Source organism: Rhizobiales bacterium NRL2, from assembly GCA_001664005.1.
Lineage (GTDB): Bacteria > Pseudomonadota > Alphaproteobacteria > Minwuiales > Minwuiaceae > Minwuia.
Map to the genome: position 1 here is coordinate 2571636 of CP016093.1, position 45865 is coordinate 2617500.

Here is a 45865-nt window from a genome sequence, read left to right on the forward strand (position 1 = left end):
AGGCGCGGCTGAAACAGCGGCTGAAGGAGATGGCCGAAGCCCTGATCCGTGTCGCCGCCGGCCGCCAGCTCGCCGATGCGCCCAGGCTGACGCCGCCCGCGGGCGCCTACCATGAGTTCTGCGACCGCTTCCCCTATCAGGAAACCGACGACCAGGCGCGGGCGATCGACGAATCGATCGGCGATCTGGCCGCGGGGCGTCCCATGGACCGCCTGATCTGTGGCGATGTGGGTTTCGGCAAGACCGAGGTGGCGCTGCGCACCGCCTTCATCGCGGCGATGGACGGCATGCAGGTGGCGCTGGTCGCGCCGACCACCCTGCTGGTCCGCCAGCACTACCAGACCTTCCTCGAGCGGTTCCGTGACTTCCCTGTCCGGATCGGCCAGCTGTCGCGGCTGGTTCCCGGCAAGCTGGCGAACGAGGTCAGGAAGGACCTGAAGAACGGCCAGCTCGACATCGTCATCGGCACCCATGCGCTGCTGGGCAAGGGCGTCGAGTTCAAGCGCCTCGGCCTGCTGATCGTCGACGAGGAGCAGCATTTCGGCGTCAAGCACAAGGAGCGGCTGAAGGAGCTGAAATCCGACGTCCACGTGCTGACGCTGACCGCCACGCCGATCCCGCGCACCCTGCAGCTTGCGCTGACCGGCATCCGCGACCTCTCGGTCATCGCCACGCCGCCCGTCGACCGGCTGGCGGTGCGCACCTTCGTGCTGCCCTTCGACGAGATCGTGGCCCGGGAAGCCCTCCTCCGGGAGCACTACCGTGGCGGCCAGAGCTTCTTCGTCTGCCCCCGCATCAGCGACCTCGCGGCCGTCGAGGCATTCATGAAGGACCATGTGCCGGAGCTGAAATTCGTGGTCGCACATGGCCAGATGCCGGTCCGGGAGCTGGAGGACGCGATGAACGCCTTCTACGACGGCTCCTATGACGTGCTGGTCTCCACCAACATCGTGGAGTCGGGCCTGGACGTGCCCAATGCGAACACGATGGTGGTCTACCGCGCCGACATGTTCGGCCTGGCCCAGCTCTACCAGCTTCGCGGCCGCATCGGCCGCTCCAAGACGCGCGCCTATGCCTATCTGACCGTGCCGGCGAACCGGCGCGTTACCGATGGGGCCGACAAGCGGCTGCGTGTGCTTCAGACCCTGGACCAGCTCGGTGCGGGCTTCACCCTGGCCAGCCACGATCTAGACATCCGCGGCGCCGGCAACCTGCTGGGCGAGGAGCAGTCGGGTCAGATCCGCGAGGTGGGCGTGGAGCTCTATCAGTCCATGCTGGAGGAGGCGGTGGCCGAGGCCCGGGGCCAGACCGATGCTCAGAGCGGCGACTGGTCGCCGAACATCAACCTGGGCGCGCCAGTGCTGATCCCGGACTACTATGTCGCCGACCTGTCCGCGCGGCTGGACCTCTACAAGCGCCTGGGCCATGTCGCTGACCAGGACGAGATCGAGGCCATCGCCGCGGAGATGATCGACCGCTTCGGGCCGCTGCCGCCCGAAGTCGACAACCTGTTCGACGTCGTCGCCATCAAGAGTCTGTGCCGCGCCGCGAATATCGCCAAGCTGGACGCCGGTCCGAAGGGCGCGACGGTGCTGTTCAGGGAGAACGAGTTCCCTGATCCCGGCGGGCTCGTGCGTTTCATTTCCGGTCAGCAGGGCACGGCGAAGCTCCGCCCCGATCACACGCTGGTCTATCTGCGCGACTGGTCGGACCTCTCGACGCGGGTCAAGGGCGTGCGCAGCCTCGCGCGCGGACTGGCCCAGATCGCGGAGAAGGCCGCCTAGACCGCTCGCTCACGCCGCCGAGGCCCGACGCACAGGACGGGCGGGAAAGATCAGGGCGGTCAGCAGGGAAACCGCCGCGCCGCCGGCGAAGACCGCACCGAAGCCGAACGGTTCCTCCAGTTGGCCGGCGACCAGCGGACCCAGGACATTCCCGGCCGCGACGCAGAAGACGGCGGCCGTGAAGCTGACCGACGGCAGATCGGGAAAGAGCCGTGCGCTCCAGAAGGCCAGCACCGCGCTCAGCATCATCAGGCAGACGCCCTGCAGGCCAGCGGAAACCAGGACTCCGGCCCATGACGCCGGCGCCAGTGCCAGCAGGATATGCGACAGGGCGCTGGCGACGAAGATCGCACGCAGCAGCGCCGGAAGACCCATGCGCCCCTCGACCTGCCGGGTCAGCAGGCCGAGCGCGCCGGCCACACCGAAGGCGATATAGAGCACCGGCCCGGCGGCCGCCGCATCGAGGCCGGTCAGGCCGCCTTCGCGGGTGATGTGATCGACTGCGAAGGAAAGGTAGAGCGCGTTGGTCAGACCGAAGGAGAAGGCCAGTATGTACATCGGCCATGCGGGCCGGTAGGCAACCAGTTCCCGCAACGGCCAGTCGCTCGGCGCCGGCAGATCCGCGCCGCCGGGTCCCCGGCTCTGGCGCATGTGGAACAGCGCCAGCACATTGATCAGAAGCGAGACCGCCGCGAGACCGGCGAACATGGCCCAGGGCGCCCGCCAGCCGAAATCCCCCAGGAACATCGCGAACGCAACGGCGCCCGCGAATGCAATGCCGAAGGTGGTGCCGGTGCTGACCACCGAAAGCACTCGATCCTTCTGGCCGTCGACCAGACTCCGCGCCGCGGTGTTGTTGTAGGGCGTCCACGAGAAGCCGGCGCTCGACGCGGCCAGCGCCACGCCGACGGCGAGCAGGAACACATTGTCCGTCGCGGCCACGAGTCCCAGTCCCGCCGTCGCGGCTATCCCGCCCAGCGCCACCGGCGCCCGCGGACCCACACGATCGGTCAGCCAACCGGTCAGAAGCAACGCCGCCAGGAAAGCGCCGAACGCCGCCGAGGCGATCGCGCCCGCGGTTGCCGTCGTCAGCCCGAAGTCCGCCCGGAAGGCGGGCAGGAACAGGCCGAAGCCCATCCGCGCGGGCCCGAACGCGACCGCGGTCGCGGCGAATCCCGCGAGCGAAAGCCGTCCCGCATCGGTAAGTAGGAAGCGCGCCATCATGGCCGCCAAAATCGTCATCGATTCCGGCGGTTCGAGTGAGGCGTGCTGACGCGTTCAGCCGGTGACGGAGGCGTCCTCGGGCCTGACGGTCTCGTTCAGGGCGAGATCGAAGACCTTGTGGAAGACCGGCACGTCCTGCGCGCCGGAGACGGCGTACTTACGGTCGATGATGAAGCAGGGGACCCCGTTTATGCCCATGGAGCGGGCCACCGAGTCCTCCTGGCGAACCAGATCCAGGTCCGAATCCCCGGCCAGCAGGTCGCGCACCAGATCCGCATTCATGCCCGCCTCGCCGGCGATCCGGACCAGCACCTCATGGTCGCCGATATCCTCGCCATTGACGAAATAGGCGTCGAACAGGCGCTGCACGACCTCCTGCTGAGCGTCGTCATTGGCCGCCCAGCGGATCAGGCGATGAGAATCCAGCGTCGACGGGGTGCGGCGAATGCGCTCGAAATGAAAGTCGATCCCAACCTGCGCGCCAGCGGTTCGGATGTTCTCGTAGATGCGGGCGGCGCGCTCCACGCCGCCGAACTTGGCGGCGAGATAGGCTTCCCGGCTCATGCCGCCCCGCGGCATTTCCGGGTTGAGTTGGAACGGACGCCAGCCTACCTGAACCTTGACATCGCTACGGCTGGCGAGCGCGGCTTCAAGCTTGCGCTTGCCGATGTAGCACCACGGACAGACCGTGTCTGAGACGATGTCGATAATCATGGGACAAGCCTAAAGCATTCTCTAAACACTACACAATAACCGGACATGGTAGCGGTGCAGGAGGGGACAATGGAAAAGAACCGGAGACTCGACGGCAAGGTGGCGCTCGTCACCGGGGCGAGTTCGGGGCTGGGCGCGCATTTCGCGCAGGTTCTGGCCGCGGCGGGAGCATCGGTCGGCGTCGGCGCGCGGCGCAAGCAGAAACTGGACGGACTGGTCGCGAAGATCGGCGAAGCGGGCGGGCGGGCGCACGCCGTCGACCTCGACGTGACCGATATCGGGCAGATCGGCGACTGTCTCGGCGAAGTCGAGGCGCAACTCGGTCCCGTCGACATTCTGGTCAACAACGCCGGCGTCACCGCGCCCAACGCCATGCAGCGCATCACCGAGGCCGACTACGATTTCGTCCTCGACACCAATCTGAAGGGCGCCTTCTTCATGGCCCAGGCGGCGGCGAAATCGATGATCGAGCGCAAGAGCGGCGGGCGTATCATCAATATCTCGTCCACCCTGTCGCATCGGGTGATCGGACAACTCTCGATCTATTGCATGTCCAAGGCGGCGATGGACCAGATGACCCGCGCCATGGCGCTGGAATGGGGGCGCCACGACATCAACACCAACGCCATCTGCCCCGGCTATATCGAAACCGAGATGAACGCCGACTACTGGAAGACCGAGGGCGGACAGGCCTTCCTGGCGCGGTTCCCGCGGCCACGCGTCGGCGAGCCGGCGGATCTGGACGGTGCGCTGTTGCTGCTGGCCGGCGAGGAGGGCCGTTTCATGAACGGATCCATCGTCAGTGTCGACGACGGTTTCGCCATAGGTTTCAAATAGATAAAATACGTTCTTTCAGTCGAACTTAAGCGCGACGGCAGATCAGGCCGACTGGACCGCGTCGATGCGGTTCGGCCCGCGCGAGCGCCCGAAGGCGGCAATGGTCGCGATCAGCGTCTGCCGCACCACGGGTTTGGTCAGATAGGCGTTCATGCCGGCAGCGCTGGTCTGGCGGCGCATGCCGGGAATGTCGTGGGCCGTCCAGGCAATGACCGGCGTCGTCCCGACGTCGCCTTCCAGCCGCCGGATCGCGCGGGTCGCTTCCAGGCCGTCCATGCCGGGCATGGCGACATCCATGAGGATGACATCAGGCAGGAACTCCCCTGCGGCGGACACAGCCGCCTCGCCGCCGTCGGCCTCCATCACCCGGTGGCCGGCATTCTCGAGCAACACGCGGGCGATGCTTCGGTTCGCCTGGCTGTCATCGACGACGAGTACGCGCATTCGGTCGGAGCACCTTTTCAATCTGCCACGCAAAGCGAAACGGGATTCCCATTTCGCTTCTCATCTGACGATTCGAACCGCGGTGGCGGCGCAAAACCGCATTCATGCCCGTAAGGCAGCAAGGTCGATGCCAAGCCCGACGGGTTTCGATCCCTTCTGACCGTCTATGCAGTAGTTGGTTACCGACGATCCGATTCGCAATCAGGCCGAGGAATATCCGACAAGGTATTGATCACGATCACCTTTTACAGGCAGTCCGCTGCTCCGGCAGCGCGACATCGCTGCGGTTCAGGAACTGCACCAGATCGCCGGTGGACTGGGCGCTGTTGAACTTGCCGCTCTGCTGGCGGTCGACCTGGATGAAGGTGTTCACGCCAACGACCCGGCCGCACATGTCGATCAGCGGACCGCCGCTGTAGCCGGTCAGTACGTCCGCGGTGTGTATGATCGACGTGGTGCCGGGCAGTTCCTGCGTCGAGCGGATCTCGCCGCGGTTCTGGTGCATGTCGGGCGCGGAGGTGCGGTCGCCATAGGCGAGCTTGAGAAACCCCGCATCGGTCTGGAGCGCGAGCCCGGGATAGCCGGCGACGATGACGTCCATCAGCTTGGAATGCGCGGAGGAGAGCGGCAGTACCCCGGGCGCCGCCGGCCGCTCCGTCCGGAGCAGCGCAAAGTCCGGATCCCCCGGTTGACCGTCGGGAGAGCGTGCGATCACGCGGGCGCGGACCACGTCCCCCAGACTTTCGCTGGTGACGATGATCTGGTCTGCATCTCCCTCCTGGATGACGTGGCGGTTGGTCACCAGCAGGTCGGGGGCGATGAAGAAGGCCGTGCCTGTCCCGACCGGCTTGCGGTTCTGGAAGGTAATGACGAAGACCACCGCCTTTTCCAGCGATTGCGACAACGCCGCGACCGACTTCGGCGCGGCCTGTCCCTGCGTTGGAGCCGTAGCCGCCCGGGCCACCGCAGGCTCAGCCTGTGCCGCGGGCGCGGCGGCGCGGTCGGGCAGGGGATCCCCGGCCGCCGCCAGCATGGCCCTGGCCTTTTCCTTCAGCGCCTCGAACCGCGCCCGGTCCGCGGGCGCCGTGCCGGGCGGACAGTCGTAGGCGGCCACCGTCCCGAGGATTTCCTGCAAGCGCTTGCCGGCTTCGAAGGACAGGGCATCCAGGCGTTCGACTTCCGCCAGCATTTCGGCCGTGGGCGGCTGCGGCGACGGTAGCGGGCCATCGCGGACCACGGTTTCCGGCTCGCGCAGCAGCAGCCAGGCCAGCGCAGCGACGACGGCGAGCGCCAGCAGGACGGAAATCGCCAGCCACGCCCCGAAGGCCGGGATGCTGCGGCGCGTGTTCCGATCGTCGGGGGCCTCGGCGTTGCTCAAGGCGTCTCTCCTGTCTGCTTGCGGTCAGGCTTGGTTCAGCCATGGCCGGCTCGTATGTTGTGGATGAAACCACAACCGGACAACCTTTCCCGAACCTGTCTCCCGGCAGAGCAATCGAAGGCTTGAATGGCTGAGCGCGGAATCAGGACCCAGGACAGCGCCGGAATCCGCAGGCTCGGAACCGCGGGGCGGGATGTCATCGCTGCCCGCGAGCAGATCGCGTCGATCCTGCGCAACCGGATCGGCCCGGAAGCCGCGGCGCTGTTCGCGGCGCCGACGCCTGACGACGGCGGCCATGTCTGGCGGGCTGTCGACGGAACGCCGCTGAAGCCGCTCGGCGACCTGCCGCCGGCGGAGGCTGCCCGACTGCGCGAGCGCCACCGGGAAATCGCCGGCCGCGTCGAGGCCCTGGCGCAGCGGATCGCGGGCGAGGGCGACGCTGGCCGCATCGCCGGCCACATGATGCGTCTGGCCCTGGTGACGCCCGACGGCTTCGAGGCGCTGCACGCCGCGGGCGATCAGCCCGTGCTGGTGAACTGGGGCCATGCTGCCGAGGGCCAGGCGGTCCCGGTTCTGGAAGCGGCAGCCGGGAAGGCCTCGGCCGCGCCAACGGGGGCGGGGGCGGGAACGGCGGCGGCCGCGGTGCCGCCATTGCCGGAAGCCGCCGCGGCCGCAGTGGACGAAACCGACAGTCCAGGCCGGCCGCCGGCGCGAACCGGCGGCTTCGGCTGGCTCGCCTGGGCGCTGCCGGGGCTCCTGCTCGTGGCGCTCGGCGTACTGATCTGGCTGCTCATGCAGCCTCTCGAGCCGGTCATTGTCGAACGCGACCGGCCCGCGCCGCCACCGGTGGATCCGGTTCCCGCCGCGCGCGACAGGCTGGCGGCGATAAAGGCGGAACTGGCCAGGGTGGAGGCCATGCGCGACGAGGTCATCGACCTCTGTGAACCGCTGCCCCAGGAGCGGACCCAGTTGCCGCCGCCGGAGCCGGAACCCGAGCGGCGACCGGACCCCGAACCGGACGTCACGGTCATTGAACCGCCGAAACCGGAGCCCGAGCCCCGGCCCGAACCGCCGGTAGCCGAGGCGGAACCTCGGCCCGCCCCCGCACCGGAACCGCAGCCCGCGCCGCGTCCGCGGGTCGAACTGCCGCCGGAGGTTCCGCCCGCGGCCGAATTACCGCCGCGGGTCGCGCAGCTCCCGCCGACCACGCGCCCCGCGCCCACGCTCTGCGAGCCGGGCTGGACCCCGACCCAGCGGCCGGAGGTCATGGTGGTGATCGACGGCTCGGGCAGCATGCAGGACAGTTTCGCCGGCGCGCCCTCGCGCATCGAGGCGGCCAAGGATTCCATTGCGGATGTGGTCACCAGCCTGCACAAGGACATCAAGACCGGCCTGGTAAGCTTCACCGACTGCGGCGAGACCTCGACGCCGCAGAAGTACGGCTACAGCCAGCGTCCCGAACTGCTTTCCCGGGTGCGGGGCGTCAGCCCCAGCCGGGGGACCTCGCTCGCCAACTCGATCCGCCGCGCGGGCAACGCCGCCAAATCGGTCGGTCCGGCGACGGTGGTCGTGGTTAGCGACGGCGAGGACACCTGCGGCGGCGATCCCTGCGCCGCGGCCCGGGCACTGAAGGCGCAGAAACCGATGCTGAAGATCAATGTCATCGACCTGAGCGGCGGTCGCTCGGCCGTGCTTCAATGCGTGGCCAGCGCCACCGGCGGGCGGGTCTTCACCCCCCGCAATGCCGCTCAGATGACCGAAGAGATGCAGGAAGCGACCGGCCAGCCGGACGCCAGCGCCTGCAACCCCTGACGAAGGCGCGGGAGCGAGACGCATGCGCACTGGACCCACACTGGCCGAAGACAGGCTGGACCGTTACCAGCCCCTGGGCGCCTTCGGGCAGCCCGTCTACCAGAACCACCTGCAACTCCAGGCGGCGCTGCGCCAGCGCCTGGGGGCGAAGTACGCCAACTTCTTCGCCATTCCCCGCATGGATTCGCAGGGCAGGACCGTCAGCTGGATCTCCCCGGTGGAGGGTGAGCCGGTGCGCTGGTCCGACCTGTCCGAGGACGAACAGGTGCAACGCTCCCTCGATCTGCAGGTGATGAAGAGCGAATTCGACGCCTATGCCTCGGAGCTCAGGGCCTATGGCAAGGAGGGCAAGGACCCGCGCGGGGCCGAGGCTTTCGTCGCGGTCCTGGACCAGGCGCTCAAGACGCCCGATGACGGCCATCTGTACTTCGTCGGCGATCAGCCGGTGGCGACCTTCTGGGGCTTCCGGGAGGAGCACGCCCAGCCCTTCGAGACACTGACGGCCGCGCCGCGTCTGGCCCGGGCGGCTGCGCCCGCGGCGGCTGAGGCGGCGAGCGGAGAGGCACCCGAGCGCCGTGGCCTCGGCTTTCTGTGGTGGCTGTTGCCGTTGTTGTTGCTGCTTCTGCTGGCGCTGCTGCTCTGGTGGCTGTGGGATGATCTGCCGGTCGTCGGCGGCGGGGGCGAAGTGCCCGCGATCGAGCGGCCGCTGGACGAGGAATCCGAGGCCGTGCCGCCGGCGGAAGATGGGGCGATCATCGACGATCCGGACCGGACGGTCATCGAACGCGAGGGCGTGGTCGTCGACCGCGAAGGGAATGCAGTGGCCGTGCCGGGCGAGGATGGTGTCGTGGCCCCCGGCGAGGACACCGCCGTTCCGGGCGAAGGCGATGCGGTCGCGCCCGAAGGGGCCGTTCCCGATGAAGGCGAAGACGGATCACCCGCCGAAGAAGCCGAAACGCCGGGGGAGCTGGCCGCTCCCGGCGACGAAGCGGCGACAGAGGAACAGCCGCCAGCCGAGCCCGAAACGCCGGAGCCCCCGGCGCCGGAAGAGGACGAGACACCGCCCGAGGGCGAACAGCCGGAAACGCCGCCCGGCCAGGAACCCCCGCAGCCCGAAGGTCAGACGCCGGACGCCGGCGAACCGCCCGCCATACCCGAGGACGCAGCGGATGGCTCGGCCGGCTTCATGCAGGGCAACTGGCAGAGCGACAGCGGCCTGGTGGATTCACAGACCCGCCAGAAGCTGACCCAGGAGTACAACTTCGACGACGAGGGCCGGGGGGAAGCCGTTGTCCGCCGCGCGGACGGCGTGACCTGCCGCGCGCCGGCGCAGGCGACCGTCAGGGACGGCAATCTGCAGGTCGAAGAACTCGCCAACCTGAAATGCTCCGACGGCAGCTCGTTCAAGCGATCGCAGACCGTCTGCTCCCGCGGCGACGACGGACAGGTCGAGTGCGTCGGCACCGATGCCGACGGCAAGACCTTCAAGGTCGATCTCAACCGGAATGCCCAACCCTGAGTGAGCGCCGGGGCACGTTGACCAATGGACAAGACCCTGCCTACGCTCGAAATCCCTGCGCCCGTCCGAGGTGACCGCTGATCATGCCGCTCGCGCCGATCCTGAAACGCCCGCCCGTACTGTCCCTGATCCCTTCGAGCGGCGTTCAGCTCATCGATCTGGGCTTCGTGGCGGACCGCTCGTCCGGCGTGGAGACCAACTGGGGCTTCTACGACAAGCCCGGCGACGCCGGTCCGCCGATCCGCGTCGATCTCTCCGACGAGAACGTGCAGACCACCTACGAGGTCGATCTGAAGAAGCTGGTCGAGACCTTCGGCGACGCCTGGATGCCGATCCCGATGCTGCGGGAAGAGCAGGGCGGCGACTATTTCCACGGCCCGACGAACTGGGCGCGGGTCTGCCTTAGGAAGCTGCCAGAGCCGGACGACAACGGCTTCGATCATCGCATCATCGTGGCCTTCGACACGGAACTGCTGCCGCAGCGGGCGAGCGAGGCCTATCTCGCGCCGTCGGAGGCCGATGCGCAGCGCGGCGCCGTGTTCTCCATCTGCGCCGACGAGAAGGCGCTCAACTGGTTCGTGCAGGAAAACTGGGTCGCCGGCTGGTGCCGGGAAGCCGTCCGCGACATGGTCACCCGCGAGGAGTCGCGCAGGCGCCGGAACGCCGGGCCCGCAAGCGACGAACAGATCGCCGAGCGGATGGAGGGCCCGAAGGAGGACGTGGCGCGCTACAAGGCGCTGATCTACCTGCTGGCCGATCTCGACCTGCTGCCGAAGATCCGCATGATCGACCGCTTCACCGATCCGCGGCCGACGCCGATCGACGTCGACCTGGTGCTCGACGTCGGCAATTCGCGCACCTGCGGCATGCTGATCGAGACCCAGCCCGACGAGGTCGGCACCGACATCACCCAGGCCGTGAAGGTGCAGCTCCGGGACCTTTCCGACCCGACACAGATCTATTCCGATCCGTTCGAAAGCCGCATCGAGTTCAACCGCGCCAGTTTCGGCAAGGACGACATCTCGCTGACCAGCGGGCGGGCCACGGCCTTTGCCTGGCCGACAGTGGCCCGGATCGGCCCCGAGGCGCGGCGTCTGGCGGGTTACCGGCGCGGCAGCGAAGGCGCAACGGGCATGTCCTCGCCCAAGCGTTATCTCTGGGACGAGGATCCGCGCCGTGACGGCTGGCGTTTCAACAATGCGGCGGTGCATGGCGAGCACGCGCCCGCGGCGACCGGCGTCGCCTTCACCACCCTGGTCAACGACGCCGGCCAGCCGCTGCACAAAGTGCCCGCGCACGTGCCGGCCCATGACGAGCAGCGCTTCCCGTCCTTCCGGGCGCTCTATGCGCGCTCCAACCTGCTGTCCTTCGCCCTGACCGAGATCTTCCTGCAGACGCTGGTGATGATGAACTCGGCCGCGCACCGGCTGCGCCGCCGCAATGCGGACCTGCCGCGGCGGCTCCGACGCATCATCATGACCATGCCCACGGCCCTGCCGCTGGCGGAACGGCAGATCCTCCGCAGGCAGGCCGAGGCGGCGCGCGACCTGGTCTATCTCTGCCTGGGCCAGGCGACGGTCGAGACCGATCCCGAAAGCGGTATCCAGGAGCTGAGGGTCGCCGAGGGCGTCCATCTGCCCGAAATCAAGATCGAGTGGGACGAGGCCTCCGCCACCCAGGCGGTCTATCTCTACAGCCAGATCGCCATGGCCTATTCAGGCGACGCGCGGGCCTTCTTCCGGCGCAGCCGGCTGCCGGTCAACCGCGGCGCCGCCGGGCTGGACGACGAGTTCCGCCTGGCCACGCTCGACATCGGCGGCGGCACGACCGACCTGGTCGTGACCTCCTATGCAGTCCAGGGCAAGGGCGCCAACGTCACGCTGTTCCCGACCCAGATGTTCCGCGAAGGGATGAGCCTGGCCGGCGACGACATCGCCTACCAGATCATCCGCGATCATGTGTTGCAGCCGATCGTCAAGGCGCTGGACGAGGCCGGTCTGGGAGAGCGCGCAGACTATCTGGCGCACACGCTGTTCGGCGGCGACCGCGCCGACATGGACGTAGAGGATCAGCTCTACCGCCAGCAGTTCGCCGTCCATGTGGCGATGCCCGCCGCGCTTCGGCTGATCGGCGAGTACGAGAACTGGGACCTGATGTCGGGCGCTATCGACGGGGACGATATCCGCCTGGGCGACCTGTTCGGAGAGGATGACCGCGCCAGCCAGGCGGTCATCGCGCATGTCAACGAGGAAGCGCGCCGCCACGGCGCCGATGGCTTCGACCTGGGCGAGGTGATCCTGCCCGTGCACTTCCGCGCCATCGATCTCAGCGTGCGCAGCGTGGTGCTGGAAATGCTGCAAGCCTTCGCCGAAATCGTCTACCGCGCGCGCGCGGACATCCTGATCCTGTCCGGGCGCCCATCGCGCATGCCGGCGGTGAACGCGGTGCTGGCCGAGAGCATGGCCCTGCCGCCGCACCGCATCGTGCCGCTGCACAGTTTCCGCGTCGGTTCCTGGTACCCGTTCCGGGACTACGCGGCGACGATCTCCGACCCCAAGACGACGGCGGCGGTCGGCGCCATGCTGTGCCTGCTCGGTGAAGGGCGTCTCAGGAACTTCAACTTCCGTTCCGACAATCTGAAACCGAAATCGACCGCGCGGTTCTTCGGCAAGCTGGACCGCGACAACCGGCTGCGCGCCGACGACGTCTACTACAGCGGCCTCAATCTGGAGGACGAGGACTACGAACTGCCCGAGGAGCCGTTCGAGTTCCGCGGGCCCATGACGCTGGGCTTCCGTCAGTTCGACGCCGACTGGTGGCCCGGCACGCGGCTCTACAGCCTTGACTACGCCAGCCCGGAGATCGCCGAAAAGCTCAATCCGCGGACGCCGCTTCAGGTCACGCTGAAACGCAACCAGCGGCGCGACAACCCCGAGATTGTCGACGCCTTCACCATCGACCGCATCGAGGACGCCCGGGGCGCCTCGATCGGCAAGAACCAGCTCCGGCTCCGGCTGCAGACCATCGACAACCAGGATGGCTACTGGCTGGATACCGGAATCCTGCTGAACCAGTAGGGGAAGAGGACATGGCGGATACCGAACGCGACGGCGCGCTGAAGGAAGCGGTAAGCCGCCTGGAAGACGGCGGCGCCGACGCGCGCCTGTGGATCGACCGGGTGCGGGGCGAATCCGTCGGCGTCGCCAGTGAGGCCGACAGCCTGATCGAGAACACCCGCCGCGCCCGGCTGGCGGCACGCCGCATCGGCGGCGCCATGCACCGGCGCAACTGCGTCGGCGTCTTCGGCCCCAGCCAGGCCGGCAAGTCCTATCTCGTATCGGCGCTGGCGCGCCGTCAGGACGGCCCGCTGAAGATCGATTTCGGCGGTGAAATCAAGGACTTCCTGAAGGACATCAATCCGGCAGGCGACCGTGAATCCACCGGACTGGTCTCGCGCTTCACCAAGCACAAGGGCGACGTCGACCCCGACTATCCGGTTGAACTGCGGCTGCTGAGCGAGACCGATCTGGTGAAGATCATCGCCAACAGCTTCCTGTCCGACTTCGACCCCAACAACATGTCGATCGAACTGCCCGATGAGGAACAGATCCGCGCCGCCATCCGCAGCGCCGAGCAGGAAGCGCGGAGCGGTGCGCCGGCGGCGCATCTCGACGAGATCGAGCTGTTTGACCTGGGCGAATATTTCCGCCGCCATTTCAAGAGCAGGGTGGGCGCGCTCGACCGCGCCGACTACTGGAACGCGCTGATCCGGGTCGGCGGGCGGCTGCCCGTCGCCGGGCGCGCGAAGCTGTTCGCCATGCTCTGGGGTGGACTGGAAACCTTCACCGATCTATTCATATCGCTCGCTACGGCGCTGGAACGCATAGGCAATCCGCCCGAAGCGCGGGCGGCGCTTTCCGGCCTGGTGCCGCGCGAGACAGGCAATCCGCCGCGTCCCAACACGATCATCGACGTCGCCGTGCTCAGCCGGCTCAATTCGCCGGAAGACGCTCAGGACACGGTGCCGCTGAAGCCGGTCCACAAGGATGGCGAAGGCGAGCCTGTCGAACTGCCGCGGGCGACGCTTACCGCGCTGATCGCCGAGGTGAAGCTGGTCATGGTGGACACGCCCTGGCCGTTCTTCGAGCATACGGATCTGCTCGACTTTCCCGGCGCGCGATCGCGGCTGAAACTGACGCAGTTGCCGCCCGCGGCGGCGGACCGCGACCTGCAGCTGCGCGAACTGTTCCTGCGCGGCAAGATCGCCTACCTGTTCCAGCGCTTCACCGACGAACTGGAACTGACCGCGATGCTGCTCTGCATGCCGCCCAGCGTGCAGGAGGTGAAGGACCTAGCCGGCATGGTCCGGTCCTGGATCGAGACCACGCACGGGGCGACGCCGGCGCAGCGCAAGCGGGTCCGCAACGCGCTGTTCCTGGTGCTCACCAAGTTCGATCTCGAGTTCCTCGAGAAGGGGGGAGAGACAGCCGATTCCCGCCGCGGCAAGTGGGACCGGCGGCTGCATTCATCGTTCCTCGAGCTGTACGGCAAGGACGCCTGGCCCGAGGACTGGAACGGCGCAGCCTTCGACAACACGGTGTTCCTGCGCAATCCCGGGATGAAGCAGGTCCATCTGATGGACTACTCCGACGTCGAAAACCTGGTGGAGCGGGGCCCCGCCGCCCAGTCGGCGAACGTCATCCAGCAGTACAAGGACGCCTTCATGGGCTCGGCGCTGGTGGAAAAGCACTTCTCCGACCGGGAGGCGGTCTGGAATGCGGCCATGCAGCCCAATGACGGCGGCGTGGCCTATCTGGTCGACCGCCTGTCGGGCGTGCTCGACCCCGACCTGAAACGCCGGCAGGGCGCCGAAAGGCTGCTCGATGCGGTCAGCCGGCTGGAGAACGCCCTGCGGCGCTTCTACCACGACGGCGGCGAGGCGGCCCGGCGGGAGCGCGACCAGCGCCTGCAGGAGGTCCGCAAGACCCTGCTGAACGCAGTGCGCGGGCAGGACTTCCGTCCCTTCGCGCATTTCATGGAAGCGCTGACCCTGCCTGCGCCGGATGCGCGCGGGATCTTCTTCAACGTCGCCGCGTTGCGGGACGAGGATCTGGCCGCCGAGGGCGACGGCGAGGCGCCGTCAGCGAACGGCTCCGACGATCCCTGGGCGGATGACGACCCGTGGGCCGGAGATACGGGACCCGCCAGCGACAAGGCCGAGCCGGCCCGTGGCGCGCGGCGGCGGGAACGGCCGGAGGTCTTTGCCGACCGCATCGTCAACGCCTGGACGGCACGCCTGCGCCGGCTGCAGCAGGACGAGGAAGCCCTGCGCACGCTGGGCCTGTCGGGCGATGTTGTCCGCGAGGTGATCGACGAGATCGTTGTCGGCGCGGATCGCCACAAGCTGTTGGAGCATATCGCCGAGGCCGTGCGCGAGGAGACGCTCGCCGCCGGCGCACGGTGGGAGGACGCCGCCGACCGGGCGGTACGGATCGCCGTCTACGAGATCAACGACTACATCGCCTATCTGGGCTATGGCGCTCTGCCCGAAGGCGAGCGGCCGGGCTTTCCCGAAGCCCCGCGCGAGGCCGAGCGCGCGATCTTTTCCCCCGACGCCCTGAAGGTGAAGGGCATGGAGATCGGTCCGGCGCGGGAGCCGCTGGAACGCAACTATTTCGTCGACTGGGGCGTGGCCTTCCGCAGCCTGGGAATGGACAATGTCAGCCACGGGTCGGGCCGCGAGATCTCCGACGAGCACAACCGCGAGCTTGGCGAGATCATCGAGCGGATCGACGTGCGCGACGCGCTGCAGCCCGCGGAGGCGGCAGACTAGGGAGTTCCTGAATGCCGGTGGTCGTCGAACAGAATCCGGAAATGGCCGCGGGCCATGCCCGCCTGAAGCTGATGAACGCCGGCGATCTGGACCCTGCAACGGTCGAGGTGGCGGTTTCCGCCAGCATCGACGGCGTGGAGAAGCATCTCGACCCTTCGCGGCAGGGGCCCGCGGCGTGGGCGGCGGGCGAGAACTGGTTCCGTCCCGCGGAGGCGGCGCGCCAGGGCGGCGCGCTGTCCCTCGAATTCGGTCCCGCCGCGACCTGGCATCTGAAGCCCTATCAGCCCTATCAGATCGGTTTCCGCGACGCCGCAGGCCATCGGGCCGATGACCGCATGAGCTGGATCGCCATGCGCCTGCCATCCAACCCGCCGCCGCCCGCGCCGGAGCGTCCCGCGGCGCAGCCGGAGCCAGCACCCGAACTGGCGGCCTTCGCCGAACTGGAAGCCAATGCCGGCGATGCGATCATCGAACCCGCACGCCCGGATGAGGAGGATGGCCGGGCCGGACGCCGCACCGGCCTCTATGTCATTATCGGCGCGCTGCTGATCCTCCTCCTGATCGCGGCCGCTCTTCTCTGGTATTTCCGGGAGGATGTCTTCGGCCCCGCCAGCGAGGAGGTGACACGCACGGAGGAGACCCGGCCGGAGGCGCCTGCGCCGGACGGCAGTGCGCCGGCCACCCCGGAGCAGGCGCCAGCGCGCATCCCGCTGACCCTTGATGCCGCGCGGTCCTATCTGATCGAGGAGAAGCCGGCCGCTGAGGACGCCCAGGCGGAAGCCGAGCGCTTCGACAGCGCGGGCGAGGTTCAGGCGGCGTTCATCCTGCGCAAGTACGCAGCGCAGAAGGGATCGTCCGAGGCGGCCCTGGCGATGGCGCGGCAATACGATCCGGCGACCCACGATCCGGATGCCGGCGTGATCGCCGAGCCGGACGCAACGATCGCCGCCGACTGGTACGAGCGTGCGGCGGAAGGCGGCAATGTGGATGCCATGGTCCGCCTCGGCGAGATGCTGAAGTCCGGCGCGCTCGACCGGCCGGACGCGCCGGAGCAGAGCGTGTTCTGGCTGCGCAAGGCGGCCGAGGCCGACAGCGAAAAGGCGAAGGAGTTGCTCCAATGATCGTCCGAACGCTCGCACTGATCGTGCTGGCCACGCTGGGCATCGGCTTCGCGGGCGCGGCCTGGGCGCAGGACCGCACGCCGCTGCTCATTCCCGGCAAGACCACGCTCTACCAGAAGGTTCTCACCCGACCCGGGGTCGCCATAGCCGAAGGCCCGGGCGCACCCGGCACGCAGCCGCTGCCGCCCTTCACACCGCTCTATGTCTATCAGCGCCATCCGGTGGACGGCGGCGGACCGGCCTATCTGGAAGTCGGATCCGACGCCAAGGGCGAGGTGCTGGGCTTCCTGCCGGAGACGGCGACCGTGCCCTGGGACCACGCCCTGGTGCTGGCCTTCACCGAGCGGGCCAACCGCGACCGGGTGCTGTTCTTCGACGAGGAGCAGGCCCTGGACGCCTGGCTGGCGTCGGACGACCTGACCGAGCGTGCGGCCGCGGCGCGGCAGGCTGCCGACCAGCGTGCCCTGCCGCCCGACAGTCCGGTGATCTCGATCGAGCCGGAGGCCCATGTCGATTTCGCAAGCCAGTTCTACATGCTGCCGATCCTGGAGGCGAAGCCGAAGCGGCTGCCCAGCCGCCGCCGCGCCATGGCCGTACGCATCGCCAGCGTCACCCGCGCGGAGAACGAGGAGAAACTGGGCCTGCTCAATAGCCGCGAGAACCTCGCCGCCCTTGGCGAGTTCCGCGCCGGCGTCGTCTTCGTCATCGACGCCTCCAGCTCCATGCAGCCCTATATCCGCCGCACGCGCGAGGTCATGCGCGGCGTGCTCGACCGCGTCGAGGCTGCAGGCCTGAAGGACAAGGTGCGCTTCGGCGTCGTCGGTTATCGCGACGATCCGGCCGCCGTCGAAGGCGTCGAATATCTCACCCGCACCTTCGCCGATCCGAACGAGATCGACAGCACCACCGGGTTCCAGGAAGCGGTCGAGCCGCTCAGCGCCTCGAAGGTTTCGACGCGCTCCTTCTCGGAGGATGCCTTCGCCGCGCTCGATCACGCCATGGGCCGCATCGACTGGCAGGGCTTCGACGCCCGCTATCTTGTGCTGATCACCGACGCCAGCGCCCGCGACGCATCCTCCCCCTATGCCACGCTGAAGCTCACCGCCGGCGACATGCGCCGCGACATCATGGGGCGCAGCTCCGCACTGCCGACCGCGCTCTACGTGCTGCATCTGAAGACGCCGGTGGGCCAGGACGACCACGCCAGGGCCGAGACCCAGTACACCGAGCTGGCGCGGCGGGATTCGAGCAACTCGCTCTACTATCCCGTGCCTTCCGGCAATCCGGCGGCCTTCGAACGCAAGGTCGGCGCCTTGACGGACGCCCTGGTCGAGCAGGTCGAACAGACCCGTCAGGCGGCGCAGGAGGGCGCGCTGCCCGACGCGCCCGAACCGCCGGCGGCGAAAGGCGCGGAATCCGATATCCGCCAGTCCGCCGCCGATGTCGGCCGGGCCATGGCGCTGGCTTATCTGGGCCGTGTCTCCGGGGCCCAGGCGCCGGCGATGTTCCAGGCCTGGTCGATCGACCGTGACCTCGACAACCCGGCCGTCGAGGCGTTCTCGGTGCGGCTGTTGCTGTCGAAGAACCAGTTGAGCGACCTCCAGCGCACCATGACGGCCACGGTCGACGCCCTCGACGCCGGGCAGATCGACCCGAGCGATTTCTTCAACCAGCTGCGCAGCGCCGCCACCGCCATGGGCCGCGACCCGAACCGGGTGGGGCAGGGGGAGACACGCAACCTCGCCGACAGCGGCCTGATGGGCGAGTATCTGGAGGGTCTGCCCTACCAGAGCCGGATCATGTCGTTGACCGAGGACGACTGGCAGCGCATGAGCGTCGGCGAGCAGCAGGCCATCATCGACGACGTCAACTCCAAGGTCCGCCTCTACCAGCGCTTCCATGACGATTCCGACCGCTGGATCGCGCTCAATGACGGCGACGATCCCGGCGACTGGGTCTATCCGGTGCCGCTGGACGCGCTGCCCTGACCATGACAGAGGCCCTGCTGGATCTGGAAGGCGTCGAACGGCGGCGCGGCGACGGCTTTCGACTGGTCATCGACCGGTTCCGGCTTGGCGCGGGCGGCCGCGTGGCCATCGTCGGACCCAGCGGATCCGGCAAGAGCACGTTCCTCGACCTGATCGCTATGACGCTGCGCCCCGACAGTGCGGCGCGGATGACGATCCGTCCCGGGGATGCCGCGGAGGCGGTGGACGTGGCCCGGCTCTGGCGGGAGAAGCGGCGAAGCCAGGTGCGCGACATCCGCGCCCGGCACTTCGGCTATGTCCTGCAGACCGGCGGGCTGGCGCCGTTCCTCAGTCTCAGGGAGAACGCCATGCTCTCGCGCCGTCTGCTGGGCCGCGACGACCCCGGCCCGGTGCCGGAACTGTTCCGCCAGCTCGGCATCGAGAAGCTGGGCCGGCGCAAGCCACGGCGCGTCTCCATCGGCGAGCGCCAGCGGGCGGCCGTGATCCGCGCCCTGGCGCACGAGCCGGCGATCGTCCTGGCCGACGAGCCGACGGCCTCGCTGGACCAGACCAACGCCATCGACGTCATGACCCTGCTGACCCGAACGGTGGGTAGCCAGGGTGCGGCGCTGATCCTGGTCACCCACGACCGGGCGCTGGCCGAGGGGTTCGGCCTGCCGCTGGCCGAGTGCCGTCACGATCCGGCGACGCGCACGTCCACCATCGGGTTCGAAAGCTGATGCGGCTGCGCGGTGTCCAGCTCCTGCGCCTCTCGGCGGCGGACCTCGCCGACGAATGGCCGATCGCCGTGGCGGTCGTGCTCGCCATCGCCGCCGTGCTGGCGCCGCTGCTGGTCCTGAACGGCCTGCAGACCGGCGTGATCGGCGAGATCTTCGACCGCCTGCGCGCCGACCCGGCGATGCGGCGCATCACCCTGGACGCCACCGGCGCCCGGCGTTTCGACGCCGACTGGTTCGAGGCCATGCGCGCGCGGGACGACGTCGCCTTCGTCCTGCCCTCGACACGTTTCGCCGCCGCCCAGGTCGACATCACGCCGGTTGCGGGGAACAGCGGCCCGCTCCGCGTTTCTCTCGTGCCCACCGGCCCGGCCGATCCCGTCTTCGATGCCGCGACGCCCCGGCTCGGCTCGATTGCCGAGCTCCGTCTATCGGCCGCCGCTGCCCGCCGCGCCGACCTGGAGGAAGGCGACCGCGTCTTCGTCGACGTCGAGCGCCGGCGCGCCGACGGACGGATCGAGGCGGCGGGGATCGAGGCGGCGGTCACGGCGATCGCCGCGCCGGAGCGGCATGGTGGTGTCGTCGCCTTCGTGCGGCCCGAACTGCTGCGCGCCATCGAGGCGTTCCGCGACGGCTTCGCGGCGCCCGAGCTCGGTATGACCGAGGGACCGGAACGGGAAGCCCGGGAGGTCTTTCCGAATTTCCGTCTCTACGCCAGCCGCATCGAGGATGTCGCCGTCCTGGCGCGGCACCTGCGCGAGGACCAGGGCCTCAGCGTCAGCGCGCAGGAGGGCGCGATCGTCTCCGCCATCGAACTGGACCGCAATATCGGCGCGGTGCTCGACGCCATCATCGTGCTGGGGGCCGCCGGCCTGGCCGGCAGTCTCGCCGCCATCCAGTGGGCGGTGGCGGCGCGCAAGCGCCGCACGGTCGCCATGCTGAACCTGATCGGCTACGGCCGGAACTGGCTGATCGGCTTCCCCACGGTCCAGGCCGTTCTGCTGGCCGCCGGCGGCGGGGCCGCGGCGCTGGTCGTGGCGCGTGCCGCCGCAGCCTGGATCAACGGCTATTTCGCCGCGAGTTTCGGCGCAGAGGGGGCTGCCTGCGTGATCACCGCTGCAGCCGTGGTCCAGGGTCTTCTTGTGGTACTCGTGTTCTCGCTGCTGCCCGCCGTTCTCATCGGACTCAACTTCACCCGTCTGGAGCCAAGCGATGAAATCCGCGAGATGTAGGCTGGCCGCCCTGCTGCTGCTCGCTGCGTTGCCGGCCACCGCGCAGGAGATCATCTGGAATCCCGAAAGCTTCAACCCCTCTCCCCTGGAGGGCGACTTGGTCCTGCCCATGCCCTGCGGCGGCGCCATGGCGTTCCGGAAGGTGAACGTGCCCAGCAGCGGCGCCCTCGACGACTACCGCGTCACCCTGGGCAGCCACGAGACGGACCGGGGCTTCGCCGAGTACCGGCGGATCGCCTGGCTGGCCGGCGCTTTCGCTGCCGCCGACGGGGGCGGAGGCCGTCACTACTACCTGGGCAAGTATGAGGTCACGGCGATGCAGCGCGCCGCTATCGGCGAGAGCTGTCCCGATACCGCCAACCCCGATCTGGAACTGCCGGCGACGGAGATTTCCTGGGCCGAAGCGATGCTGTTCGCCGAGCGCTACTCCGAGTGGCTGTTGCGGAACGCCGCCGGCCGCGTGCCCGCCGAGGAAGGCGCCGTCGGCTTCCTGCGCCTGCCGACCGAGGCTGAGTGGGAGTTCGCCGCCCGCGGCGGCACCGCCGTAGGCCCGGCCGAATTCGCCGAACGGACCTTCGTGCCGCCGGGCCGCCTGGACGAGTTCGTCATCCATGACGGCAACTCCTACCGGGAATTGAATCTGATCGGCACCGTCCTGCCCAACGCGCTCGGCCTGTTCGACATGCTGGGCAACGCCGCCGAGCTGGCGCTGGAGCCGTTCCGGCTCAATGCAGTCACCCACCTGCACGGTCAGGCCGGCGGCTTCGTCCTGCGCGGCGGCAGCTACCTGACGCGGGCCGGCGAGATCCGCACCAGCCACCGCGAGGAATTTCCGCCGGTCGACGAGCACGGCATCCGGCGCCAGAAGACCGCGGGCTTCCGCCTTGCCCTGGTGGCGCCGGCCCTGCCGTCTCGCGAACGCATCGAGACGGTGCGCAAGGCGTGGGAGAGCCTGCCGCAGGAGGACCGCAATCCCGACGGCGAAGGCGCAAAGCTGGCCGCGGAACAGGCCGATCCGGTCGAGGAGGCCCGCGCCCTTGCCGAGGCCGTGCCGAACGGGGAAATGAAGCGGCGGCTGGAAAATCTCTCCTTCGTCATTGCCGAGAGCATCCGCACCCGCAATCAGGAACGTGACCGGGCGGCCCGCGAGCTGTTGTCGAACGCCGTCTTTGCCGCGCGGCGGGTGACCTTCGACATCGTCGCCTTCCAGCGCTGGAAGGCTTTGGCGGATGCCGTCGACGACGAAGCGCGGAAGGCCCGCTACATGGCGAACCACGCCGAGGACCATGCGACGTTCGAGTTCAATCTCGACTACTATCTCGACCGTCTCACGCGCATCGCCGACGATTTCGGCCAGGACAAGCTGAACGGGCAGGCGGCGGTGCTGAAGGTGGAATATGCCGACCGCGGATTGCGGACGCTGCCGCCTCTGACCGACCGGGTTCTCGGCCATCTGGAGAAGATTCGAAGCTTGGGAACCGGCGCCAGACCGGCCATAATCCAGTCCTTGACGGACGCCGCAGCCAACGCCGGCAAGTAACGGAGTCAGTCCGATGCAAAGATTTCTTCCCCCTTTCGGCAAACTGATCGCGGCCGGTCTGCTCGCCGCCGCGCTGGCCCTGGCGGGCTGTGCCCAGAACGCCGACGGCCAGCGCCAGGGGCTGTTCGATTTCGCCTCTTCCGGCAATGACGAGAATCTCAGCGAGGAGGAACGCCAGCTCCGCGAGGATGCGGAAGTCTTCAACGAGACCGTCGCCGGCGGCGCCGCCACCAATGCCCTGCTGTTCGGCGGGTTGTGCGTCGCCGCCGCGCTGCTGGGCGGCGGCGACAACATGGGCCAGTGCGCGATCATGGCCGGCATCGGCGCGGCCTATGGCGCCGTCGATGGCTATCTGGTGGCGAAGCGCCAGGAGGCGGCCCGCCGGCAGGTCCGGGAAATCGACCTGGTCACCGAGGAAATCCAGGAAAAGAACGTCAAGCTGCGCAAGCTGGTCGAGACCTCCCAGCGGGTTGTGGCCGAGAACCGGGAGCGGCTGCAGGAAATCCGCATCAAGGTCGCGAAGAACGAAGTGCGCGAAGAGATGCTGGAGGAGGAAAGCCGGCGCCTGCAGAGCAATATCGGCGTCATGGACAGCACCATCGCCCAGCTCGAGAAGGAGAGGGACAACTACTACCAGGTCGCCGAGCAACTCGAGGGCGACGGCCGCGACACCCGCCAGCTCGAGGCCGAGATCCGCGACATGAACCACCAGATCGCGGCCCTGGAACGCGAACGCGACGCGCTCGAGGAGATCGATCGCGCGGTCCGGATCGGGTGAGGCCGCCAATGTCCTATCGCAGCATCACCCTTGCCGCCGTCCTTGCCGCCCTCGCCCTGGGGGAGGCCGGGTGCGCCACCTATCAGCAGCAGAAGGCCGACGCGGTCTCCGGCGGACCGGAACGCCGCGTGCGTGAGGCCGAGCAACGCCAGCAGGCGGCCACGGACACCCGGATCGGTCTGCAGAGCGACCAGGAGGCTCTGGCGGAGGAGCGGGAGCTTCAGGAACAGGAAATCGCCGCGCTCAACGCCGAACTGGCCCGCCAGGGGGACGCCATCGCCCGGGCCCGCGAGCAGAACCGCATCACGCGCGAGAAGGAACAGGCCATGCGCGAGCGGATCACGGCGCTCGACCGGGAACTGCGCGACAATGAATTCCGCATGGCGGCGGCCGAAGCATCCGGAAATACAGGCGAGACCGCGAAGCTCCGCCGCGAACTGCAGACCCTGCGCTCGAAGGCCGAGACCCTGTCGGACGAAATCGACCTGCTGGCGAAATAGGCGGGGCCGAGCGGGAAGCTGAACGACTCCCGTCCGCACACTCGACGCACTGGCGGAGAGGATCCACCATCGCACCGTCTTTCGCCGGTGAGGGGGAAGATCAAGTGATGGCTGGACTGCTCGCTTCTTCGGGTCGACCGGCTGTGCGGAGACGTCCTACTGCATCTTCCCGGAAACGGGCGGCCAGCCCAGCGAGCCCTCGGGCTTCGGTCTGCGGCGAAGCCACCAGGACCAGTCCTCGGGCATGAGCGTCAGGGGATCTTCATGTCCCAGTTCCCTCGCCGCCATGACGGGCCAGTGCGGATTCGCCAACGCAGGCCGGCCCAGGAAGACGACATCGATCAGCCCCTCGGCGATCACCCGGTTGGCCTCGGCCGGAATGCCCAGGTTCCAGCTCACCCCGACCGGAATGCCGGCCTCCCGGCGCACGCGCGTGGTCCGCTCCACCATGAAGCCTACCTCGTCGAACGGCACATCCTGCATCGCATCGGTATTCAGCCCCAGGCTGATATCCGCGAAATCCAGCCCGTGCGCCTTCAACGCCGAAATCGCCCAGACGGCATCGTCGAACTTTACGCCATCCCGGTTGAAATCGTCGGCGCCCAGCCGCACCGTGAGAGGAAGTCGCTCGGGCCAGACCGCGCGGACGGCATCCAGCGCCTCGCGATGAAAACGGAGCCGGTTCTCCAGGCTGCCGCCATAATCATCCGTACGCTGATTGGCCAGGGGCGAGAAGAAACTGGCGCCCAGATACCCGTGCGCAAAATGCATCTCGAGCCACTCGAAGCCGCAATCTAGGGCCCGGCGGGCGGCGTCGGCGTAGGCCCCATGAATCTCCCTGATCTCATCCACGCTGAGTTCCTGAACGGGATGTGTGTAGCGGCCGCCATAGGGGATGGGTGAGGGGCCGCGCACCTGCCAGCCCTGCGGATCGTCGGGCGGAAGCTGGATCTTGCCTTCCCAGGGCTTGTTCTCACTGCCCTTGCGGCCAGTGTGACCCAACTGAATAGCCGGCACGGCGCCCATGTCCTTCACAATTGCGGCGATGCGGCTCAAGCCCTCCATCTGCGTATCGTCATAGATGCCGGCGCAACTCGTGCTTGTCCGTCCGTCCGGCGTGATGGCGATCTGCTCGGGGAATACCAGCCCGAAGCCGCCGGCCGCGCGCGATCCCATGAGCATCACATGGAAATCCGTCATCCGGCCTTCGACCGACCGGTACATCGTCATCGGCGACATCGCGATGCGGTTGCGAAGCGTTATGTCCTTGAGAGCAAATGGGGTGAACAGGTCGGTCACGCGAGCAATCCCCAGAAATTGTCATTGCACGAAGAGCATCTGGAAGAACGACATGCTCGCCAGCTATGCACGTTCATATCGTCGTTCGAAGCGTATGCAAGGCTTGTCAGAGTCGACCAATTCGGCGGGGCAGCCCAGATGGTCAGGCAACCCGATACAGGGTGCCCTCCGCCTCGGCGAGATAGACCTCCAGTCCGGCACCCCGAGCCTTTTCGCCAACCTCGCGGGTTTCCATCAATGCGAAGGCGGTCGACCAGGTGTCCGCCAGACATGCCTCCCCGGCGACCACGGTCACGCTGCGGCCGGCAGGCGCCGTCTCACCGTTCCGGGGATTCATCAGATGGCTGATCCGGCCGCCTCGGTCGAACAGCAGGCCGTATCCGCCTGAGGTCGCAATGGCCCGATCCGATGCGTCGAGCCGGCCGATCAGTCGAGAGGGCCGCATCGGGTCCGGGATGCCAACCCGCCACGGATCACCATCGGCCGAGCGTCCGATGGCTCGGGTCTCACCAAGATCGAGAGCAATGCGATCGACGCCGTTGCGGTGCAGCAACTCGGCCACGCGGTCGGTGATATAGCCTTGCGCGATGCCGTTCAGCGTCACCGCCATGCCTGACCGGTCAAAGACGATCTCATGGTCATCGATCCGTACACCGCGCCAGTCGACGAGCGTCAATGTCCGGTCCAGGTCGGGCAGAGTGTCGGAATCCGGCTGTTCGGCGAAGTGACGAGCCAGCCGTTCCCAAAGTGGTTGCACGGTGACGTCGAAGACGCCGCCGCTCACCTCGCTCACGACCGCCGCCCTGGCCAGTATGTCGCGAAGTTCCATCGGCGGTTCCGAAAGGCGGCCGTCCCGATTCAGCCGCCGGAGCGTTGAGTCGGGCCGGTAGAGACTGAATATCGCCTCGAGCCGTTCGATCTCGGCCACTGCGAGATCGATAATCCGGCGCGCCTCGCGCGCGTCAGAATGAATGATCTGTATCGAAGCGTCCGCCCCGAGCGCGACGCCCCGCCAGTGAAAGGTCCGGGTCCGGGCGGCCGGGACTCCGCCGGGCAGCAAGCTCAGGCCGGCGGCCGCGCCAGCAATGCCGATGAAACGCCGACGACTGAGAGGCGAGTGGGCGCTACTGTGTCCGTTCATGACTGCCTCCGCCTGTCGCAGAAGTTTCGCTACCGCCCTCGTCAGCCGGACCGAGCACCATCTCCTGCGGGATTTCATCGAACGCGAGGATGCTGCCGCCGCGTTCTTCGACAAAACGTTTCGCCGCAGTCAGGTCACCGAAGGGCACGATCGCCGGCGCGCCCATGCCGCCGCGCGCGTCGCTGCCGATGACGTAGTGCGCTTCGCGCGCGGCGACCCAGGTGCCGGGCTCCGGGTGGTCCCAATTTTTCGCCTGGCCCATGTCATTGACGAAGATGGCGGCGATGTTGTCGGGCTCTTCGGGCAGCATCGTGAAAGCCAGGGTGTCGCGGATCGAACTGAACCAGAGCGGCTCCGTCTGATCGGACAGGAAGATGTGCCCCTTCGGCCCCGAATGATTCTCCACGATCATCCCACAATAGTGGCCGACATCCTCTGCTCCCGGCTCCTGCGGGGCGACAGCGCTTGCCGCGCCGGGCTCCTCCTCGCAGGCAGCCAGCACGAGAAGCGCCGCCAGGATAACCGACAAAGGATTGAAGGCTTTCACGGCTGTTTCCTCTCGAAGAACAGGATGGCGAGCCCCAGCGGGACCGCCACCCAGGCGGCCAACACGCCGTAAAGCGCCAGAAGGGAATGGCCCGAGAGGGTCATTCCGGCGACTTGCGCAACAGCCTCATGGCCGGCCAGGTTGATCAGCCGGTAGACGTCGGCCGGATTGAACAGCAGTAACGTGTCGAGCAGCGCTTCCGTGACGTACTGGCCCTGGTCAGCCACCAGCAGCCCCAGAAGGGCCGCGTCGTAGAGCAGCACCAGCACGAGCCACAGGCCGACCGCCAGCCCGGCCGCAGTCGCTCGCTCTCGCACGAGAACACTGGCGAGTGCGCCGAGCGCGGCAAACACGGCGCCCAGCAGGATGGAGGTGCCGATCAGGGCCAGGAACGCGCCCCACGCGCCGGCCTCCGCGCCCGCGTTCAGCCACAGGACAACGCCTGCGGCCCCGTATCCGACGGTGGTCGCCAGCGCCAGGATGACGACATGGCCGGCGAATTTGCCGGCCACGATCTGCCAGCGGGCGATCGGATAGGCCATCAGCAGCAGCAATGTGCCACGTTCGGCCTCGCCGACGATGGCGTCGAATGAGAGCATGAGCGCGACAAGCGGCACCAGAAAGATGGTCAGACTGGCCAGGCTGACGATAACGACGGCGAGCGGGGAGGCCCCGACCGCTCCGGTCGGCGCGCTGCCAACCAGCACCAGGCTGAGGGCGAGCGCCGCCAGCAGGAGTGTCATCGCCAGCACCCAGCGATTACGGATGCCGGCGCGGATCTCCTGACCGGCGATGGTGACGAGCGGTGTCATCGGCCGTCCTCCCGCGTCAGGCTGTGATAGAGCGCTTCCAGCCCCGGCTCGGTGATTTCGATGTCAGTCACTGTCTCACCCAGGCCGGCGATGTCGCGCAACGCGGCAATCTTGTCCGCGTGGGGCACGGCGAGTACCAGCCGCTCTTCGCTCCGAGCCCGCACCTCAGCGCGGACAGTGAGCGCCGACAGCACCCGTTCGGTGTGGCAAGGCCGAACGACGAGAGTAATGCGAGATGGCAGGGCAGCTTTGCGGCGCAACGCCTGGAGTTCGCCCGCTGCGAGGAGCTTGCCGCGATGAAGCAGGGCCACCCGGTCGGCATGACTCTCGATCTCCGCCAGGGCGTGGGTCGATATCAGGATCGTGGAGCCCTCGGCCCGCAGACGGTCGATCGTCTCGTAGACCTGCATTCTTGAATCAGGATCCAGGCCGGAAGTCGGCTCGTCGAGCAGCAGCAGTCCCGGCTCACCGATCAGTGCCTGGGCCAGCGCCAGTCGCTGGCGCATACCCTTGGAATAGGTGCCGACACGCCGGTTGGCGGCATGGTCGAGGCCAACCCGTTCCAGCAGTTCCTCGAGCGGTTCGACGCGCGCGCGCTTCAACCGAGCGTAGAATGCGAGCAATTCGAGCCCGGTCATGGCGCCGTGGAAGGCGGCGCTTTCGGGCAGAAAGCCGACGCGGCGCCGCGCACGGGCCCCGTGACGCCCGGCCGGATCCTGGCCGAAGACACGGATCGTGCCCGAACTCGGCCGTGCCAGGCCGAGAGCCAGCTTCATGAGGGTGGTCTTGCCGGCGCCGTTGTGACCGGCCAGCGCCACGGTCTCGCCGGCGACGAGATCCAGGCTGACGCTGTCCAGCGCGGCAACGGGGCCGTAGTTCTTGGAGACGGTGTCCAGGGCGACGACGGCGTTCATTCGGAGCCTCCGATGTCGGGCCGGTCGATCAGCGGCGCCATGTCCACGACGCCACCAGGCAGCAGTCCGGGGAACTGTGACTGCGCCAGGCGGAGCAGGTCGATCGCGGGGCTGTTGAGCAGCAGCTTCGCCTGCGGATAGCGCCACAACACGTCGTCGACCAAGTCGTTGGGGCGGTAGGGACGGTCGGCGACACCGTCCCCGTCCAGATCGAACGCGGCGTTGTCGCTCCAGTAGTTGCCTCGGCCCTCATGGCTCCAGACCACATTGCGCGAGCCGACATACTTGACCTGGGTCCGGTTGGCGACGAAGGCGTTGCCATACACCTCGTTCCGCTCTGAACCGGCAGTGAAATGGATGCCGATGGGACAATTCTCGAAGTGGTTGCCGGCGACCCGGTTCTTGTGTGCGTTGTAAATGAACAGGCACTTGTTTCTGCTGCCGCGCACGACGTTACCGGTGATCTGGGAGTTGTTGACGTAGTTGAGCAGCAGCCCGTGATCTCGATCGTCGACGCTGACATTGTCTCGGATTTCCAGACGATCGGAGAACATCAGCGCCCAGCCGACATGATTGCCGCGCGAGACGTTGCCGATCACTTTGCTGTCGTGGGTGTACATGTAGTGAATGGCGAAGCGCAGGTCGGTGAAGGTGTTGTCGCGGAACTCGTTGCGCTTGCTGATGTTGACGAAGATCCCGTCGCGTCCGTAGCGAATGTCGTTGCCGATGACCTTCGCGCCGGGCGCATTCCATATCGAGACCCCGTTGCCGGACTCCGAGAGCCTGAGGTCGTCGCGGCCGACGATCGTGTTGGCCCGCACGACCGACTTCGCTGCGCCATGTAGATAGACGCCAAATAGGTTGCCCTCCAGGCGATTGTCCTCGATCAGCGCGCCGCGCGCGCTCTGCCGGACCAGAATCGCGGAATCCATGGCCGGGACGTCGATGCCGGAGCCCCGAATGGTGAGACCGCGAACCGTGACGCCCGGAGCTGTCAGGGTAATGACACTGCCCTTGCCGTCGCCTTCCAAAGTCGCGCCGGGACGGCCCAGAAGGGAGAGCTTCTTGTCGATGACGACCGGGCCGGCATGGCGGCCGGCGGCGAGATGCAATACGTCGCCGGCCGCCGCCCGGTCTATCGTCCGCTCGAGGTTCTCCCCGGCCGCAATGTCCCGTTCCGCCGCCAGGCCTGGGACCGGGGCGGCGAGCGCCGCCCCGGCCGTCAGCGCGGCGGCCGCCAGGAATCGGACGGGGTATCGCCCGAACGGTTGCATTGCTACGCGGCCCGCGGCTCGACGAGCATGCGGCCCTTCATCTCCATGTGGAGCGCATGGCAGAACCACTGGCAGTAAAACCAGTGGACGCCGGGCCGGCCCGCGGTGAAGGTGATGGACGCTGTTGCTTGGGGTCCCACCTCCATGCACACGCCGTGATTGACCATGACGAAGCCGTGGGTCAGGTCCTCGATATCGTCGAGATTGGTTATGTAGACCGTGACCTCGTCACCTTCCTTGACCGTGAATTTCTCCAGGCTGAAGGCCGGCGCCACCGAGTACATGTAGACCCGGACCTTGTTGCCGTCGCGAATGACGTCGGCGGCATCTTCCAGATCCACGCCGTCGGCGGCCGCCTGCTTCCTGGCGTCCTCGAACATCGGGTCATTGCGGTCCCAGACGTGGACCGGGTTCACCTTGGAGCGGTGGACGATGGTGGCGTCGTGGGGCTCGGCGAAGCTTGGCCCATCATGCACCAGCTTCATCTCATCGCCGGAAATGTCGATCAGCTGATCGTTCTCCGGCTTGAGCGGTCCGACGTTGAGGAAACGGTCCTTGGAGAATTTATTCAGCGATATCAGCCATTTGCCATCCGCTTCCTTGGTCTGCCCCATCGAGGTGTGGTTGTGGCCGGGCTGGTAGTGGACATCCAGCTTCTGGATGATCGGATCGACATCCTCGCCCTGGAAGCGGCGAATGGCCTTGGCCATGTCCCACTTGCAGATCTGGCTGTCGATGAACAGCGTGGTGTAGGCGTTGCCGCGGCCGTCGAAGGCCGTATGCAACGGACCGAGACCCAGTTCCGGCTCGGCCACTACCACATCACGCGGCTTCAGCTTGTCGTCGAACAGATCGTCGAAACGGCGAACGTCGAACACGGTAACCGTAGGCGAGAGCTTGCCATTGGCGACGACGTGGATGCCGTCGGGCGCAGTGTTGATGCCGTGCGGGCTGTTGGGCACAGGAACGTAGCGCGTGTAGCGGGAGCCGTGACGACCGTCGATCACGGGCACGCCCTTGTGCTCGGTGAAATCGCCGTTCCTTACCGCCTCCTCGATGCGGGCGATGTTGAAGATCACCACCCAGTCCTGCTCGGCGGCCATCATCTCGCCCAGATTGGTGCCGCCTTCGGAGTTGTAGCAGGTCGAGAAGCAGTACTTGCCCTGGTAATCGGCATCGACGTTGTCGAGGTTGCCGTCGACCATCACCTGCCAGGCGATCTCCATGCTGTCGCCGTCGATGGCGGTGAAGATGCCGTGGTACTTGTCCGGCTCATCGAGAATGGACCCGTCATTCGGCAGCGGCAGCCGGTCCTCGCCATTGGCGAAGACGTAGCCGGTCTTCGGGAACTTCTGGACCCTGAGGCCGTGCACCGCCTCCATGTTCGGGATCTCGATGATCTTGTCGCACTTCATGACGTCGCAGCGGACACGAGCCACGCGCGAGTTGGCCTTGTCGTTCATGAAGACGTAGCGGCCGTCATAGGTCCCGTCGGTGAAGGACATGTGCGGGTGATGTAGGTCGCCATTGAGGTAAACGCCGCCCTTGTCCTTCAGGAACTCGCGCGTCTCCGGAAGCAGGCCCTCGGTCAGGATCTTGCGGCTTTCATTGGTGTCACCCCAGCCCGTGGCGCTGCAGCGGTTGAAGACCGGCACCCGCATCAACTCGCGCATGGAAGGCAGGCCGACAATCCGCATCTCGCCGGTCTGGCCGCTGGAGAAGAAGACATAGTACTCGTCCAGTTCGCCAGGTCCGACGCTCGCCTTGCCAGCGGCGGCCTGCGCCGCACGCGAGGTCAGGGTCATACCGCCTGCGAACCCTCCTGCGCCGGCGAATCCGGCAAGTGTCGCGGCCGAAGCCGTTCCACCCAGCAGGTCGCGTCTGCTCAGGCCCTTTCCGTCCCGTTCATTCGGTTTCATCGTTCAGTCTCCTTCCTGGGGGCTGGGAGCAGCGCGGGGCGGCGTCTTCGGCCCGCTCCGCATGCTCGGCGAGGCCATGGCGGCCCGCTTTTCGTGCTTCAGGCGCTTCTGGATCACCACGGGGCATTTGCGGTCGTGGTGGTAGAGCACCTGGCAGTGAAGACATGAGATGCACTCGTTGGGGTTGATGTGCCCTTCCGGGTGGATGGCGCCGACCGGACATTCGTTGTGACAGCGCATGCAGGGGTTGCCGCATTCGCGGTAGCGCTTCAGCCAGTCGAACATGCGCAACCGGCCTGGGATCGCCAGCGCCGCGCCAAGCGGGCAGAGATAGCGGCAGAAGAAACGTTCGATGAACAGCCCCGCCACCAGCAGCGACACGGCGAAGAGCACGAACCACCAGTCGCGCAGGAAATGCAGGATGATCGCCGTCTTGAACGGTTCGACCTCCGAGAGCCGCTCCGCCAGCGCCAGGGAAGTGAGCGACACGCCGAAGAGGACGAGGAATATGATGTACTTGATCGGCCAGAGCCGCTCGTGCAGCGCCCAGGGCACCCTGATCTGCGGAATCTTCAGTAACCGGCCGGCCCGGTTGGTCAGTTCCTGCAACGCGCCGAAGGGGCAGAGCCAGCCGCAGAACGGTCCCCGGCCCCAGAACAGCAGCGCGGCGGCGACCGAGAACCACAGGATGAAGATCAGCGGATCGACGAGGAAGTAGGACCACTGGAAATCAGTGCGCAGCGCCTGCGAGAAGGCGAGCAGATTGACCACGGAAAGCTGCGCCTTGGCCACCCAGCCGAGCCAGACCAGGGTTACGCCCAGGTAGACCAGACGGATGCGGTCGAAAAGTTTCGGCCGTTTCACCAGGACATCCTGGAAGAAGAAGATCGCGGTCAGCGCGGCCAGCATTGCGACCAGCATGGAGATGGAGGCAACCTTGGAACGCCAGATCCGCTGCCAGAGCGGCGTCTCGGCCGGGCCCGGCGACTCGTCCAACTCCGCTGCGATGGGCGGCTCTGGCGCAACTTCCCCGTCAGCGGGTGCGGGCGCCGTCGTGCGAACGGTCCGGGCGTAGTGCTCGGGGAGACGGTAGTCGAGTGCGAAGGTTACGAAGGCCTTGTCGAGGGCGCTGACGGCCCGCTGGACAAGCAGGTGCATGGTCCAGGTTTCCGCCGGCTGGAAGCTGGCATCCTGCGGAACGCGGAAAAGCGAGATTTCGTTGAAATCGGGCGCATCCGCGGCCGCGAGGTCGGCGATCCGCTGATGCTGCTTGTCGCGGAAGCGGAAGCTCTCTGTCCCCTGGGTGAGTTGGATACGGTCGAAGATCCCGCCGCGCACATAGCCGGATCCCTTGAAGGAATATCGCCCGTCCCCCATCACGAGAATGGCCGACTGGTCTCCTTCAAGCTGGCTTTGAAGCCGGTCATAGCCCCCTTCACCGAGCAGGGACCGACCGATCGCCGGTTGCGAGACGAGTGCAACGTAAAGCTCGGCGAAGACGGCATCTGGCGGGCCCTTCTCCGGGCGCGCCACCGCTCTGGCGTCGCCGGCCTGCTCGAATGCCTGGTTGACGTCCTCGACCGAAATGCTGAGGCGGCGTATCGCGCCGTTGCCGAGCAGGGTCGTCCAGTCCGTCATCTCGCCGGCGTCGGGGTCGACGATGCGGCGCGCAGAGTCGACGGGATCGGGACCGCCGGCAATGCGCCGGCCCACCCGCGCAGCCGAGCGCAGGATGCTGTCGCCGATCACCAGCACGGTGACGGTGGCGCCGGAGACGATGTCGGCGTCCGGCGGATTCTCGCCGGCCGCGGCGGCCTTCAGCGGATTGAAGCCCACCAGATCGGCCATGTACGCCTCGATGCGCGCTTCCGGAATGCCGATCAGGACGATGGGCTCGTGATGCTCCAGCAGTTCCGAGCCGACGATCGTACCGTCGGTGTCGAGCCCGACCATCACGTCGATGGGTTTGCCGGAATAGCCGGAAGTGTTGACCACGTCGGATGTCAGATAGGCGTAGCCGACGACCTCGCCCTGACGAAGAACCGGGACCATGGGTGGCGCGCCTTCGGGGGTCCCGAATTCGTCAGCGCCGGGCACTACCGCGGCGGGATCGACCTTGTCGAGATAGCCGCCGAGACGCGGCGCCGATTGCGCAGCCGCGGACGTCGCCAGCACGAGGACGATAAAGCAGGCCAGCACGGCCGACCACATCCCCTTGGACAGGCGGGCCGGATCGATCCGATCTCTGCCCGTGTTCAACATCCTACCTCATGGTCATGGACTTCCTTCTGCGATTCAACCTTGGTGTTCCGCGGGGCGCCCTCATTTGCGCTGGCGCAAATCCGTGGGCAATAGTCCGGGGGAAGCTTTCCGAGGGCAGCATGGCGCAAGGGCGCCAGCAGTCCCCTGCAGGGCCGGAACATGGAGGGCTCAATCATGGCGCGGCTTCAGAAATTCCCGGACACGGAAGTCGGGACGCTGGCCGAACTGGTCGGCATCGCCAACGCGCTCGAACACGAAGCGGAGGGGCGCTACCGCTGGTTGGCCGAGCAAATGCGGCGTCGCGGTGAACCGGAGACGGCTGAGGCGTTCGGGGCCATGGCCCGGGAAGAGGGGCGCCACATTGCCGACGTCTCGCGTTGGGCCGAGAATCTCGGCCAGGCGGTGCCCGCCGCAGAACCCTTCTTCTGGCGGCTGCCTTCGGACCTGGCGGAGAGCTGGGATGATGCGGTCGACAGCGCGCTGCTCACCCCCTACCGGGCCTTCGCGATCGCCGTCGACAACGAGGAGCGCGCCTTCGCCTTCTACGCCTATGTGAGCGCGTGGGCGGACGACCCGAAGATCGCTGCCGAAGCCGAAAACCTGGCGCAGGAGGAACTACGGCACGCGGCAAAGCTCCGCACGCTGCGCCGCATCGCGTATCGCGCCGAAGGACGCCATCGAAGCACCCCCGAACTCGACGATATCCAAACAGAGGCCGCCCTTACGCGGCTGATCGTTGAGGAAGAAGCGGAGATCGCGGAGATGTTCGCCGCTATGGCCGATCGTCTGGATGACTTGGGAGCCGCGAGATCCGCCGATGACGTGCGGCGCATGGCGGAAAAGGCGAAGACTCGCGCCGTGGCGGATGAGGTGAAGAGTTCGCCGGATGACATGCCGCCGGTTCCGAACAGCGCCGCTGGGATCCTGACCGCAGCGCAGGCCCGGCTGGAGCGGTTCAGCGAACGGCTGGAATCCGTTCTGATCGCAGCGGAAGACGAAAAGATCATGAGCCTTGCGCAATCGTCGCTTGAAGACGTTGTCCGCCGGATTGCGCTGATCAATGACCGGCTGGAACGGTGGGACGACATCTGAAGGCACAGGTCACCCGCCGGCTGTCCGCCGCCGTGTGGTCAGCGCGCGGCCGTAGAGCAGGGCGAAGCCCAGGAACGCCACCGCCCAGCCCAGGGCGGAGACGCTGAACAGCAGGATCGCCTGTTCCGGCAGCAGCGCCGCGGCGACGCGGCTCAGTCCGGCGGCGAGGACGGCGGCGTAGAGCAGGGCGGTGCCCCGGCCGGCCTGCAGGCCGCGGCCGGTGTGGCCCAGCGTCGCGCGGGTCATGACCGCGAGGGTCATCGCCCCCACCGCGCCGGCGCCAAAGGCATGGACGGCGGCGGTTCCCGGCACGAACGAGGGCAGGGCGGCGGCGAGACCCAGCAGTGCGAGGCCCGCCGGAATCCACGCATAGGCGAGGTGGAGGACGGCCACCAGCGGCTCGGTCCGGGTGGCCATTCCGCGCCAGCGCGCCAGCCTGAATGCCTGGGCGGCGGCCGCGGCGAAGGCGGCGGCAGCGACCACCGGCCCTTCAGGCACGATGACGAAGGCGGCGAGCGCGAGCAGGGTCAGGATCATCGCCGCCCGGTCGACGGTCCCGAAGGATGCGGGCAGGCGCGCCGCGCCCCGCTTGACCAGCCAGTTGCGGGTGAAGCTCGGCACGATGCGCCCGCCGACCAGGGTGATCAGGGCCACCGGGACCGCAAGGCCGAGCCGCGCGCCCGCGCCGTCCGTGCCAGGCCAGCCCGCGGCTTCCAGGTGCATCAGGACGTTGCCGGCCGTGAACGCCGTCAGCGCGGCGACCATGGGCAGGTTGCGCCAGTTCCGGCCGGCCACGATCTCCCTGAGCACGACGGCGATGAAGACCGCAGGAAAGCCGAGGTCGAGGGCCATTGCCGCGCCCGCGCCGATCGCGCCCGAGCACCACACCGCCACGCGCCCGAGAGCCCAGAGCGCGACGAGGCCGAGCAGCGGCAGGCCCTGCAGCGGCATCCGGCCGGTCCAGTTGGGGATGGCGGTCAGCAGGAAGCCGGCGATCACGGCCATGGTGAAGCCGTAGAGCATCTCGTGGGCGTGCCAGGCGACGGCGTCGAACGCGGTCGCCGGCGCGAAGCCGCCGTGCAGCATCGCCGTCCAGACCAGCAGCACGCCGCCGCCATAGAGGCCGGCCAGCAGGAAGAAGGGCCGGAAGCCCTGCGCCAGCACCGCCGGCGCGCGGGTCGGACGGTAGCGGGGGATCGCGGTGCGTGCTTCGGTCATTGCAGGGCCTCCTCCGCCTCGATGGCGCGGATCAGATCCCGCTTCAGGGCCTCGGCGTCGATCTGATACTCCCCGGCCGCGTCGTCGACGGTCATGAACGGCGCCATCAGGCAGCCGGGGCAGGACATGCGGTGGAGCAGGAAGACGCGGGCCGTCCCGGGCGCGCGCCGGATCAGCTCCGCGATGGGCAGGGTCTCGATCTCCCCAGGTGTCATGGCGTCTCGTCCTCCGAGGGGGTGCGGAGAGGAGAATAGAGACTGGCGGGCGGGCGCGATTTGCGCCGGCGCAAGTCCGGCTCAGGCGTGGCCGGCGATCTCGACCAGGCGGTGCGGCTGGCGGATGACCAGATGGCTCGAGCGGCGGGAGTCCACCACGCCCTCCTGATCCCAGGCGGAGAGCGTGCGGCTGACCGTGTGCAGGGTCGTCGCGGTCATCTCCGCCAGATCCTGGCGCGACAGCGCGAAGGGAATCTCGACGCCCGCATCCGTCTTCCTGCCGGCCTGATTGGCCAGGCGGAGCAGGGTCGCGGCGATGCGCTGCTCCACGCGCTGTGTGGCGACCTCCTGCAGCCGGCTCTGCAATTCCTCGATGCGGCCGCCGACGGCGGCGATGGCGTTCTGTGCGATGGGTGGATAGGCCGCCATCAGTTCGGCGAAGCGGCCCGCGCTCCAGCCCAGCGCCATGCAGTCCTCCAGTGCGACCGGCGTCGCCGGGAAGGGCATGCGCCGGAACACCGCGACCATGCCGACCATCTCCCCCGGCCCCAGATGCCGGATGACGATGTTCTGGCCCTCCGCTGTCACCTGGTCCAGGCGGACCCGGCCCCAGGCCAGGACATAGCCGTGGGTCGCCTCGTCGCCCTGCTGAAACATGGCCTCCCCGCGCGGGGATTCAGTGCGGGCGCGGGCAGTTTCGGGTCCGAAGTCTTGCGGACCTTGTTCAGCGCTCGATTTTCGAGACCTTCGTACCTTCGATGCTTACACCGGCCATCAGTCCCTGCTGACTGAATATGAAGGCATAGGCATCGTCCTTCAGCGTTGAAGTCGACAGGTTCTTGGCCGCGCCCTCGTTGACAAGAACCACGGTCGGGCCGACGCCGATTTCCCAGCCTTCGGATGTTCTGAGGTAGTCAACGGCCTCGTCGTTCATCAGAAACACCGCGTAACCGTATGACTGTGCGCCGGCCTGGAACCCGAACGAGGCTGTCACGGAGTTGTAGTAATCGACGACCCTGGAATCCTGCATCAGAACGCCTTCGCCGTAGCTTCCACCGAACACGAGTCCCGCCTTGACGACGTTCGGGAACACGAGAACCGCCTTCGCCTTCCTGGAAATGGACTCGGCGACAGGGCTGGTCTTGTAAAGCGCCTGCAGCGCCTGCTCGGCGTCCCTCTGAAGATCCTGCGCGGTTGCCGCGTTGGCGTGGTGCGACACGATACCTGGCACGATCATGGCCATCGCCAACGCAGCCGCCAGGAAAATACCTCTGATCGTCATTGCCGTTGCACTCCCTTGTTGAGCCGGGATTCCCCATGTGGGTCTCTCCAACCGCATTCCAACAGTCGACTCGGAGGGCGAACACCCGCTGGCCTCGCCGTGGACCGGAGGGTGGCGCTCGCCATACCACCGGAGAAGCCTCGGAAACTACCTATCGGGCGGTGGTCAACGCGCCTGGCGAGTTCGATCGGCTCCGGGCGGCGCTCCATCCGGCGGAGCCGACGCGCTTGGTCCAGCTTCCGGTCGGGTGAGTTCCCCCCGGCGCCCGGGCAGGCTACGTTCACGGCGATCTTCAGCCGCGTCTGGGCCGGGGTCCGGCCCTTTTTCCGCGCTCGTCCTGCCAGTTGGACCGCCGGGATCGAAGCCGGGCCGATCGACGGCAACGGGTTCCGGCGAACCGTCTGCGGATTCGGCCTGATCGTGCCTGCGTTCGGGACAGCTCTTCGCTGCAGGTGATCGCCTAGAGATCGCCCGTCCGTATGGTCTCGGCGCCCTTCACTTGATTGAGCTTGCCGAGGGTCGTCGCCAGAGCGCGCTGCAACTTCCTGGCGGCGCCGGAATAGGCGCCTTCAAGCGAGGCGGCCTGTTCGCTCACCACTTCCGGCTGACGCCCTTCCAGGCGCGCTTCGATGAGGCAACGCTTGTCGGAACCGCCGGACTTGTCTCCGTCCTCGTCGCTGAGGTGCACTTCGATGCGGGTGATGTGTTGGCTGTAGCGGTCCAGACGGGTGTGGATCTCGGCCGAAACCCGGGCAGACAGGTCCTGCCCACCCTCTACGTTCTCGTCGGTGTTGATCTGAATCTGCATGGCTAGCTTCCTTTCTCGCACCGCCACCCAACGCGGGGATGCCGAAAAGGGGGGAGGGGTCGGTTGCTGTGTTTGACCCGAGCCGATGTAAAGGAATATCGACCTGCTCGCGGCCACTTGCAACCATTGCGCGGCCCGGCGCGAGACACACTGACCGTGATTGCTGCAATCCCTGGCGCGGATGACGGTTCCCGAGTTGATGCTCGACACTCCGGTGCGGGACACACGGATGTATGTTCAATCGCCCGGTGAGCGGAGAGCCGGCGCGCGAAAGCTGCGCTGTGTCGCGCCAAACTGTGCCGACGAAGCGGGGAAAAGACAGGTTCGTCAGGGAAGATGGCGGACAGGGTGGGATTCGAACCCACGAAGGGTGTTAGCCCTTGGCGGTTTTCAAGACCGCTGCCTTCAACCACTCGGCCACCTGTCCTCGGGCATGGTGATTAGCAAAGCCGGTGCGGGGCGTCCATCTGTCCGCCATCGGGGCTTTTCGAATCCGGGACGATCCGGCAAGGTAGAGCGATGTTCGACAGGCTCATGAAAATCGGTACAACCCTGCTGGCCGGTGTGGCCCTACTTGTCCTTGTCCCCGGGGCTGCCCCGGTTCGCGCCGCAGAGGAGGCGCCGCCGGAATTCGGCGCCTGGCTGGAAGGCGTCCGGCAGGAAGGCCTGGAGCGGGGGATCAGCGCCGCGACGCTGGAGGAGGCCCTACGCGGCGTCGAACCCGTGCGCCGCATCGTCGAACGGGACCGCAGCCAGGCCGAGTTCAAGCTGACATTCCAGACCTATGCCGACCGGCTGCTGACCGAAACAAATATCCGTGTCGGCCGCGCAAAGATCCTGGAGCACCGGGACCTGCTGGCGCGCATCCAGCAGACCTTCGGCGTGCAGCCGCGCTACGTGGTGGCGATCTGGGGCATGGAGACCCGCTATGGCGCGGTGAAGCCGACCATGCCGGTCATACCGGCGCTGGCCACCCTGGCCTATGACCGGCGGCGCTCGGCCTTCTTCCGCAACGAACTGTTCAAGGCCCTGGAGATGATCGACCGCGGCCATATCGAGCACGGGAAGATGATGGGCTCCTGGGCGGGGGCCATGGGACAGCCGCAGTTCATGCCGTCGAGCTACATGGCCTATGCCCGCGATTTCGACGGCGACGGACGCCGGGACATCTGGAGCAGCGAGGCGGACGTCTTCGCCTCGATCGCGAACTACCTGGCGCAGCATGGCTGGAGCGACGACCAGACCTGGGGCCGGCCGGTGCGTCTGCCGGACGATCCGGGCTTCCGCGCCCGCCTGCCGGAACGCAGCGGGCGGTCGGGCTGCCGGGCGATCGACGCCATGACCGACACGCTCCGGCTGTCCGAATGGCAGGCTCTCGGGGTACGCCGGATCGACGGCACGGACCTGCCGGGGCGGGATCTGCCGGCCTCGCTGGTAGAACCGGACGGGGCCGAGGGTCCGGCGTTCCTTGTCTACCGGAACTACCATTCGATCTTGCGGTATAACTGCGCACACCTGTACGGTCTGGCTGTCGCCACTCTGTCCGACCATCTATGGCCGGCGGAGTAGGGAGGGTCCGCCGGAGAGCGAGGGGGACAGTATGATTGACGGCGTTCGGAAAGGCTGGCGGCCCGCTGTCGCCGCTGTCATCGCAGCAGGCGTGCTTGCCCTGACGGGCTGCGCCGAATCGCAACTGGCGGTGCACGTCGCCAAGAAGGCCAGTCACGCCGCCCAGCCGACGCCGCGGGAACGGAAGATCCACGCCGAACGCGTGCGCGCGGCCAGCCTGCGGCCCTACACGATCAACAATGTCCGCTACGTCCCGAAGGACGATCCGAAATATGACGAGACAGGACTCGCGTCCTGGTATGGCGAGCCGTTCCATGGACGGCTGACCGCGGCCGGCGAGATCTATGACATGAACCGGGTCTCGGCGGCTCACAAGACCCTGCCGCTGCCGACGACGGTGGAAGTCACCAATCTCGAGAACGGCCGGGTGCTGGTGGTGCGTGTCAACGACCGGGGACCCTTCGTCGACGGCCGAATCATCGATCTGTCACGGCGCGCGGCCCAGTTGCTGGGCTTCGAGCGCGACGGCGTGGCCCGCGTGCGGGTACGCATCAAGGGCTCGCCCGACGACGCTTTCGTGATGCGCCCGAAGGCGATCACCGTCGCGGAAGAGAAGAGCGTCACCGCAGCGCCGCGGCCGACCGTGCAGGTCGCCGCCCTGGCGCCGCCGGATGCCGCAGAGGGCGCGTCGGCCATGTCGCTCTCGACCCCCGCCGTGACCCGGGCGCCGGCCGCGCCGCCCGACATGCTGCCGGAACAGGCCGCGGCGGCGGAGACGGTCTACCGCGTGCCCGTGGATGCCGCCACGCGCCTGTTCGTGCAGGCCGGCGCCTTCACCGATTACCAGAATGCGCTGCGCATGAAGGCGATGCTCTCGCCCGTCGGCGGCGTCGATATCCAGCATGCGCTGATCGACGACCGCGACTTCTACCGTGTGCGGATCGGACCCCTGGGCGACGTGAACGAGGCCGACCGGGCCCTGGCGCGCATCAAGTCCCAGGGTGCGGGTGACGCGCGTATCATCGTCGACTAGACTTCCGCCCACCGGAAACAGAGCAGTAAGCGTAAGATCATGATCCGTGTGCTTTTCCTGCTGGTCATCGCCACGGTCGCCATGGCGGCCGCGCCGCGCGGGGCCAGCGCCGCCGATTTCGAGACCGCCGCCACCCACGCCATCATCCTCGACCACCGGTCGGGCCGCGTCCTCTTCCAGAAGAACCCCGACGAGCCGATCCCGACCGCCTCGATGAGCAAGATCATGACCGTCTACATGCTGCTGGAGCAGCTCAAGGCGGGCACGCTGACCGAGGACGACACGTTCGTGGTCTCCGAGAAGGCCTGGAAGAAGGGCGGCTCCAAGATGTTCGTCGAGGTCGGCAAGCAGGTCCGGGTGGGCGATCTGCTGCGTGGCATCATCGTCCAGTCCGGCAACGACGCGAGCATCGTCGTCGCCGAGGGCCTTGCCGGCAGCGAGGAGGCCTTCGCCGAACGCATGAACCAGAAGGCGCAGGAACTGGGCCTGGACGACACGACCCTGCGCAACGCGACGGGCTGGCCGGACCCCGAACACCGCATGAGCGTGCGCGATCTGGCGCGGCTGGCCAGCCTGACGATCAGCAACTTCCCGGATTACTACGACCTCTACGCCGAGAAGAAATTCACCTACCACGACATCGAACAGAGCAACCGCAATCCGGTGCTCTACAGCTTCGATGGCGCCGACGGCCTGAAGACCGGCCATACGGAGGAGGCAGGCTATGGTCTGGTCGCCTCGGCGAAGCGCGACGGCCAGCGCCTGATCTTCGTCCTCGCCGGCATGGAGAGCGCCCGGGAGCGGGCCACCGAGTCGGTCCGCTTCATGCAGTGGGCCTTCCGCACGTTCCGCAATTTCAAGCTGTTCGCCGACGGCGAGGAGGTCGAGACGGCCGAGGTCTGGCTGGGCGAGAAGGTGCGCGTGCCGCTGGTCATGGCCGAACCGCTGGCGCTGACGCTCTCGCCGGACATGCGCGAACAGATGCAGGTCGAAGTCGTCTATGACGGTCCCATCCCGGCACCGGTCAAGGCCGGCGAGCCACTGGCCGAGCTGGTGGTGACGATCCCCGGCGTCGAGACCGTACGCCAGCCTCTGCTGGCCGGATCGGACGTTGCCCGGCTCGGCCCCATGGGCCGCATCGCCGCCGCGGTCGGTCACATGATCTGGGGCGCCGAGTGATCCGGAAACCGGCGGGCCGGGGACTCTTCATCACCTTCGAAGGCGGCGAGGGCGCCGGAAAATCCACCCAGGCCGCACGTTGCGCCGGCTATCTGGCCGAACGCGGCCATGAGGTGGTGGCCACGCGCGAACCCGGCGGCACACCGACGGCAGAACGGCTGCGGGAGATCCTTCTGGATGCGACGGTCGACCTCGACCCGCTCGAGCAGGTCCTGGTGCTGTACGCCGCACGCCACAACCATGTGACCGGCGTCATCCGGCCAGCGATCGAACGCGGCGCCATCGTGGTCTGCGACCGCTTCTCCGATTCAACCCGCGCCTATCAGGGCGCCGCCGGCGGCGTCGATGCCGCCGCCATCGACGCCATGGAGATGCTGGCGCTCGGGGGCTTCGGCCCCGATCTCACGCTCGTCCTCGATGCGCCGGTGGAAACCGGCTTCGCTCGGGTGCGCGACCGCGGCGGCTTGGCCGACCGCTTCGAGGGCCAGGAGAACGCCTTCCACCGCCGGCTGCGTCAGGGATTTCTCGACATTGCCGCCGCCGAACCGGAACGCTGCCGCGTGATCGACGCGACCGGCGGGCCGGATGCGGTCTGGCAGTCGGTGCGCGCGGCACTCGACGCGGCGCTGGAGACATGAGCGACGAACCCGAACGCCCGGCGCCCGACGAGGTCGACGCCGACCTTCATCCGGCGCTGACGCCTTTCCTGATGGGGCACCAGTCGGCCGAGCGCGCCATGGCCGCTGCCATCGCCGACGGCGGACAACTCCACCACGCCTGGCTGCTGGCCGGGCCGGCAGGCATCGGCAAGGCGACCCTTGCCTATCGCTTCGCGCGCCGCCTGCTCGCCGGGAACGGGGACGGGGGCCGGCTCGGCGATGACGGCCGGGGTCTGCACACGGATCCGGAAAATCCGGTCTTCTCCGCCGTCGCCTCCGGCGGTCACCCCAATCTCGTGCGTCTGCGCCGAACCTGGGATTTCGAGAAGAAGCGCTGGTTCACCGGCATCCGCATCGACGAGGTGCGTCAGCTCACACGTTTCCTGGGTCAGAGCGCCGCGCGCGCCGGCCGGCGCGTGGTGATCGTCGACGCGGCCGACGACATGACCCGCAGCGCCGAGAACGCCTTGCTGAAGCCGCTGGAGGAGCCGCCGGCCAACACCGTGTTCCTGCTGGTGGCGCACCGGCCCGGCGCGCTGCTGCCAACCATCCGTTCCCGCTGCCGCCGTCTCGACCTGCGCGCGCCCGATAGCAGGGAGGCGCTGGAAGTCCTGCGCCGCCTGCGCCCGGACATCGACGAATCCGAGCGTGAAATGCTGCTGGCGCTGGCCGACCGCTCGCCGGGCCGGGCGCTGCGTCTCGCGGAAGCGGGCGGTGCGGAGATCTACCGCCAGCTCCTCGAGGTGCTGGCCGGTGCGCCGGCGATCGAGAAGGGCGCGGCGCTGCGCCTCGCGGCGCTGACCGACAAGGGCGCGGAGGCGGAGCGGCGTTTCGCCATTCTCGGCGATCTGATGGACGGTGTGCTGCGGCGCATCGTACTTGCCGGCGGCGGCGCGGCTGACATCGCCCATCCCTCGGAACAGGAGGCGGAGCTGGCCCGCCGCGCAAGGGGCGGCAGTCTTGAACATTGGTTCGAGTTGTGTGAAAACCTGCGCCACCTTCGGGAGCGCACGGAAGCGGTCAACCTGAACCGCAAGACGGTGACCCTGACCCTGTTTTCCGCGTTCGAGGACGCCGCACGACGCGCCGGTCTCTGAGACCGGCGCAGACCCAGGACCGCCATGCAGGATGCTGCCGCCGTGAAGCCGAGCTACTACATCACGACGCCGATCTACTACGTCAACGACCGGCCGCATATCGGACACGCCTACACGACGCTCGCCTGCGACGTGATCGCGCGCTTCAAGCGCCTGGACGGCCACGATGTCCATTTCCTGACCGGCACCGACGAACACGGACAGAAGGTCGAGAAATCCGCTCAGGCCGCCGGACTCGATCCGCAGGCCTTCTGCGACCGCGTCTCGCAGAACTTCCGCGACATGATGGACGCGCTCGACATCACCAATGACGACTTCATCCGCACCACCGAGGAACGCCACGTCACGAGCGTGCAGGATCTGTGGCGCAAGCTGCACGAGGCCGGGGACATCTATCTGGGCTCCTATGCCGGCTGGTACGCGGTGCGCGACGAAGCCTTCTATGGCGAGGACGAACTGACGAAGACGCCGGACGGCCGGATGATCGCGCCCTCGGGCGCCGAGGTGGATTGGGTCGAGGAGCCGAGCTACTTCTTCCGGCTTTCGGCCTGGGCGGACCGCCTGCTCGCGTTCTACGAGGCCAATCCCGAGTTCATCCTGCCGGCGCAGCGCCGCAACGAGGTCGTCAGCTTCGTGCGCTCCGGGCTGCGGGACCTTTCGATCTCGCGCACCACGTTCGACTGGGGCGTGCCGGTGCCCGGCGATCCGGAGCACGTCATGTACGTCTGGCTGGACGCGCTGACCAACTACATGACCGCAGTCGGCTACCCGGAGACGGAATCCGGGCTCTATCCGCGCTTCTGGCCGGCCGACCTGCACATGGTGGGCAAGGACATCCTGCGCTTTCACACGGTCTACTGGCCGGCGTTCCTGATGTCGGCGGGCCTGAAGCCGCCGAAACGCGTCTTCGCCCACGGCTGGTGGACCATCGAGGGCCAGAAGATGTCGAAATCGCTGGGCAACGTCGTCGCGCCCGAGGAACTGGTCGAGACCTACGGTCTGGACCAGACGCGCTATTTCCTGCTGCGGGAAGTGCCCTTCGGCAATGACGGCGATTTCTCCCACGCCGCCATGGTGCACCGGATCAACGGCGACCTCGCCAACGATCTGGGCAATCTCTGCCAGCGTGTGCTGTCCATGGTGCACAAGAACTGCGACGGCCAGGTGCCGGAGCCCGGGCCGCTCACAGACGCCGACGCGGCGCTGCTGCAGAAGGCCGACACCGCCATCGGCCGGGTGCGCGAGCAGATGGACGTCCAGGCGCTGCACAAGGCGCTGGCGGAAATCTGGACCGTGGTCGGCGACGCCAACCGCTATGTCGACGCGCAGGCCCCCTGGGTGTTGCGCAAGAGCGATCCGGCGCGCATGCGTACGGTGCTCTATGTTCTGGCCGAAACCGTCCGGCAGATCGCCATCCTGGTGCAGCCGGTGACGCCGCGCGCGGGCGCGGCCATGCTCGACCTGCTCGGCATAGCGCCCGAGGCCCGCGGCTTCGACAGCCTGGGCGATGCCGCCCGCCTGGCCCCCGGCACACCGGTCGACAAGCCGGCGCCGATCTTTCCGCGCTACCAGGCCGAAGAAGCCGCGGAATAGACGCCGATGCTCGTCGACAGCCATTGCCACCTCGACTACCTGGCGCGCGACGGCGATCTCGCCGACGTGCTGACCCGCGCCCGGAACGCGGGCGTGTCCCCCATGCTCACGATCTCGACGAAGCTGCGCGAATTCGATCAGGTCCGCGCGATCGCCGAGGCCGAGCCGGACGTCTTCTGTTCGGTCGGCGTGCATCCGCACGAGGCCGAGACGGAACCGGACACCACCACGGCGCAGCTGGTCGAACTGGCGGCCCATCCGAAGGCGATCGGCATCGGCGAGACCGGGCTCGACTACTTCTACGAACACAGCCCCGGCCAGGTGCAGCGCGACGTCTTCCGCGCCCATATCGGGGCCGCGCGCGTGACCGGGTTGCCGCTGATCGTGCACACGCGCGATGCCGAGGACGACACGATCGCCATCGTCGAGGAGGAAATGGGGAAGGGGGCCTGGCCCGGCCTGATCCACTGTTTCAGCGGCTCCCAGCGCCTGGCCGACCGCATGCTGGCGGCCGGTCTCTACATCTCGATCT

The 45865-nt window shown here is 67.6% G+C and carries 38 protein-coding genes and 1 tRNA gene (2 of these 39 only partly in view); 21 read left to right on the forward strand and 18 right to left on the reverse strand.

Annotated features, from left to right (window positions below; genetic code table 11):
- A protein-coding gene (locus TEF_12015) for a transcription-repair coupling factor (GenBank protein ID ANK83443.1) crosses the window boundary here: on the forward strand, positions 1-1784 show its 3' portion. It extends 1693 nt beyond the left edge of the window; only the last 1784 of its 3477 coding nucleotides appear in the window; its start codon lies off the left edge, out of view; its stop codon occupies positions 1782-1784.
- A 9-nt stretch (positions 1785-1793) separates the two neighbouring features.
- Here the strand turns inward: TEF_12015 and TEF_12020 are convergent, their stop codons facing one another.
- Both TEF_12020 and TEF_12025 read right to left on the reverse strand, forming a co-directional pair.
- The gene (locus TEF_12020) at positions 1794-2921 is read right to left on the reverse strand and encodes a hypothetical protein (GenBank protein ID ANK83444.1); all 1128 of its coding nucleotides are present in this window, start codon (positions 2919-2921) and stop codon (positions 1794-1796) included.
- A gap of 141 nt (positions 2922-3062) precedes the next feature.
- Positions 3063-3722, reverse strand: coding sequence for a hypothetical protein (locus TEF_12025; protein ANK81445.1), 660 nt, complete (start codon positions 3720-3722; stop codon positions 3063-3065).
- A 69-nt stretch (positions 3723-3791) separates the two neighbouring features.
- Between TEF_12025 and TEF_12030 the strand changes: the two genes are divergently transcribed.
- Entirely contained in the window at positions 3792-4559 is a 768-nt protein-coding gene (locus TEF_12030) for a short-chain dehydrogenase (protein ID ANK81446.1), read from the forward strand.
- Between the two features lie 42 nt (positions 4560-4601).
- Here the strand turns inward: TEF_12030 and TEF_12035 are convergent, their stop codons facing one another.
- On the reverse strand, positions 4602-5003 hold the full coding sequence (locus tag TEF_12035; GenBank protein ID ANK81447.1) for a hypothetical protein: 402 nt from the start codon (positions 5001-5003) through the stop codon (positions 4602-4604).
- Between the two features lie 238 nt (positions 5004-5241).
- Positions 5242-6381, reverse strand: a complete 1140-nt coding sequence (locus TEF_12040) for a hypothetical protein (GenBank protein ID ANK81448.1) — start codon at positions 6379-6381, stop codon at positions 5242-5244.
- Positions 6382-6507: 126 nt separating this feature from the next.
- On the opposite strand from TEF_12040, the gene TEF_12045 reads away from it, so the two are divergent.
- From TEF_12045 to TEF_12095, 11 genes are all read left to right on the forward strand, one after another.
- On the forward strand, positions 6508-8193 hold the full coding sequence (locus TEF_12045; protein ID ANK81449.1) for a hypothetical protein: 1686 nt from the start codon (positions 6508-6510) through the stop codon (positions 8191-8193).
- Between the two features lie 22 nt (positions 8194-8215).
- Positions 8216-9712 carry a hypothetical protein gene (locus tag TEF_12050; GenBank protein ANK81450.1) on the forward strand — a complete coding sequence of 499 codons (1497 nt, stop codon included), beginning with the start codon at positions 8216-8218 and terminating at the stop codon, positions 9710-9712.
- A gap of 83 nt (positions 9713-9795) precedes the next feature.
- Positions 9796-12789 (forward strand): hypothetical protein, encoded by a 2994-nt coding sequence (locus TEF_12055; GenBank protein ID ANK81451.1) that lies wholly within the window; start codon positions 9796-9798, stop codon positions 12787-12789.
- Positions 12790-12800: 11 nt separating this feature from the next.
- Complete coding sequence (locus TEF_12060; GenBank protein ID ANK81452.1) at positions 12801-15545, forward strand: virulence factor; 2745 nt, start codon at positions 12801-12803, stop codon at positions 15543-15545.
- 11 nt (positions 15546-15556) lie between these two features.
- A complete protein-coding gene (locus tag TEF_12065) occupies positions 15557-16666 on the forward strand; it encodes a hypothetical protein (GenBank protein ID ANK81453.1) in 1110 nt (369 codons plus the stop codon).
- On the forward strand, positions 16663-18654 hold the full coding sequence (locus tag TEF_12070) for a serine/threonine protein kinase (GenBank protein ANK81454.1): 1992 nt from the start codon (positions 16663-16665) through the stop codon (positions 18652-18654). The genes TEF_12065 and TEF_12070 overlap by 4 nt, the downstream gene beginning before the upstream one ends.
- Positions 18655-18656: 2 nt before the next feature.
- Positions 18657-19373 carry a hypothetical protein gene (locus tag TEF_12075; protein ANK81455.1) on the forward strand — a complete coding sequence of 239 codons (717 nt, stop codon included), beginning with the start codon at positions 18657-18659 and terminating at the stop codon, positions 19371-19373.
- A complete protein-coding gene (locus TEF_12080; protein ID ANK81456.1) occupies positions 19373-20602 on the forward strand; it encodes a hypothetical protein in 1230 nt (409 codons plus the stop codon). Before TEF_12075 ends, TEF_12080 begins: the two co-directional genes overlap by 1 nt.
- A gap of 28 nt (positions 20603-20630) precedes the next feature.
- A complete protein-coding gene (locus tag TEF_12085) occupies positions 20631-22142 on the forward strand; it encodes a hypothetical protein (GenBank protein ID ANK81457.1) in 1512 nt (503 codons plus the stop codon).
- Positions 22143-22155: 13 nt separating this feature from the next.
- A complete protein-coding gene (locus tag TEF_12090; GenBank protein ID ANK81458.1) occupies positions 22156-22920 on the forward strand; it encodes a hypothetical protein in 765 nt (254 codons plus the stop codon).
- A gap of 8 nt (positions 22921-22928) precedes the next feature.
- The gene (locus TEF_12095; protein ANK81459.1) at positions 22929-23420 is read left to right on the forward strand and encodes a hypothetical protein; all 492 of its coding nucleotides are present in this window, start codon (positions 22929-22931) and stop codon (positions 23418-23420) included.
- A 156-nt stretch (positions 23421-23576) separates the two neighbouring features.
- Here TEF_12095 and TEF_12100 read toward each other — a convergent pair whose 3' ends face one another.
- From TEF_12100 to TEF_12135, 8 genes are all read right to left on the reverse strand, one after another.
- Positions 23577-24719, reverse strand: a complete 1143-nt coding sequence (locus TEF_12100) for an NADH:flavin oxidoreductase (protein ID ANK81460.1) — start codon at positions 24717-24719, stop codon at positions 23577-23579.
- Positions 24720-24861: 142 nt separating this feature from the next.
- The gene (locus TEF_12105; GenBank protein ANK81461.1) at positions 24862-25860 is read right to left on the reverse strand and encodes a hypothetical protein; all 999 of its coding nucleotides are present in this window, start codon (positions 25858-25860) and stop codon (positions 24862-24864) included.
- A complete protein-coding gene (locus TEF_12110; GenBank protein ID ANK81462.1) occupies positions 25844-26389 on the reverse strand; it encodes a hypothetical protein in 546 nt (181 codons plus the stop codon). Before TEF_12110 ends, TEF_12105 begins: the two co-directional genes overlap by 17 nt.
- A 14-nt stretch (positions 26390-26403) precedes the next feature.
- Positions 26404-27219: a hypothetical protein gene (locus tag TEF_12115; GenBank protein ANK81463.1), complete on the reverse strand. Its 816-nt coding sequence runs from the start codon at positions 27217-27219 to the stop codon at positions 26404-26406.
- Positions 27216-28133, reverse strand: a complete 918-nt coding sequence (locus TEF_12120; protein ID ANK81464.1) for a hypothetical protein — start codon at positions 28131-28133, stop codon at positions 27216-27218. Before TEF_12120 ends, TEF_12115 begins: the two co-directional genes overlap by 4 nt.
- A complete protein-coding gene (locus tag TEF_12125; protein ID ANK81465.1) occupies positions 28130-29407 on the reverse strand; it encodes a carbohydrate-binding protein in 1278 nt (425 codons plus the stop codon). The genes TEF_12120 and TEF_12125 overlap by 4 nt, the downstream gene beginning before the upstream one ends.
- Positions 29408-29409: 2 nt before the next feature.
- The gene (locus TEF_12130) at positions 29410-31326 is read right to left on the reverse strand and encodes a nitrous-oxide reductase (protein ANK81466.1); all 1917 of its coding nucleotides are present in this window, start codon (positions 31324-31326) and stop codon (positions 29410-29412) included.
- Positions 31327-31329: 3 nt separating this feature from the next.
- A complete protein-coding gene (locus TEF_12135) occupies positions 31330-33537 on the reverse strand; it encodes a 4Fe-4S binding protein (protein ID ANK81467.1) in 2208 nt (735 codons plus the stop codon).
- A gap of 225 nt (positions 33538-33762) precedes the next feature.
- On the opposite strand from TEF_12135, the gene TEF_12140 reads away from it, so the two are divergent.
- On the forward strand, positions 33763-34680 hold the full coding sequence (locus TEF_12140; GenBank protein ANK81468.1) for a hypothetical protein: 918 nt from the start codon (positions 33763-33765) through the stop codon (positions 34678-34680).
- A gap of 9 nt (positions 34681-34689) precedes the next feature.
- On the opposite strand, the gene TEF_12145 is transcribed toward TEF_12140, so the two are convergent.
- The 6 genes from TEF_12145 to TEF_12170 form a co-directional block, all read right to left on the reverse strand.
- Entirely contained in the window at positions 34690-35898 is a 1209-nt protein-coding gene (locus tag TEF_12145; protein ANK81469.1) for a hypothetical protein, read from the reverse strand.
- Positions 35895-36113: a hypothetical protein gene (locus TEF_12150; GenBank protein ID ANK81470.1), complete on the reverse strand. Its 219-nt coding sequence runs from the start codon at positions 36111-36113 to the stop codon at positions 35895-35897. The genes TEF_12145 and TEF_12150 overlap by 4 nt, the downstream gene beginning before the upstream one ends.
- Positions 36114-36194: 81 nt before the next feature.
- Complete coding sequence (locus TEF_12155; protein ID ANK81471.1) at positions 36195-36770, reverse strand: Crp/Fnr family transcriptional regulator; 576 nt, start codon at positions 36768-36770, stop codon at positions 36195-36197.
- 67 nt (positions 36771-36837) lie between these two features.
- Entirely contained in the window at positions 36838-37356 is a 519-nt protein-coding gene (locus TEF_12160; protein ANK81472.1) for a twin-arginine translocation pathway signal protein, read from the reverse strand.
- Positions 37357-37855: 499 nt separating this feature from the next.
- Positions 37856-38203 carry a hypothetical protein gene (locus TEF_12165; protein ID ANK81473.1) on the reverse strand — a complete coding sequence of 116 codons (348 nt, stop codon included), beginning with the start codon at positions 38201-38203 and terminating at the stop codon, positions 37856-37858.
- A 337-nt stretch (positions 38204-38540) separates the two neighbouring features.
- Positions 38541-38630, reverse strand: a tRNA-Ser gene (locus TEF_12170).
- A 107-nt stretch (positions 38631-38737) separates the two neighbouring features.
- Here TEF_12170 and TEF_12175 point away from each other — a divergent pair.
- The 7 genes from TEF_12175 to TEF_12205 all read left to right on the forward strand — a co-directional run.
- Positions 38738-39772 carry a hypothetical protein gene (locus TEF_12175; GenBank protein ANK83445.1) on the forward strand — a complete coding sequence of 345 codons (1035 nt, stop codon included), beginning with the start codon at positions 38738-38740 and terminating at the stop codon, positions 39770-39772.
- Positions 39773-39851: 79 nt separating this feature from the next.
- On the forward strand, positions 39852-40805 hold the full coding sequence (locus TEF_12180) for a hypothetical protein (protein ID ANK83446.1): 954 nt from the start codon (positions 39852-39854) through the stop codon (positions 40803-40805).
- 39 nt (positions 40806-40844) lie between these two features.
- Positions 40845-41984, forward strand: coding sequence for a D-alanyl-D-alanine carboxypeptidase (locus tag TEF_12185; GenBank protein ANK81474.1), 1140 nt, complete (start codon positions 40845-40847; stop codon positions 41982-41984).
- Entirely contained in the window at positions 41984-42622 is a 639-nt protein-coding gene (locus TEF_12190) for a dTMP kinase (protein ID ANK83447.1), read from the forward strand. Before TEF_12185 ends, TEF_12190 begins: the two co-directional genes overlap by 1 nt.
- A complete protein-coding gene (locus tag TEF_12195; GenBank protein ANK81475.1) occupies positions 42619-43740 on the forward strand; it encodes a hypothetical protein in 1122 nt (373 codons plus the stop codon). Before TEF_12190 ends, TEF_12195 begins: the two co-directional genes overlap by 4 nt.
- Positions 43741-43764: 24 nt before the next feature.
- Entirely contained in the window at positions 43765-45333 is a 1569-nt protein-coding gene (locus TEF_12200) for a methionine--tRNA ligase (GenBank protein ANK81476.1), read from the forward strand.
- A gap of 6 nt (positions 45334-45339) precedes the next feature.
- On the forward strand, positions 45340-45865 hold the 5' portion of the coding sequence (locus TEF_12205; protein ANK81477.1) for a LuxR family transcriptional regulator. It continues 251 nt past the right edge of the window; only the first 526 of its 777 coding nucleotides appear in the window; the start codon lies at positions 45340-45342; its stop codon lies beyond the right edge, outside the window.

Bases quoted from the DNA above. Each gene is read 5' to 3' on its own strand.
- TEF_12020 (ANK83444.1), bottom strand. From the start codon at position 2,921: ATGGGCTTCGGCCTGTTCCTGCCCGCCTTCCGGGCGGACTTCGGGCTG.
- TEF_12025 (ANK81445.1), bottom strand. From the start codon at position 3,722: ATGATTATCGACATCGTCTCAGACACGGTCTGTCCGTGGTGCTACATC.
- TEF_12030 (ANK81446.1), top strand. From the start codon at position 3,792: ATGGAAAAGAACCGGAGACTCGACGGCAAGGTGGCGCTCGTCACCGGG.
- TEF_12035 (ANK81447.1), bottom strand. From the start codon at position 5,003: ATGCGCGTACTCGTCGTCGATGACAGCCAGGCGAACCGAAGCATCGCC.
- TEF_12045 (ANK81449.1), top strand. From the start codon at position 6,508: ATGGCTGAGCGCGGAATCAGGACCCAGGACAGCGCCGGAATCCGCAGG.
- TEF_12050 (ANK81450.1), top strand. From the start codon at position 8,216: ATGCGCACTGGACCCACACTGGCCGAAGACAGGCTGGACCGTTACCAG.
- TEF_12055 (ANK81451.1), top strand. From the start codon at position 9,796: ATGCCGCTCGCGCCGATCCTGAAACGCCCGCCCGTACTGTCCCTGATC.
- TEF_12060 (ANK81452.1), top strand. From the start codon at position 12,801: ATGGCGGATACCGAACGCGACGGCGCGCTGAAGGAAGCGGTAAGCCGC.
- TEF_12065 (ANK81453.1), top strand. From the start codon at position 15,557: ATGCCGGTGGTCGTCGAACAGAATCCGGAAATGGCCGCGGGCCATGCC.
- TEF_12070 (ANK81454.1), top strand. From the start codon at position 16,663: ATGATCGTCCGAACGCTCGCACTGATCGTGCTGGCCACGCTGGGCATC.
- TEF_12075 (ANK81455.1), top strand. From the start codon at position 18,657: ATGACAGAGGCCCTGCTGGATCTGGAAGGCGTCGAACGGCGGCGCGGC.
- TEF_12080 (ANK81456.1), top strand. From the start codon at position 19,373: ATGCGGCTGCGCGGTGTCCAGCTCCTGCGCCTCTCGGCGGCGGACCTC.
- TEF_12090 (ANK81458.1), top strand. From the start codon at position 22,156: ATGCAAAGATTTCTTCCCCCTTTCGGCAAACTGATCGCGGCCGGTCTG.
- TEF_12095 (ANK81459.1), top strand. From the start codon at position 22,929: ATGTCCTATCGCAGCATCACCCTTGCCGCCGTCCTTGCCGCCCTCGCC.
- TEF_12105 (ANK81461.1), bottom strand. From the start codon at position 25,860: ATGAACGGACACAGTAGCGCCCACTCGCCTCTCAGTCGTCGGCGTTTC.
- TEF_12115 (ANK81463.1), bottom strand. From the start codon at position 27,219: ATGACACCGCTCGTCACCATCGCCGGTCAGGAGATCCGCGCCGGCATC.
- TEF_12120 (ANK81464.1), bottom strand. From the start codon at position 28,133: ATGAACGCCGTCGTCGCCCTGGACACCGTCTCCAAGAACTACGGCCCC.
- TEF_12125 (ANK81465.1), bottom strand. From the start codon at position 29,407: ATGCAACCGTTCGGGCGATACCCCGTCCGATTCCTGGCGGCCGCCGCG.
- TEF_12130 (ANK81466.1), bottom strand. From the start codon at position 31,326: ATGAAACCGAATGAACGGGACGGAAAGGGCCTGAGCAGACGCGACCTG.
- TEF_12135 (ANK81467.1), bottom strand. From the start codon at position 33,537: ATGTGGTCGGCCGTGCTGGCCTGCTTTATCGTCCTCGTGCTGGCGACG.
- TEF_12140 (ANK81468.1), top strand. From the start codon at position 33,763: ATGGCGCGGCTTCAGAAATTCCCGGACACGGAAGTCGGGACGCTGGCC.
- TEF_12145 (ANK81469.1), bottom strand. From the start codon at position 35,898: ATGACCGAAGCACGCACCGCGATCCCCCGCTACCGTCCGACCCGCGCG.
- TEF_12150 (ANK81470.1), bottom strand. From the start codon at position 36,113: ATGACACCTGGGGAGATCGAGACCCTGCCCATCGCGGAGCTGATCCGG.
- TEF_12155 (ANK81471.1), bottom strand. From the start codon at position 36,770: ATGTTTCAGCAGGGCGACGAGGCGACCCACGGCTATGTCCTGGCCTGG.
- TEF_12160 (ANK81472.1), bottom strand. From the start codon at position 37,356: ATGGCCATGATCGTGCCAGGTATCGTGTCGCACCACGCCAACGCGGCA.
- TEF_12165 (ANK81473.1), bottom strand. From the start codon at position 38,203: ATGCAGATTCAGATCAACACCGACGAGAACGTAGAGGGTGGGCAGGAC.
- TEF_12175 (ANK83445.1), top strand. From the start codon at position 38,738: ATGAAAATCGGTACAACCCTGCTGGCCGGTGTGGCCCTACTTGTCCTT.
- TEF_12185 (ANK81474.1), top strand. From the start codon at position 40,845: ATGATCCGTGTGCTTTTCCTGCTGGTCATCGCCACGGTCGCCATGGCG.
- TEF_12195 (ANK81475.1), top strand. From the start codon at position 42,619: ATGAGCGACGAACCCGAACGCCCGGCGCCCGACGAGGTCGACGCCGAC.
- TEF_12200 (ANK81476.1), top strand. From the start codon at position 43,765: ATGCAGGATGCTGCCGCCGTGAAGCCGAGCTACTACATCACGACGCCG.